The following is a 57,671-nucleotide window of genomic DNA, read 5'->3' on the forward strand; positions in this document are numbered from 1 at the left end:
GACCTCTCAGCCGACCGGGACCTCTTCCTCGCGCGGCTCGGCCGGCCGGGCCCGGTCCGCCGCCCGCATGACGATCAGCCCGGCCAGGATGAAGATGATGCCGAGCACCAGGCCCAGCAGCGGCAGCCACAGGTTGACCAGGTTGATCTTGCCGATGTTGTCGTTGGCCAGCTTGGCCTGGGCCTTCTGGGTGGCGTCGTCGAAGGTCAGGTCGTACTGGATCACCGTGGCCTTGTCCTGGCCGGAACTGTCGCGCAGCGTGGTCTTGTTCTGCTCGGCGCCCTTCACGATCACGCCGGTCTTGGGCTCGACCCAGACCGTCCGCGTGTCGGTGTAGAAGACCGGCGCCTGCACGCTGGCCGCGGTCTCCCCCACCAGCGAGCCCGGGACCTCCTGGGTCTGGACCTGCATGGCCGGGACCGTCTGCACGAACTTGTACGTCGTCAGCCCCTGGACCTTGTCCTCGGAGACGAACCTGGCCGGCAGCGAGGTCTTCGAGTTCGGGTCCCAGAACGGGTAGTCCTGCTTCTGGGTGTTGAACGGGAACTTGTAGCTGACCCCCGCGTGCCGGGTCGGCACCGAGTCGACGGACTCGTTGCAGCAGTTCACGGCCTCGGCGCTGCGCCGGTCGCTGGCGACCCGGTCCAGCGTGGCCCGCACGAACGTGCCGTCGCCCGTACCGAGCACGACCGAGACGTCCCAGACCGCGGTGTTCTTGTCGCTGGCGGCGACGTCGGCCTTCACCGTCCGGACCGCGACCAGGTCGGCCGAGCGCTCCTGCAGCGTGGCCGGGTCGAGGTAGGACCCGGGCCCGGGCGCGACCGTCTGCGCGTACTGGTCGATGGGGGTGATGACGACCCGGTCGGCGACGAAGAACCGCAGCAGTCCGGACAGCACGAGCAGGAAGACACCGAGACCGAGGACTATCGGACCCAGGAACCGCCGCATGGACTACCCCTCACGTCCCAGCGCTGATCCGCATGATCAGTTGGCGAAGGTTACCAGCGAGTGTCGGAGGAACGGGACATCTGGGCCCCGCCTGGCCGGGTGCCTGTAACCGCATCGTGATCTATCCGGCCGTACGGTGTCCGGATGGGTGGGCGGCGGCCGGTGCCGGCACTGGACGGGCTGCGGGCGGTGGCCGCGGCCGCGGTGCTGCTGACCCACGTCGCGTTCCGGACCGGCGAGACCGGGCGCGGTGCCGGCGGCGCCCTGCTGGCCCGCTTCGACTCCGGCGTCGCCGTGTTCTTCGTGCTCTCCGGCTTCCTGCTCTACCCGGTCACCCCGCCGCTGCGCCGGTACGTGCTGCGCCGCGCGGCCCGGATCCTGCCCGCGTACTGGGTGGTGGTGGCGGTGGTCGCGCTCTACGCCTCGGTGCCGGCGACGCACTGGTGGCTGGGGCAGACGTACGTGGGCGGGCTGGCCGGGCCGCTGACCCAGACCTGGTCGCTCTGCGCGGAGCTCGCGTTCTACGCGGTGCTACCGGGGCTGACGGCGCTGGCCCGACGCTGGGAATGGCCGGTGATCGCCGGCTGCGCGATGCTCGGGTACGGCTGGATCGCGGCCGTGCACCTGCTCGGCGCGCCGGACCGGCTGCTGCTCTGGCTGCCCGGGCACCTGGACTGGTTCGCGGCCGGGATGGCGGTGGCCGTGCTGGCCCGCCGCGGCGTCCCAGCCTGGCTGGACCAGCTCGCGCAGTGGCCCGGCACCTGCTGGGCCACGGCCGGCGCGCTGCTCTTCCTGCTCGCGACGCCGATCGCCGGCCCGCTCACGCTCGCCCCGATCCCCGGCGGCGCCGCGCTGATCAAGGAGGCCGGGTACTTGGCGGTGGCGACGCTGCTGCTGGTCCCGAGCGCGCTGGGCCCGCAACGCGGCCCGCTCGTGTCAGAGCCGCTGCGGCTGCTGGGCCGGATCTCCTACGGGGTCTTCCTCTGGCACCTGGTCGTGCTCGACCTGGTCTACCGGCTGACCGGCTGGGCCGACTTCAGCGGCCGGATGCTGCCGGTCGCGGTGCTCACCGGGCTCGCCTCGGTCGCGATCGGCGGGCTCTCGTGGGTGCTGGTCGAGCGGCCGGCCCTCCGGCTCGCCGACCGGGTCACCCGGCGGCCGCCAGCCGGACAGCCCGGCCGTGACCAGGCAGAGCGCGAACGCGGCGAGCCCCTGGTCGGCCGCCCGGACCGAGTCGGACCCGGGGTCGGCGGCGAGCAGGAGGCCGGCGACGGCGAGCGCACCGCCCGCGCCGACGGGACGCCAGCGGCGCGGTAGCAGCAGCGCCGCCGCGGCCGCGGCCAGCCCGATCCACCCGATGAGCAGGCCGCCGAGCGCGGCGACCGGGACCGCGGGGACCCAGCGCGGGATCGGGATCCCGCCCTCGACCACCGCCGGGCGCTCCGGCTCGCCGCGGTCGGGCAGCAGCGCCAGCGCGAGCACCAGCAGCGCCGCGACCAGCCCGGCCAGCAGCAGCCGGTCCTGGGTCCGGCCCGGCGCGAACGTGATCTGGACGGTGGTGACGCCGCCGGCCGGGATCTCGAAGCCCTGCTGCCAGCCGTCCATCCGCCTGGCCTCCAGCGGCTGCCCGCCGGCGGTCGCCGTCCAGCCCTTGTTCCAGCCCTCGGCCAGCGCCAGGTAGCCCTTCTCCCCCGCCCCGATCCGGACCGTACGGTGCTCGTCCGACCAGGCCAGCACGGTCACCGGCCGCGGGGCCGGCGGGTCCGGCAACGCCGCGCTGGACAGCCCGGCGCCCTGCACCTCCAGGGTCGGGGTCGCGGTCGTGGCCATCCGGTGCGGGCCGGCGACGACGGTGATCGGGCCACCGCAGACGGTCGCGGGCACCGGGCCCAGCGAGAGCAGGGCGGCCGGCGGCACCGCCATCGACAACGCGCGGGCGGTGCCGTCGAGCGTGACCCGCGGGCCGTCGGCGCAGCCGACCTCGACCGCGCGGGCGGAGGCGGCGGGCGCGCCGGCGAAGGCCACGTCGCGGACGGCGACCGGCCGCGGGGTGCCGTCCGGCCCGAGCTGCCGGCGGAAGGTCAGCGTGACCCGATCGGTCCGGACCGGCGCGAACGAACCCGTCCCGCGCACCGTCCGGCGCTGGCCGCCGGCGGCGGTGAGCTCGACCGAGCCGACGCCGGTCCAGTCCGCCCGGGTCAGCCCGGTCAGCGTGACCGTCGAGCCGAGATCGAGACTCAGTCGTGGGCCCTGGTCGTCGGTGGCCGGCAGCCAGGCCGTCGCCGCGCTCCCGTCGTACGCCGCCCCGGGCCGGGCCGCGGGGTCGGCGACCAGCCGGGACGAGCCGGTGGCCTGGTAGCCGGCGGTCCGGTCCAGCAGCGCGTCCAGCGCCGGGCCGGGCCGGGGCCGTACGGTCCCGGAGACCGCCACCGAGCCGGACGGCGCGTCGAACCGGCGGACCAGCGGCCCGTCCTCCTCGCCGGCCTGGGCCAGCCCGGGGAGGCAGGTCCAGCCGGCGCCGTCCAGCACGCAGTCGCCGCGCCGGCCGTCGGGCCGCTCACCCAGCACGCTCCACTGCGGGGCCGAGGCCTCGTCCGGGGGCAGCGCGACCGCCTGCCGGACCCGTACGCCGGGGACGGACAGCTCACGCACCCCGACGGCGCCGCTGTCCGTGTCCCCGGCGACGCCGGTGATCGTCACCCGGACCCGGGAGGTCTCGCCCTCCGGCAGCCGCACGCTCGCGACCCCGCCGGTCACGGTCGCGTGCACGGTGCCGAGGTCGGTGGTGACGTCCACGCCGGTGACCCGCGGGCCGAGCGCGGGGTCGTCGAGCAGCTGCACGGTCGCCGACGGCAGTACCTGCGGCTCCAGCAGCTCCAGCTGGACCCACTGCCCGACGGTGCCGCCGGCCGACACCCAGGACGTGCCGGCGTCGCCGTCGACCGCGGCGGCCGGCCGCTTGTCCGGGCCGAGGTAGTCCTGGCCCAGCGTGCCGGCGGTGAACGGGTCGTCCGCGCTGCTGGACGCCGTCACCGCGGCCGCGCCCTCCAGCACGGCGACGGTCTGCTCCTCCGCGTCGTACGGGCCGATGTCCGGACGCGGGGTCGGGTCGGCGGCACTGAGCGTGGCCGAGTACCGCCGGCCGGGATCGGCGCCGGGGTTGAACTCGCGCCGCCGCAGCGTGTCGGTCTGCACGCCCTCGACCGCGTCGGCGTCGTTCGCGCCCATCACCGCCCGGCCGGTGAGCAGGCCCGCGTCGGCCAGCTGCAGCGTCCCCTCCGGGCCGCCGGACAGCGCGATCCCGCCGTCCTCGGGCAGCGAGAACACCCGCGCGGCCCCGGCGACCTGGAAGACCTCCACCGCCGGCGGCGGGGTCACCGGCGCGCCGGCCAGCCGGTCGGTGGACCGGAACGGCACCGGCTGCGGCGGCCCGAACGCGGCCGCGAGCCGGATCCCGGGCGAGCCGGCCAGCGCGGCCCGGATCACCCCGGGCCGCTCGGCGCCGGACCGGTCCGGGTCCAGGTCGTTGCGCAGCACCACGTACTTCACCCCGGCCCGGCCCAGCACCTGCGCGTACGCGGCCGAGGGCTGGCCGGTGGCGAAGCGGGCGTCCAGGCCGTCGAGCATCCGGATGCTGCCGGGAGCGCCGAGCGGGGCCGCGTCCCGGACCGCCCAGGGCGCGCGGGCCAGCGCCTGCAGCGGCTCGTCCCGCGGCGTCCCCCAGCGGTAGACGGGCTGGTTGGAGGACGGTTCGAGCAGGCTGCGGTCGCCGTCGGAGTGGCTCGCGAGCCAGCTCGCGGCCTGCGACCAGTACGCCGGCGTCTGCTGGTACGCGCCCGCCGGAGCGAGCCCGCTCCCCCAGGCCGGCAGCAGCGTGATCGCGATCAGCGCGGCGACGACCGCGTACGCGACCGTCCTGACCTGCGGCACTCGTGCTCGGGTCAGCAGCTGGGCCAGGCCGAGCGTGAGCGGCAGCCGCAGCACCGGATCGACCTTGTGCACGTTGCGCAGCGGCGCGCCCGGCCCGTCCAGCGCGCCCTGCAGGCCGTGCGCGAGCGGGCCGGTCAGCATGCCGGTGTGCGCGGCCGTGACCAGCACGGTGCCCAGCAGCACGCCGCCGAGCAGCCAGCGCCGGTCCGGCAGCCCCGGCATCAGCAGCCCGGCCAGCCCGGCCGCCGCGATCAGCACGGTCACCACGACCAGGCCGGAGGAGGTGGCCAGGTCCCAGCCCGCGGTGAGCACCGGCTGCCCGTGCACGACCAGGTAGCCCAGCCAGTGCTCACCGCCGCGCAGGGTGTCGGTCAGACCGGTGACCGCGGTCGTGACCTTGGCGTTCTCGATCAGGTCGAGGAACGGGTAGCCGTACTGGCCGAGCAGCAGCAGCGGCAGCACCCACCAGGCCGCGGCCAGCGCGACGATCGGCAGCCACCAGGCCAGCAGCCGGCCGCGGACCGGGCGGGCCCGGGTCAGCAGGTAGAGCAGCGGCAGCGGGAGGACCGCGGCGGTGGCGGCGGCGTTCACGCCACCGAGACAGAGCACGCCGACGCCGGACAACGCGGCGGCCCTGCGGGCGGGCAGCCGGCCGGTCGCCCCGGCCACCAGCGGCAGCAGCACCCAGGGCAGGACGGCGGCCGGCCAGGCCTCGACCGAGATCGTGCCGAGCACGGTCAGCACCCGCGGGCTCAGCGCGTACGCCAGCGCGGAGACCAGCCGGGTGCTCGGCGTACCGATCCCGAGCGCCCCCGCCAGCTTGTACGCGCCGAGGAAGCCGACCACGAACAGCAGCGCCCACCAGCCCCGCTGCACCGCCCAGCCGGGCACGCCGAGCGCGTGCCCGAGCCAGAAGAACGGCCCCATCGGCCAGAGGTAGCCGTAGGACTGGTTGGACAGCTGGCCGAAGCCCTGCTGCGGGTCCCACGCCTCCAGCGCCCGGCGCAGGAACCCGCCCGGGTCGAGGACCAGGTCGGACTTGGTGTCGCCGACGAGCTTGCCCGGCGCCTGGCTGAAGGCGAGCGCGACCAGGGCCACGGCCGCCGCCGTCACCCGCAGCCGCCGGATCCCAGCCGGCGTCGTCCCGGTCATCGGCGCCGCAGCACCAGCCAGAGGTTCCAGGTCGCGACCTCGCGCAGCCCGGGGACGGTCAGCAGCGGCCGGGCGTACCCGGGCAGGTAACGGGGGCGGGCGTCGATCAGCTCGGCGTCGCCGCGGGACCGGGCCCAGCGCAGGCCGGCGGCCACGGAGACCGGGAACAGGCCGATGCCGTAGCGGTTCTTGGGCGGGTGGTGGTAGCGGCGGCCGTACCGCTCGGCCGCGGTGTAGCCGCCGAGGTAGTGCCAGGGCGAGGTCTCGTGGCCGCCCCAGGGCGACAGCCAGTTCGTGTACGCGACCACGACCAGCCCGCCGGGGCGGGTCACGCGGACCAGCTCGTCGGCGAACCGCCACGGTGCCGGCACGTGCTCCACCACGTTGGAGGAGAAGCAGACGTCGACCGCGTTGTCGGCGACCGGGAGCCGCTCGCCTCGGCCGGCCACGCCGCCCCTCGTCAGTTGAGTCGGGTCTGAGTCCAGCGCCGTGTAGGTCGCCCCGGCCCGGTGGAACGCGGCCGCGAACTGCTTCGGGCCGGCGCCGACGTCGAGCACGTGCCGACCGGCCAGCGCGCCGTGCTCCTCGACCAGCCGGACCGAGTCGCGGGCGAGTAATCCGTAGAAGGCCTCGGGCTCGGTCTGCTCAACCCGAAAAGCACGCAGCAATGCCATCGAACGTCGCACACCGGCACCGTGCACGGGGTGAGCGTAGACGGCCTGTCCGGACTGGTGGCGCTGTACGGGGACGGCTCACCCGGGACGGTGAGCGGTCAGCTCCAGGGACGGCCGCAGCCGGGGGTGGGCCAGCCGGGCCGTGACCGTGATCGGGGCGGTGACCAGGGCGGACAGCACGGTGCCGCGTTCCGGCAGCACGCCCGCGGGTCTGTGCACGGGCTGTGCCCGACGACGCAGGCTCGCGACCTCCATCGACAGGTTGTCCAACGCCAACCGCCGTACGCGGACGCCGTCGAAGCCGGCTCGCCGCAACGACCTCGTCGCCGAGTCGGGCGAGAAGAAACGGAGGTGGGTCGGGTCCTCCAGCAGCCACCAGGCCGCGCCGAACCAGTCCGCGCCTGCGGAATCCGCGGTCGGCGTGATCAGCGCCAGCGTCCCGCCCGGCCTGAGCAACCGGTACGCCGCAGCAAGCCCCTTCTCCGGATCCGTGAGGTGCTCCAGCACGTGCACCCCGACGACGAGGTCGTACTGCCCCCCATCCGCAGCCGCGCCGACCTCCGCGGCGTCCGGGTCGGCGCCGGCGCTCTCGGCGGCCGCGGCGGCGGCCGGGTCGGTGCCATCGCTCTCGGCGGCCGCGGCGGCGTCCGGGTCGGCGCCGGCGCTGGTCGCCGGGACCATGTCTTCCAGCTGACCGGAGGTCAGAGCCCCGCGGCGGCGGACCTCGGGGTCGACGTCGACCTCGAGCTGACCGGCGTCGACGCCACCGACCGCCCAGCCCGCGTCGAGGAACCGGCGCAGCAGGGCGCCCGACCCGTACCCGATCTCGAACACCGAGCGGCCGTGCGGCACCAGCGCGCGCAGCCGGCGCTCGGTGAGCCGGAGCCGCACCGCGTCCAGACCCGGATCTCCCCCGTACCCGGCGTCGCGCGCATTGGCCGGACAGTCTGTGAAATCCCGCTGCACATGGCGGCAGTCCGGACAGCGCTGTAGGACCCCGCCCCCGCGCAGACGCCAGTCCTGCAGGCCAGCGCCGCACACCTCGCACTGCCGCGACATGCCGCAGACCGTACCGGTCGGTAACAGGACGGCTCACGATCCACTACGCTCCCGGCTGATCGGAAGGGGCGACGACGCTCATGCGGGACCGTTTGCGGGTATTAGTCCTCAACTGGCGCGACTCGGGGCATCCCGAAGGCGGCGGAGCCGAGAGCTTCTGCGAGCGGGTGGCCAGCGGGCTGGCCGCGCTCGGGCACGACGTGACCGTCCGGTGCGCCCTGTACCCGGGAGCAGCGCCCGACGAGACCATCGACGGTGTCGCCTACGAACGCCGGGGCGGCCGCTTCACCGTCTATCCCCGGGCCGCGCTCACCCTCGCCCGGCGGCGGCGCGCCTTCGACGTGGTCATCGACGTGCAGAACGGGATGCCGTTCTGGGCCCCGCTGTTCACCCGCGCCCGCGTCGTGAACGTGACCCACCACCTGCACCGCGAGCAGTGGTCCGCGGTCTTCGGCCCGCGGATGGGCCGGGTCGGCTGGTGGCTGGAGTCCCGGGTCGCGCCTCGGGTCTACCGCCGCTGCCGCTACCTGACCGTGTCCGAGGCGACCCGGGCCGACCTGCTCGCGGTCGGCGTGTCGGCGTCGCGGGTGGGGGTCGTCTACTCCGGGCTGGACGCACCGGTGCTCCCGGTCGACAGCGCCGCCTGGCCGCGCAGCCCCGCGCCGAGCGTCGTCGTGCTCGGCCGGCTGGTGCCGCACAAGCGGGTCGAGCTGGCGATGGACGCGATCGCCGCGATCCCCGGCGCGACGCTCACCGTGATCGGGCACGGCTACTGGGAACCCCAGCTGCGCGCGTACGCCGACCGGATCGGGGTCGCCGACGCGGTGACGTTCGCCGGGTTCGTGGACGACGTGACCAAGCACCGGCTGCTGGCCTCGGCCTGGGTGCACGCCCTGCCGTCGGTCAAGGAGGGCTGGAGCCTGGCGGTCGTGGAGAGTGCCGCGCACGGAACCCCGACCGTCGCCTTCCGCTCGGCCGGCGGCCCGACCGAGTCGGTCGTCGACGGCGAGACCGGCATCCTGGCCGAGGACGAGCCCGACTTCACCGCCGCGCTGCGTCAGCTCCTGACCGACGCCCCCGTACGCGAGGGGATGGCCCGGGCCGCCCGCATCCACGCAGCCCGCTTCAGCTGGCCCGCGACCGCCGCCGTGGTCGAGACCGAGCTCCGTGCGCTGATGGGGCTGCCGGCCCGTACCGAGGACCTGCCGCACATCGACACCACCGTCGAAGCCACCGGCTAGAACGGCACCGGCTGGATGCACCAGCTGGGTCGTCACGGGCCAGGTCGTCGCCGGCTTCCTGGGTCGGCGCGGACCTCAGAACGGCAGTTCGGGCGAAGGACTGCGCGTCAGCGCTGGTCGTAGCTGATCAGCGGCCGGTTGACCGGCGGCGCGTCACTGTCGGACGCCGAGGAGACCAGTACGAGCGAAGCCCCGATGGCGAGCAGACCACCGATGACGGCCGCGACCACGGCCGAGATGAGGATGGCGCCCCGGTCCTTGGGGCTGGTCCGCTCTGCACTGAGCACGTCGGCCACGCTCCCGTTTCAGTCGTTGGCTGCGGGCGAGCCTAGCAGCCGCGATGCACGGCTGACGATCACCGCGCCGGTGGCGAGCCCCGCCACCCCGAGCCCGAGGATCGCCCGCCACGGCTCGTTCTCCGGGGTCGGCTCCACCTCGCCCGGCAGCTCGACGAGCAGCAGATCCGGGCTCCGGTAGAGCACCGGCAGACCGGCGAGCGCCCGCTCGGTGGCGGCCGAGTCCGGCTGGGTCCGGTGCACCACCGCGTACCGGATCCCGTTGGCCCGCAGCAGGTCCGGCAACCGCTGCCCGGCGGCGATCCCGGCCGAGATGGCCGCGGACCGGGCGTCCTCCCCTCGCACGGTCACCGCAGACAACGGCAGGTCGTCGTCGGTCAGCACCCTCCGATCGAGCAACCGAGGCAGCGGGTCGAGCACCACTCGGTTCCCGTCCCAGTCCAACCGCCGGTACGTCCCCCACGGCAACGCGGCGACCTCCCCCGCCGGCGCCACGCTCACCGCCGCCCGCAACTGCAACCAGTCCGCGGGGTATTCGGCGGCCGCCAAACGGCCTCCCACCCCCCAGACCAGCGTCGGCAACGCCAGCACGGGCAGCACCCCGAGCAGCACCGCGTACGGAACGGTCGTCCGGATCGCGGCCAGCCTCGCCACCGCGTACCCGGCGGCCACCGCGACCACCAGCGCCGTCGGCGCCAGCAGCTTCTGCCCGTCCCGCAACAGCCCCCCGCCCGGCACGTGCACCACCACCAGGCGCAGCACGGCGTCCAGCCCAGGCACCGCCCCGGCCGCCGCCAGCACCAGCCCGACCAGCCCGGCCACCACCAGCCCGGCACTCTCGTCCCACACCCGGCGGACGCCGAGCCCGAGCGCCGCCAGCACCGCCACCAGGGCAACCAGGGCCAGCGGCGAGTCCCGGCCGTCCGGAACCGTCGCCGGGTTCCAGATCCCGCCCAGCGTCAGCAGGCTCCCGGCCAACCCGAGCGGCGTGTCCGACCGGGCCGCGAACGCCGCCACGCCCGCCGGATCCGCCGGTAACCCGCCCGGCCGGACCAGCGCCGGCACCAGCCACGGCAGGTTCACCGCGACCGCGAACCCCACCACGCCGGCCAGCCGCCCGATCCCACCCGGCCGGAGCCCGATCACCAGGACGGCCGTCCCGGTCGCGATGAGCGCCGACGTCGATCCCGCTGCCGCAGCCGCAGCCAACCAGAGCAACAGCGGACGGATCGAGTCACCGCGCCGGGCGCCCAGCGCGGCACTCACCACCCAGGGCAGAAGCGCGTACCCCAGCAGGAAAGTCCAGTGCCCGATGACCAGTCGCTCGGCCACGTACGGCGTCCAGACGTAGGCGATCGCCGCCGCAGCTGCTCCGGGAAGGGTCGGCGCCAACCGCGCCGCGCCTGCGCCCGCGAGCACGAACGCCGCCAGCAAGAGCCCGTCCTGCACGAGGACGACCGGCAGGATGTGGGCCAGCAGATCCGCCAGCAACTCCGTCGGCACGGCCCTTGGCACCGAGCCGTCGGTGCCGAGCACCGAACCCGTGATCGGCGGATCCGGCACGAAGACCATGTCGTAGGAGAGGACAACTCCTCGGCCCAGGACCGGCGCCAGCACGAGCAGGCCTATGACCAGCCCGGTCGCCGCGCCCAGCGGGCCGCGTCGGGTCATCGCTCGACCGACGCCAGCGCCGCACCCATGCGGGCGCACTGCGCGCCCAGCTCGTGATGCTCCTCCACGTACCTCCGGTTGCTCGCTCCCACCGCCGCCCGCCGCGTCGGATCGGAGAGGAACCCGATCAGCGCGTCGGCCAGCGCCTCCGCCTCGTCCACCACTCGCTCGTTCGGCGGCACCACGATCTCGTGGTTGGTGCCGCAGACCGTCGTGACCACCGGCAGCCCGCAGGCCATCGCCTCCAGGTAGGCGAGCCCGAACTGCTCCGACCACTTCCACGTCGACCGCGGCGCCGTCACGAACACCGCGGCTTCTTGCAGGACCGAAGCTACCCGGGCGGCGTCCCCGCGGCCCATGTGCTCAACACCTTGTCCTCGCACCATGGAAACCAGCGGCCCGTCCCCCAAGACTCGCAGTCGCGCGTCCGGGATCTTCGCCCGGACGAGCGCGAACGCGTCGAGCACGCGGTCGATGCCCTTGTTGGCGGCGACCGGCGACACGAAGGCGATCACCGGTTCGGCCACAAGGGCCGGCGCCGGTCGGAAGAAGGAGGTGTCGATGCCGGGCCGGACCACCCGCAGGCGGTCGTCGTCCACGCCGAGCACGCGCAGATGGTCGGCCGCGGACTCGACCAGGCAGAGAAAGAGGTCGGCGTTGTCGAGGGACCGCCGCAACGCCGTGCGGTACGGCGGAAGTGAGTACAGCGGCTGGCGCGGGTCGTTCTCCCACGTCACCACGACCTGCCGCAGCCGGTGCCGCCGGGCGTACGCGGAGGCCTGCCCGGTGACGAGCGAGCAGAGCTCCAGCGAGCCGACCCAGTCGTACTCGGGGGTCAGGCCGTCGAGCTCCCGCACCCAGGCCAGCGCACCGGCCTCGACGAACCGCCGCACGGGCCGGCGGTACGTGGCCGGGATCCAGTCGGCCGGCGGCAGCGGCTCGGCGCCGGCGAGCGCGGTCAGCCGGGTGTCCGGCAACAGGGACAGCCAGCGCTGTTCGCGACCGGGGCGCTGGTCGGCCAGCGACGCCCAGAGCAGCCGTCTCACCGGCGGCGGCCGAGCTGGTAGCCGACGACGTAGGCAGCCGCCTCGAGCGCCCGCATCAGCAGCATTCCACCTGTCCGGACAGGATGCCGGGCGAGCATGCGGCGATGGCGGATCAGCGCCTGCAGCGTGCCGGCTCCCTGGCCGGCCAATGCGCCCGGGTTCTTCGCCGCGAACGCCGGCAGGCTGCGGCCGTAGTAGACGCGCTTGGTCAGGACCGAGCGCAACGTCAGGCGGCCTTCGTCATGCACGATGAAGACGTCCGGGCACAGCGCGGTGCGGGTGCCGGACCTCCGCAGCCGCAGCCGCAGGTCGGTGTCTTCGGGTCCCGCCATCGCCGGGTCGAACTCCGCGTCCCCCAGCAGCAACTCCCGGCGCAGCAGGCGCGGGTTGTGCAGCGACGGATCGTCGACGTAGCAGGCCCGTTCGAGCGCGCGACAGGCCGTCCAGAATCCGGGACCGACGCTCACCTCCGGAATCGCGACGGCATCGGCCTGCTCGAACCGGGCGGTCGCCAGCGCGGCGGACACGGTCTCCGGCGGCAGGACCATGTCGGAGTCGATCCACAGCACCCAGTCGGTCGCCGTGAGCCGGACACCGATGTTGCGCTGGGCGCTGCGTTCCGGACCGCCACGCACGGCCATGTCGGCCAGTCGCCCGGCCAGCTCGTACGTGCCGTCAGTGCTGTCGTTATCGACCACGACCAGCTCGACCGGGACGTCCTGGGCACGGATGGACTCGAGGCAGGCGGCCAGCGTCCGCATCGAGTCACGGGTCGGCACCACCACCGTGACACTCACCGGTTCCGCCCGCCCCGGTCCGCGCGATCGGCCCGGAGCACGCCGACGAGGAGAAGAAGCAGACCGAGCGCCGCCAGCCGTCCGGGCCAGGGGTCGCCGAGCACGATCGTGGCCGTGATCCGGCCGCCGGTGTCGGGCCGGAGGACGAGCCAGACCACTGGCACCGCGAGCAGGACCACGACCGCGGCGGCGATCAGCGACTGCGGCCGGGCCGGCCGGACCAGCTGCCAGAACGCCAGCAGCAGCGCCGGGACTGCCAGCCAGATCCCGCCCACGGCCCATGCCAGCAGCACTGCTCCGGCCCATAGTGCGAGTGATCGCCACCGGGCCCATCGGGCGCTGCGGGGCCGGCCCCAGGAGCCCGGCCTCCACCGCGACCGGCCGCGCGCCTCCGCGGTCTCCGCCTCGCGGCCGGGCACGGGCACCCCGCCGCCACCGGAGCCCGGAGGACCGACCGGGCGCAACGCGACGAGTAGTGCGCTGCCCAGCGCCACCACCCCCGACCCGACGACCGCGGCGTCGGTCGCGGTCTGCCCGGTGTACCGCACCGAGATCGCGTGGTCGCCCGGGGCGTCCACCCGCCAGCCGGCGGAATATCCGTCCAGCGCGATCGGCGGTCCCAGATCATGACCGTCCAGGGTGGCCCGCCAGTGCGGGTCCAGGGCCTGCCCGGTGACGAGGAAGTACGGCTGGGTCGCACCGCTGACGTGCGCGGTGAACCGCGGTCCCCGGCCCTCGGAGACCTGGACCGCAGGGCCGGCGGGGGCCGGCGCGGCCGCGCCGAGCGGATCGCGCAGCACCAGCTCGTCCGCGGTCCAGCCCGGCACCGGCAGGAGCCGGTGCTGACCCGCGCTGACCGGCAACCGGCCGCAGCCGACCCATCGCACCGGGTCGGCGGACAGGATCGGGTGCGGCGGCCGCATCAGCACCGGCGTGCCGTCGAGGGTGGCGACCGGAACGCAGGCCCGTGCCGACCGGCCGCCGGAGAACGGCATGCTCGCTCCACCGAAGCCGACCTCCGCGATGCGCACGGCACCGGCCGGGTTGCCGGTCAGCGTGGCCAGCACGGTGACCCGCACCCGGGAGGCGACCTGGGCCGGCACCGGGATCCGCGTCGTCCGCGGACCCAGGTCGGCCACGATCTGAGGACCACCGTCCAGGCTGATCCCGACCCGGGTGATCCGGTCGAGCGACTCGGGACGCCCCGGCCCGGTCAGCGTCAGGCTGACCGAATTGACCCGGCGGGCCGGCGCGCTGATCGTCAGCGACTGGCCGACGACCGGACCGGCCGGCGCCCAGGCCGTGTCGGTGCGACCGTCGACCGCCTGCGAGGCCCGGACGGTGGGCAACCCGAAGGCGCGCGAGCTCGAAGTCGCCCGCACCGGGCCGTAGGCACCGGCGAGCACGTCCAGGTCCCGCTCGGACAGCTGCGGGCCGACCCGGATGGTTCCGGAGAGCCGGTAGTCCCGCGCCACCGGGGCGGCGATGTCCCGGCTCAGCCCGGTCTCCTCGTCGTCGGCGGCCGGCGTGGTCCCGCGGACCCGGGTCAGGACCATGTCGATCGGCGTCCGGTCCAGCGCCGCCCGTCCGGCCGGGTCCAGGCCCGCGACAAGGCCGTCCATCGTTCGCGGCGTCCGGGCCACCCGCGTGAGCTGGACGCCGGGGATCTGCACCTCTTGCACGCCGACCAGGTTGAAGCCGGTCCCGGTCACCCCGAGCACGGTGATCTTGACCGAGTCCGCGATCGTGCGCCGAGGCAACGTCAGCTCGGCCGCGCCGGATGCATCGACTGCACGATCCGCACTGACCCCGCCGACCTCGATGCGGACCTTCGCTATCCGCTGGGCGTCGGCCGTCCGAACCCGGACGGTCACCTTCGGCACCAGCCGGCTCTGGTCGAAGTGGACCGAGAGGGACTGGCCGACGGCCCGGCCGAAGTCGCCGAACAGCCAGCCGGTGTCCGGGTCGCCGTCCACCGCGTTCTCCGGCGCGCCGGAGGCGACCGGACCGAACACCGAGCCGACGTCGGTCGCGGTGACCGAGCCGCCGGCGACCTCCAAGACGGTCTGCCGGTCCGGGTCGAACAACGTACGGGTGCCGCCCGGGTCCGTGTCGGCCGGCAGCAGCGGACCCTGGCTGCCGCCGAGCCGGCCGGCCGCGGTGCTGCGCCGCCGGTTGGTGTCGGTCAGCACCACCCGTCCGACCTCGCCGCGATCCAGCATCGCGGCCAGGTCGCCACTGCTCAGATCGCCCAAGTAGCGGAACGGGCGGGTCCCGTTCAGCAGCCCGGCTCCCGCCAGCGGGGCGACGGCGAACCCGTCGCCGTCGACGAGCACGGTCCCCGCGGCGGCTTCGGTACGCACCACCGGTTGGGGCCCGGCGACCGCGTAGTGCTGCAGCGGCGGCAGCGAGGCCTCGGCGAAGGACAACGAGGGGTAGGTCGGGGACACCGTGTTCTCGCCCGGCGCTCCGTAGTTCCCGCGCGGCACCAGCCCTCGGTCGGCATTGACCTGGCCCTGCAGGACCTCCGGGCGGGCGCCGCCGACGTCCTCCCAGACCGTGTCGTTGCGTACGAGCAGGTCGCGGACCCCGAGGTAGCGGGCGGTGGCCGACAACGCCCCCGGCGGCAGCGAGCCCTCCTGCAACTGCACGTCGGTGGCCGCGAGCAGGTTCGCGGCCTCTGGGGTGGTGACGGGGATGACCGTGCGCAGCAGGGCAGGACGGGACAGCACCGACGGGGCCAGGTCGTCCGGCCGCGACTGCGACCAGCGGTACTGGGAGAGCACCTCCCCGGGGACGAACCAGACCCGCTGGTCGGAGGGCCCGCGGTCGAGGTCGGCCGCGGCCGACTTCCAGTAGTCCGGCAGATCGACCGTGCTGGTGTAGAGACCGCCCGTCCAGGCCGGCACCGTCGCACCGGCCAGCACCACGGTCAGGGCCAGGACCACGAGGGTGCGCCGCTCCGGGTCGCGCCATCGACGCAGCGCCGCCGCCGTGCCGGCGGCGAGCAGCAGCGCCGTGCCCAGCACCAGCAGAGAACCGATCTTGTTGGTGGTACGGAATGCGCCAGCGCCCGGAACGGTGTCGAAGGTCCAGCGCAGCGCGCGGCCGAACGCGGTCGGCGCGGCCGGCGGGTGCACCCCGACCATGACCGGCACCGCGACCACGACGAGCAGCAGGCCGAGCCTGCGTACGGTGCCGCGAGCCAGCAGAGCCGCGGCCGCTCCCAGCGCCGGCAGGGCGAAGCTGAGCAGCACCACGACCGGGTCGTTGAGATAGCCGGTCCACTGCGGCACCCAGGCGCCGTCCGGGCCGGAGCCGTAGAGCGGCCAGAGGCCGAGCCCCCGCAGCACCTCGGCCGCGGACGACGGGCCGGAGATCCCCTCCAGCGTCTCGGAGTTCTGCACGACCACGGCCCCGGCGTGCAGCGCCAGCACCGACGGGACGACCCAGTACGCCGACAGCGCCGCCACGAGCACCGCGCACCGGCCCAGCACCGCGAGCACCGGTCGCCAGGACAGCCCGTCCGCGCGCCGGACCACCAGCGCGACCACCGGCACCGCGACCAACTGCAACAGCGGCACGACGCCGGCGTTCATCCCGCTCGCGGCGGCGAACGCCAGCGCGAACGCGGCCGGCCAGCGCCAGCGCGCTGCCCGGGCCCGCCAGCCCCGCCCCGGTATCGGCGACCGCAGCGCGCGGACGAGGAACACCAGCTGCCAGGGCAACACGGCCCAGGGCAGCAGGATGGCCTGGGTGCCGCCGGCCACCACCACGTAGGGGTTGGCCACGAACGTCGTCCCGGCGACCAGCGGGCCGGCCGCCTCCGCGTCGGGCTCGACGGTGTCCGCGACCGGCCGCAACGCCCGGTAGAGCCGGGCCGCGCCCCAGGCCCCGACCACGACGAGCAGGAACCGCAGCACCCGTACGGACAGGGCGGGCGAGATCCCGACCGACTGGATCAGTCCGATCGCGACGGCGACCGGGACCAGGCCCACGTTGAAGCTGGGGAAGCCGAGCTGCGGATTCTCCTGCCAGGCCGACAGGTACGCCGCAGCGGTGCGCCAGGGCGCGAAGTAGAGCTCCGGCTTGGCGTCCGCGGCGAACGACCCGGCGCTGCTGCCGAAGGTCACGGCGATCAGCAGCAGCCACAACCCGGCCGCGACGTACACCGGCCAGCCGACGCGACGACGCGGACGGGCCCCTGGCTCGTCGCCGCCCGCCGCGGCGGCCCGGTCGGCCATGTCCACCGCGCTCACGACACCTCCGCCGGGCGCACCCGATCGCGGACCTCACGACAGGCCCTCTGGACTGGGCTCGGACAGCGTAGACGGGCGGCCGGATCCACGAGAGAGGCACCGTCCGGGCCGACTCCGTCCCGGAACGGGCGGACCGGGACGGAGCGGTCGGTAGCCTCGGCAGACGCCGACCCGACCGGGGCGGCGACGGACGGAGGTGCGGATGGGTACCGGCCGCGCCGTCCGCCACCGGTCCGGCGGCCTGACCAGCGGCGTGATCCTCGGCGTGGCCAGCGGGATCGCCACCGCGCTCGGCTACCTGTTCACCGCCGTCCTGGCCCGGTCGTTCACGGCCTCGGACTACGGCGCCCTGGTCGCGCTGCTCGGTGCCGGCTTGATCGGCACGATCCCCGCCGCCGGGTTCCAGTACGTGGTGGCCCGCCGTACGGTCGCGCTCGGCCTCCCGCCGGGTCGCAACGACGGGTCGTCGCTACGGCTGTCCGGCTTCGCCGGGATCGGCCTGCTGGCGATCGGGGCCGCGGTGACCGTGCCGGCCCGGTCCTGGCTGCACCTCGACGGAGCGCAGCCGATGCTCGCGCTGGCGGTGTCGCTCGTCCCGCTCACGCTGGCCGGCGCGTTCCAGGGCGCGCTGCTCGGGCACCGGCGGTTCGCCGCCCTCGGCGCGATGTACGTGGCCAGCGCGCTGACCCGGCTCGCTGCCGGGGTGGCCACCGCGCTGGCCGGCTGGGGCGTGACCGGCGCATTCTGGGCGCTGGCCGGCGCGGCGGTGTTGAGCACCGGCTTCGGCTGGCTGCTGACCGGGATGCGGTCCTGGGCTCCGGCCGGCACCGGCACGGCGACGCTGGCCCGGGAGATCCTGCAGGCCTGCTCGACGGTGGCCGGCATCCTCGTGCTGACGAACACGGATGTCCTGCTGGCCCGGCACTACCTCGACGCCGAGACCTCCGGGGCGTACGGCGTGGCCTCGCTGTTCGCAAAGGCGATGCTGTGGGGATCGCAGTTCGTCGTGCAGGCGGCGTACCCGGCGCTGGCCGCGATGCAGGGACGCCGCCGGCTGCTCGTACGCACGCTGGCCGCGACCGCCGGGCTCGGCCTGCTCGGCATCGCCGGCACGGCACTGGCCGGCCGCCCGCTGGTGCGGCTGGCCACGGGCAGCGGCTACGGCCTCGGGACGGGGACGCTGGTCGCGTTCGCGGTCCTCGGGGTCGTGTGGGCGCTGACGCAGGTGCTGCTGCTGGCCGCGGTGGCGGTCGGCGACCGCCGGCCGAGCCGGCTGCTGTGGGGGCTGATCGTGGCCGAGGCCGCGGTGGTCGCCGCGGGGCCGCACAACTCCCCCGGCGAGATCCTGGCGGTCTGTACGGTCGGCGTCCTGCTGTTCGGCGGGCTGATCGCGGCGCTCGAGTGGTCCGCCCGCGGTGCCGGCCCGCCGGCACCGGTTCCGGTCTCAGCAGCCGACCCGACCCCGCCCGCCGCCCCGCTGTCCGCCGCCCCGTCCGACCACCCGGAGGAAGACGAGGGGAACGGGCCCGCCGCCACGGCGAGCGGGCCGGCGGTGGGCGGTGCGGCGGTGGCTCGGGGTGGGACGGCGGATCGACCCGAGCCGTCGTCCCGGTAGGGTCCGCCGCCGTGGACACCGCCGCGTTCGCCGCCCGGTTGCCGGCCTGCTTCGCGGCCGCCGATCTGTACGCGGACACGCCGCTCGATCGCCGCTTCGCCAAGGTCGTCGAGACCGTCGACGGGATGTCGACCGAGCACACGCTGACGCTGCTCAACCTGGCCGCGTCGATGCTGCCGGCCGGCGAGAGCTACCTGGAAGTGGGCTCGTACCGGGGTCGTTCGGCGGTCGGTGCCGCGCTCGGCCACCCGGATGGGACGTTCACCGCGATCGAGAACTTCCGGGAGTTCGGGCTGGACCCGGCCGAGAGCGAGCGGTTGCTCCGGGCCGCACTGCGGGACTGGGACGTCGCCGAGCAGGTCCGGCTGCTGCCTGGCGATGCCTTCCGGCTGCTTCGCGGCGCGGTGCCCGGCCCGGCCGGCGTCTACTTCTACGACGGCGCGCACTCCCGGCTGGCCCAGCACCTCGGCCTCGGCCTGGCCGAGCCGGTGCTGGCCGACGAGGCCCTGGTCGTCGTCGACGACGCCTCCTGGCCTCAGGTCGAACGGTCCACGGCTCGCTACGTCGCCCGGCATCCCGGCTATCGCCTGCTGTTCGACCTGCGGGCCGAGCAGGCCGAGGACCCCCGCTGGTGCAACGGAGTCAAGGTGTACGCGTGGCATCGCCCCGCCGGCGCCCGAGGGCCACGCCTCGACCTGGCCTGGCGCCGGCTGGCGCACCTCTCCCTGCACGAACCGGCGCTCGCCGCGGCCTGGCGGGTGCTGCCCCGCTACCCACGACTGTCCGCCGCGCTCAAACGCGTCTACCTGCACGGCGGGAGCGACGTCCCGCCCCCGGCCGAGAGGTGCTGATCTAGTCCGTCCCGCCGGGCCGCACCGGGTCCGGCTGCGCGACGGTCCGGGACCGCTTCGGCACCAGCCGGGTCGCCGCCGGCACCAGCCCGGGCCAGCGGTTCAGCGCGCGCCAGACCAGCGAGGTGGCCGGACCGCGGGCGTACACCTGCACCAGCCGCCGCCACCGCACGTCCACGCTCACGCGGCGCGGCGCCCCGGCGGGCCGTCGCCAGGCGAGCACGAGCAGGCCGTTCGCCCAGCGCGGGTCGTGGTCTCCCGCGGCCCGGATGTCCCGCAGCACGGTCCAGCCCGGGTGCCGGTCCAGGTAGCGGCGGGTCGCCGCCTCGACCATCGGGTACGACGAGTCGTCCACCAGCACCAGGGCCTCGTCGGCCAGCAGCGGCTCGACCACGCCCAGAGCCAGGTAATGGGCCAGGCCGGTGTGCGCGCCGTCGTAGAAGTAGACCCCTACCGGCTCCGGCACCGCACCGGGCCGGGCCAGCACGGCGAAGCAGTCGCCGTCCCGCAGGACCAGCCGGTGCCCGGCGCCGTGCCGGGCCAGGTTGGCCAGCAGCTCGACCCGGGACGCCTCGGCCAGCATGCCGAACTCGCGGAAGCTCTCCACCGCCACGTACGTACGATCCGGCGCGTCCAGCAGCGCCCCCGCCATCGACCGGCCCTTGAGCGTGCCGACCTCGAGGTACGCCTCCCCCGGCGGCAGCAGCCGGGCGGCCAGGTTGAGCGCCGCGAGCTCCGCCGCCGTGGAGTGCCCGGCGACCTCGGCCGTGATCGCGGTGAAGCGCGGGTCGGCCGGGACGCCGTCGGCCAGCGGGCCGTCGAACAGCCCGTCGAGGGCGGCCGCGAACGCCGAGGTGTCCACTGCTGCTCCGTTTCGCAGGAGGAAAGGAGTCGGAGGCTAGCCCACTAAGCTGCCCGCGTGACGTCGGCGACGGGGCTGCGCTACCGGCCCGGGCTCGACGGCATCCGGGCGGTCGCGGTGCTGGCCGTGCTGCTCTACCACGGTCAGGTCGGCTGGGCCCGCGGCGGATTCCTCGGCGTGGACGTGTTCTTCGTGCTCAGCGGCTACCTCATCACGGGGCTGTTGCTGACCGAGTGGCGGCGGTGGGGATCGATCGACCTGCGCCGGTTCTGGTTGCGGCGCGCCCGAAGGCTGCTGCCGGCGCTGTTCCTGCTCCTGACCGTGGTCTCGGTCGGCGCGGCGGCGCTGGCCTCGCCCGCGCAACGGGGGGCGCTGCGCGGCGACGCGCTCGCCACCCTCGGCTACGTCGCCAACTGGCGGTTCGTCCTGGCCGGCCGGTCCTACTTCGCGCAGTACGACGATCCGTCGCCGCTGCGGCACATGTGGTCGCTGGGCATCGAGGAGCAGTTCTATCTGCTCTACCCGCTGCTGCTGATCGGGCTGCTGAGCCTGGGCCTGCGCCGACGTGGGCTCGCCGCCGTACTCGGGCTCGGCGCGCTCGCGTCGGCCGGACTGGCCGCGCTGCTCTACCAGCCGGGCGCCGACCCGTCCCGGGTCTACTACGGCACCGACACCCGCCTGCAGGCGCTGCTGGTCGGCGCCGTCGCCGCCGTGCTGGCGGGCGAGGTGAGCACCCGCAACCGGCGTCCGGCGGCGTACGTGTCGATGGCCGGGCGGGAGGTCCCGCTGCCCGGTCGCGGGTCGAGCGGGCTGTTCGCGCTCGCCGGGCTGGGCGTCCTGCTGGTCGCGGCCCGGGACACCGCGGGCTGGCTCTATCAGGGCGGCTTCCTGCTCGTCGCCGCGCTGGCCGTGGTCGTCGTGCTGAGCGCGGCGGACGACCGGTCGACCACGGCCCGGCTGCTGTCCTGGGAGCCGCTGCGTCGCATCGGCCTGGTCTCCTATGGGCTCTACCTCTGGCACTGGCCGGTCTACGTCGTGCTCACCCCCGACCGGGTCGGCGCCCACGGCCCCGCGTTGCTGGTCCTCCGGCTCGCGGTCACCGGACTGCTCGCCACCGCGTCGTACGTGCTGGTCGAACGGCCGGTCCGGGCCGGCGCGCTCGGCCGGCGCTGGCCCGCGCGGCGGCTGCGCCCGCTGATCGCCGGCGTCCTGGTCGCCGTCGTCGCGGTCGTTCTCGGCGGTACCGCCGGGGCCGGGCCGCCCGCCGGGGCGCCGACCGCTCCGGCCGCGGCCCAGCAGCGCGGGTCGGACGACGTCGCCGCCTACCTGCTGGGTGACTCGGTGCCGTACAGCCTGCGGATCGGGTTCCGGCCCGAGACCGTGCCGGGGCTGTTCGTGGCCGGCAGTACCCAGCTCGGGTGCGGGTTGATCCCGGTGCCGCTGGCGGTGGACGGCCAGCCCAAGACGATCGACGCGCGATGCCGGCCGTGGGACGCCGCCTGGCCGGCCGACGTGACCGCGGTGAACCCGGACGTCGCCGTGCTCTTCCCCGGCATCGGCGAGCAGTTCGACCAGGTCGTGGGCGGCCGGATCGTCACGTTCGGCACTCCCGCGTACGAGCAGCACCTGGTCCGGGTGCTCGACTCCGACACCCGCCGGCTCGGCGTCGGCCGGCGGCCGGTCGCGCTGGTCACGGTCGGCTGCCACCAGGTGCCCGACAGCGGGCTCAGCCCCGACCCCGCGATCATCAACGACGAGTCCCGGGTGCGCTGGCTCAACGGGGTGCTGACCCGGTACGCCGCCCGCCAGGGCGGCCGGGTCACACTGCTGGACCTGCACGGCTTCCTCTGCGCCGACGGCTACGCCGCGACCCGCGACGGTGTCACGCTGCGCTCGGACGGCCTGCACTTCAGCGGGGCCGGAGCGGCCGTGGTCTGGCGCTGGCTGGGCCCGCAGCTGATCCAGCTGGCCGGCCGGAACTAGCCGCAACCGGCGGGCCGAGCGACTGCGACGAGTCGGACGGCCGGCCAGGTCGAGGCGGTCCGGCGGGACGCGCTAGTCCCGGTAGATCGGGGACTCGCCGTCGTCGCTGCGGGTCCGCTCCTCCCGCCGGGACGAGCCGAAGACGAGCAGGCCGCCGACCGCGACGATCACGGCACCGCCCGCCAGGAAGCCCGCGTCCAGCTGGCGGCGCTCGCTGAGCCGGCCGCAGACGTTCTTCTGGAACTGGTCGGTAGGCGGCCGCAGCCCTGACCCGCAGGCGAACACGGGTCCCTGCGGACTCTGGATGTCGATCGGCGCGACCATCCGGTACGCCGCCAGGACCAGCACCAGCAGTCCCAGCAGCAGGAAGGCACGCGCTCCGCGGGTGAGCACGAAGACCGTCCGGCCGACCGGCCGCTGATCCGACATGCGCGGGAGCCTACGACACCAGCCGGTAACGCCCGGACCGGGTCGGTAGGGTGCCATGTCCGGTGAGGAGGCCTGCCGTGGTGGTCAGAGCTCGAGCGCCGTTGCGGCTCAGCTTCGCGGGTGGCGGGACCGACGTGGCGCCGTTCCCGGAGACCGAGGGCGGCGTCGTCCTGTCCGCCACCATCAACCGGTACGCGTACGGCTCGCTGACGCCCCGCCAGGACGCCCGGATCTCCGTGCACTCGCTCGACCTCGGCGTCTCGCTCGACTTCGACGCGCGCGACGAGCCGACGTTCGACGGCCGGCTGGACCTGGTCAAGGCGGCGGTCCGGCGGCTCGGCGGCGACACGGCCGGCTTCGACCTGCTGCTGCAGTCCAACGCGCCGCCCGGGTCCGGGCTGGGCTCGTCCTCGACGATGCTCGTCGCGCTGGTCGGCCTGCTGCGCGAGCACCACCGGCTGCCGCTGACCGACTACGAGGTGGCCGATCTCGCGTACCAGGCCGAGCGGGTCGACCTCCGGATCCGCGGCGGGCACCAGGACCACTACGCGGCCACGTTCGGCGGCTTCAACTTCATCGAGTTCGGCGAGCGGGTGATCGTCAACCCGCTGCGGGTGCGGGACGCGGTCGTCGACGAGCTCCAGCTGAACCTGCTGCTCTGCTACACCGGCACCACCCGGCAGTCCTCGAAGATCATCGAGGACCAGAGCGCGCGGCTGGCCGGCGGCGAGCTCGAGACGCTGGAGGGACTGCGGGCGCAGAAGGAGCTCGCGGTCGCGATGAAATCGGCGCTGCTGCGGGGTGAGCTGCCCGAGTTCGGCTCGCTGCTGGGCGAGGCCTGGAAGCAGAAGAAGCGGATGTCGCCGCTCATCGCCACCGACTTCATCGAGGAGGCGTACGACGTGGCGATGCGGGCCGGCGCGCTCGGCGGCAAGGTCACCGGGGCCGGGGGCGGCGGTTACATCCTCTTCTACTGCGACTTCGCCAGGAAGCACCGGCTGGCGGCGGCGCTGACCCGGATGGGTGGCGTCGTCACCGACTTCGCGTTCGAGCCCAAGGGGCTGACCACCTGGCGCGCGTGAGCCGCCCCGTCATCCCACGCCGGTAAGCCCGTCCGTGATACCAAGTGCGCGCGGCCGTCGATCCCGGGAGAATTCGCTCTGACCACCACCACCTCACCGCTGCCCGGCGCGCCGGTCGAGCGGACGGCGACCTCGGGCGGCATCGCCGCTGCGGTCGGCACCACCGCGGCCAACGTCCTGTCGTACGGGTTGAGCCTGGCCGGGGCCCGGCTGCTCGTGCCGTCCGAGTACGGCGTGCTGGTCGCGTTGCTCGCGGTCACCCTGGTCGCCTCCGTGCCCGCGCTGGCGCTGCAAGCGGTGGTCGCGGTCCGGGTCGTCCGGGCGCCGGTGGCCGACCGCGGCCGGGTGGTGGCCGAGTCGCTGGGCCTCGGGCTCGCCGCCGGGGCCGCGATGGTCCTGGTCGGGCTGGCCGCCACGCCGGTGCTGGACCGGTTCCTCGCCCTCGGCGGACCCGGGCCGACGATCTGGGTCGCGATCGCGGTCGGCGCGACCACCGTGCTCGCGGTGCCGCAGGGCGTCGCCCAGGGCCGGCAGGACTTCCACCGGCTCGCGCTGATCCTGGTCGTGTACGCGGCGGTCCGGCTGGTCGGTGGGCTCGCCGGGCTGATCCTCTTCGACTCCGTGACCGGCGCGCTGGCCGGGGTGGCCGCCGGGGTGGCGGCGTCGCTCGTCGTCGCCTGGGTGCTGACCGGGCGGCCGCGGCCGGCCCGCGGCGGCTGGCGGGTACGGGAGCTGCTGGTCGCCGGGCAGGCGCTGGCCGGGCTCTACCTGCTGACCAACCTCGACCCGGTGCTGGCGCGGCACTATCTGCCCGCGGCCGAGGCCGGGCTGTACGGCGCGGGCGCGGTGCTGGCCAAGGCCGCGTTCTTCCTGCCGCAGGCGGTCGTGCTGGTGCTGTTCCCGCGGCTGGCGTCGGCGCCCCGGCCGGGCCGGACGCTCTGGGCCGGGCTGGCCGCGCTGGCCGGGCTCGGGCTGCTGATGACGGTGGTGACGCGGCTGGCCGGCGGGCTCGCGGTCACCGCGGTCGGCGGCGACGCGTACCGGGAGCTGGCCGGGCCGGCCTGGTTGTTCGTGGCGGTCGGGTCGGCGCTCGGCGTGGTCCAGTTGCTGCTCTACGCGCAGCTCACCGCGGCCCGGGCGACCGCGACGATCGCGGTCTGGGCCGTGGTCGCGGTCGAAGCGGTCGTGGTCGCGACGATCTCGCACGGCAGCCTGGTCGAGGTCGTCAGTGCCGCGCTCGGGACCGCGCTCGTCGCGGCCGTGCTCGGCCTCGCCTGGACCGCCCGCTCCCACCGCCCGACCCCCACCCCCACCCCCGCCGCCTGACCACCGCCAGACGCGGGCGCGCGCCCCGCGCCCGCGCGCCGAAGGCCCACGGGCCGGGCGGGCCGAGGGCGTGGGCCGGGCCGGGCCGAGGGCGTGGGCCGGGCCGGGCCGAGGGCGTGGGCCGGGCCGGGCCGGGGTCGACGGCCCGTGGGCCGACTGCCCGGGGGCCGTGGCCCGTGGTCGTCGCCCGTGGTCGACGCCCGTGGTCGACGCCCGTGGTCGACGGCCCGGGGGTCGACTGCCCGGGGGTCGACTGCCCGGGCGGACCGCCCGGGCCGACCGCCCGGGGCCGACTGCCCGGGGGGCGGGGGCCGACGAGCCGGCGGGCGCGTCAGCTGGTTGCGGCGGGCCAGGGGGCGGGACGGTAGGTGAGGTCCAGCCCGGTGTCGGACCCGAACGCCTTCGTCACCGTCTGCCCGACCGGATAGACGCCACTGCGCACCCAGCCGTCCAGCAGCGTGACCGTCCCGGTCAGCTCGTCGGTGGTGAAGTTGCAGTGCCCGGCCCCGTACGGCGCGGGCTTCGGGTACGTCGCCGGCGCCTTCGTGAACAGCTGCACCAGGTCCGCCGTCTTCGCCGTCGACTTGGCGACCTTGTCGGCGAACACGCCCTCGTTCTGCACCAGCACCAGCGGGTCGGCCTCGGTGTGCACGGTCAGCGTCGGAACCTTGATGTCGCCGGTCGGCGTGCCGAGGCCGGCGAAGGAGGACCGGGCCGCGGCGTCCGGGCTGATCCGCGCCCCGCGGTCGAGCAGGGCCAGGTTGGCGGCGGTCGAGCGGGGCGCGACGGTCTCGATGAGCGACTTCTCCGCCGGCGAGACCCGCGGCGCGTAGTCCGCGTCGGTGTTGCCGGACGGGTTGCCGTCGACCCGCTGCTCGATCTCCTGCCGGACGGTCGTGCTGAACACGAGCCCGGTGACGATGCCCTCGACCAGCGCCGCCCCGCGCGACTGCAACGTGGAACCGTCGTAGTCGACGGTCTGCGTGGGCGCGTCCACCAGAGCCGCGATGAGCAGCAGCTTGGCGATACCGGCCGGCGTGTTGGCCGCCGCCAGCACGGCCTTGTAGGCGACATCGAAGTTCGCCGACGCGTCCTGGAACGAGGTGTAGCCGTCGATCTTGAACGAGGGCGCCAGCAGGGTCTTCACCGCGTACCCGAGGTCGAGCGCGACGTCGAAGTTGAGGTTGGAGCCGCCGATCACGCCGCACATCGGCGCCGCGCCGGCGATCCAGTCCGGGTGCTTCTCGGCCAGCAGCTCGGTGATCAGGCCGCCCAGCGACTCGCCCCAGACGTACGTCCGGTTCGGCGTGCCGATCTTCGAGGTGAAGAAGTCGTGCACCTGCTCGCCGGCCGCGACCCCGTCCGCGACGGCCCAGCCGTTGGTCTTGTAGGACGAGCCGGCCAGCGCGTAGCCCGCCGCCAGCAGCGCGGTCGCGGCCTCGTCGCTGGGCGCGGACTGCGCGTCGGTCGTCACCGGCGCGAAGTCCGGCGGCGACGACTCGGCCTGCCGGTAGCCGTGCGAGAACAGCAGCAGCGTGCCGTTCCACTTCGCCGGCATCTTCACCTCGTACTTGGCGCCGGCGAGGGTGCCGGCGCAGGCCACCTTGTCGCAGCCGGTGAACGCGACGTCGGTCGCGGTCGACCGGACGGAGTCCTCCCGGCTCCGTGCGGCCGGCTGGGAGCCGCAGGCGGACAGCAGCAACACCACCGCGGCGGCCACCAGGGCCCGGCCGCGCCACGACACCGTGACCATGGGCCGCAGTCTGGCAGACCCCCCGGTGACCCCCGCGTGAACCCGCCCGGCAGCCGGTCCCGACGGCTCAGTGGCCGGCGTCGTCCCAGGTGCGGCCGACCCCGACCGACACGGACAGCTCGACCGAGAGCTCGTACGCCCCGCCCATCTGGGCCCGGACCAGCGCCTCGACCGCGGTCCGCTCCCCCGGCGCGACCTCGAGCACGAGCTCGTCGTGCACCTGCAGCAGCAGCCGGGATTTCAGCCCCGCCTCCCGCAGCCCCTGGTCGACGCCGAGCATGGCGACCTTGATGATGTCCGCGGCCGAGCCCTGGATCGGCGCGTTGAGCGCCATCCGCTCGGCCATCTCCCGGCGCTGCCGGTTGTCGCTGGTGAGGTCGGGCAGGTAGCGGCGGCGGCCGAGGATCGTCTCGGTGTAGCCGTCCCGGCGGGCGGCGTCGACCACGTGCCGCAGGTATTCCCGCACCCCGCCGAACCGCTCGAAATACGCCTCCATCTGCTCGCGGGCCTCGTCGGGGTGGATGCGCAGCTGCTGCGCCAGCCCGTAGGCCGAGAGCCCGTAGGCCAGCCCGTACGACATCGCCTTGATGCGGCGGCGCAGCTCCGGGTCCACCGACTCCGGCGGCAGGTTGTACGCCTTGGACGCGACGAACGTGTGCAGGTCCTCGCCGGACTGGAACGCCTCGATCAGCCCGGCGTCCTCGGACAGCGTCGCCATGATCCGCATCTCGATCTGGCTGTAGTCCGCGGTCAGCAGCGACTCGTAGCCGGCGCCGACCACGAACGCGCGCCGGATCCGGCGGCCCTCCGCGGTCCGGATCGGGATGTTCTGCAGGTTGGGGTCCTGCGAGGACAGCCGGCCGGTGGCCGCGATGACCTGGTTGAACGTGGTGTGGATGCGGCCGTGGTCGTCGACCATCGGGATCAGCGAGTCGACCACGGTCTTGAGCCGGGACACGTCCCGGTGCCGCAGCAGCGCGCCCAGCAGCGGCACGTCCGGGGCCTGCTCGGACAGCCAGACCAGCGCGTCGGCGTCGGTCGTGTAGCCGGACTTGATCCGCTTGGTCTTGGGCAGCCTCAGCTCGTCGAACAGGATCGCCTGCAGCTGCTTGGGCGAGCCGAGGTTGAACTCCCGCCCGACCGACGCGTACGCCTCCTGCTCGACGGCCTTGACCTGGCCCGCGAACTCCGACTGCAGGTCGATCAGGTAGTCCAGGTCGGCGCCGATGCCGGTGCGCTCCATGTCGGCCAGCACCCGCGAGAGCGGCAGCTCGACGTCGCGCAGCAGCACGGTCGCGCCGCGGGTGTCCAGGTCGTCGTCCAGCGCCCGGGCCAGGTCGGCGACCGCGCGCGCCCGCACCGCCTGCTCCTGCGCGACCGCCGCGTCGGCCTCCTCCGCACCGCCGTCGAGCGTCAGCTGGCCCTCGCCGGCCGGCTCGGCGCCGCCGCTCAGCTCCAGCCGCAGGTAGCGCAGCACCAGGTCGGCCAGGTCGAACGTGCGCTGCCCGGGCAGGGCCAGGTACGCCGCCAGCGCGGTGTCGCTGGTGACCCCGACGACGTCCCAGCCGCGCGCGTAGAACGCGAGCAGGGTGCCCTTGAGGTCGTGCACGGTCTTGGGCACCGAGGTGTCGGCCAGCCACTCGACCAGCGCGCGCTCGTCGACGTCGGAGAGCGTCTCGGCGTCCACGTACGCCGCCTCGTCGGGCTCGCCGCCCTCGACCGCCAGGCCCAGGCCCTGCACGATGCCGGTGCCGCGACCCCAGCTGCCGCGCAGGCTGATGCCGATCCGCTTCCCGGAGCGCGCGTGTTCGGCCAGCCAGCCCGGCAGGTCGTCGGGACCGAGGACCGTGCCGGTGACCTCGAAGCCGCCCTCGGCCTCCGGCCCGACCGCGGTCAGCGTCGCGAACAGCCGCTCCCGCAGCACCCGGAACTGCAGGTTGTCGAAGAGCTTGTGCACCTCGTCGCGGTCCCACTGGCCCAGCACCAGGTCCGCCGGGCCGAGCGGCACCGGCACGTCCCGGACCAGCTCGGTCAGCTGCCGGTTGCGCAGCACGTTGGCCAGGTGCGCCCGCAGCGCGTCGCCGGCCTTGCCCTTGACCTCGTCCACCCGCTCGACCAGCGTGGCCAGCGAGCCGAACTCGCGGACCCACTTGGCCGCGGTCTTCTCCCCCACGCCCGGGATGTTGGGCAGGTTGTCCGACGGGTCGCCGCGCAGCGCGGCGAAGTCCGGGTACTGCACGGGGGTCAGGCCGTACTTGGCCTCGACCTCCCCGGGGGTGAAGCGGGTCAGCTCGGAGACGCCGCGCTTCGGGTAGAGCAGCGTGACGTGCTCGTTGACCAGCTGGATCGCGTCCCGGTCGCCGGAGCCGATGAGCACGTCCATGCCCTGCGCGACGGCCTGCGTGGTCAGCGTGGCGATGACGTCGTCGGCCTCGAAGCCCTCGACCCCGAACCACGGGATCCGCAGCGCCTGCAGGACCTCCTGGATGAGGCTGACCTGGCCCTTGAAGTCGCTCGGCGACTCCGACCGGCCGGCCTTGTATTCCGCGTAGGTCTCGTTGCGGAAGGTCTTGCGGGAGACGTCGAAGGCCACGCCGACGTGGGTCGGCTGCTCGTCCCGGAGCTGGTTGATCAGCATCGAGGTGAACCCGTAGACCGCGTTGGTCGGGATGCCCATCGTGGTCTGGAAGTTCTCCACCGGCAGCGCGAAGAACGCCCGGTACGCCAGCGAATGGCCGTCGAGCAGGAGCAGTCGGGGAGCCTCGGTCACGGGTCGGAGTCTAGGACCGCCCACCGACAATCCCGGCTTCCGGCCAAGGCTGGGGAGCAGAAAGCTCAGCCGGTGCGGCGCAACCGGGACCGGGACGAGCGCGGCAACGCCCGGGCCAGCCCCGTACGGCCGGGCAGTGTGGCCTCGCCGGCCGGGTCGGCGCTGGCCAGCGCCCGCCGCAGCGCCGCGACCGGCGCGATCCGCCGCATCACCAGCGGCGCGAACCCGAGCCGGGCGAAGAACCGGTTGGCGTCCCGGCCGGTCGGCGCGACCCCGACGACGACCGAGTCGACCCCGATCTCGTCGGCGTAGCCGGCGGCCGCGGCGACGAGGGCCCGGCCCGCGCCGCGCTTGCGGTGCTCGGAGTCGACCAGCAGGTGGCTGACGTAGACCGAGGGCGGGTCGAGCAGGCCGCCGGCCGTCTCGGCGCCGAACACGGCCGCGCCGATCACCTCGTCCCGCTCGTCCAGGGCGACGACCACCCGGTGCGCGGGGTCGGACAGGAGGCGCTCGGCCTGGGCCTTGAAGGCATCCGGGCCGCGGCGGGCGACCGCGCGGCCGCGGACCGGACCGAGGTCGCTGACCCGCCCGACCAGCGCGACGAGCGCGTCCACGTCGTCCGCGCCCGCCGTACGCACCCGCACCCGGATCCGGGACACTCCGCCTCCACCAGGAACATCTGCCGGCTCCAGCGGGAGGACGTCCCGGGCTCCGTCGGCAGGACGCCACCCTACCGGCCCGTGGATCTCCGTCGGCAGCGGCCGAACGGCCGAGCCGACATCGGAGTTTGACGCAGCCCCGCGACTGACCTACTCTCTGCCACGACCCGGGCACGCTGAGTAGAGAACGTCTCGTGGCGCGGGGCATGGGACGGCGCCAAAGGCGGCCCGGGTCACCCTCTGCCCGGCGCCGGATCGGGATCCCCAGGTTTGCAGAGCTGTGACAACCGGGAGATACCGTCGTATGGTGCGCCGCCTCGTGATCGGGTCCTTACTGGCCGTCCTCGCCGGAGCAGCCGCCACCGGCTGCTCCTCCCACTCGGACGCGGCCGGCGCGCCCGCCCCGAGCGCGAGCCCGACCTACCTGCAGGCCCCGCGCACGGCGCGGCCGTTCGAGACCCCGCTGGCGACCGCGACCGCGACCGGCCCGCAGGTGACGGTCAGCGTCGTCGGACTGCGGACGCACCTGCTCTCGATCATCGGCACGCACGCCGAATGGCTGCCCAAGGGCGAGTACGAGCGGGTCCGGATCGCCCTGGACAACGGCATGTCGACGTTCCGGAGCTTCTCGACCGACCGGCTGCTGCTGGTCGACGCCACCGGCAAGACGTACAAGCCGGACTACGACGCGATGAACATCGCCCGGCAGCCGAAGGTCGCCGTCGTCCCGGCCGAGGGGCGGCTGGAGATGGATCTCTGGTTCGACCTGCCGGTGAAGTCGATCGTCCGCGCGCTGCGGGTGCAGGACCTCGGCAAGGACGTGGCGCTGCCGGGGACCTAGCGCCCCCGGCAGCACCCCGATGGATCAGTGCGCGGCCGCGCCGCCGAGGTAGGCCTCGCGGACCGACGGGTCGTCCAGCAGTTCCGACGCCGGCGCCGACTTGACCACCGACCCGGTCTCCAGCACGTACGCGCGGTGCGAGAGCTGCAGGGCCTGGGTCGCGTTCTGCTCGACCAGCAGGATCGTGGTGCCCTGCTCGTTGATCTCCTTCAGGATCTCGAAGATCTGCTGCACGATCAGCGGCGCCAGGCCCATCGACGGCTCGTCCAGCAGCAGCAACCGCGGCCGGGCCATCATCGCCCGTCCGATGGCCAGCATCTGCTGCTCACCGCCGGACAGGGTGCCGCCGGCCTGCTTGCGCCGCTCCCCCAGCCGGGGGAACAACGTGAGCACCCGGTCGAGGTCGGCGGCGTAGTCCGGGGACTTCCGCGCGTACGTCCCCATGTCCAGGTTCTCCAGCACCGTCATGCCGGGAAAGATCCCGCGGCCCTCGGGCGCCTGGCAGATCCCGGTGAGCACCCGCTTGTGCCCCGGCATGTTCGTGATGTCGTCCCCGGCGAACCGGATCCGGCCCGAGGTGACCCGGCGCAACCCGGACAGCGTCTTCAGCGTGGTCGTCTTGCCGGCGCCGTTGGCCCCGATGAGGGTGACGATCTCGCCCTCGTCGACCTCGACGGAGATCCCGCGGATCGCCTCGATCTTGCCGTAGTGGACCCGCAGATCCTCGACTTCAAGAAGCATCGGCGGGCGCTCCCAGGTAGGCGGCGATGACCTTGGGGTCGTTCTGGACCTCGGCCGGGACGCCCTCGGAGATCTTCTGCCCGAAGTCCAGCACCGCGACCCGGTCGCTGATCTGCATGACCATGCCCATGTCGTGCTCGATGAGGAAGACGGTCCGGCCGCTGTCGCGGATGCTCCGGATCAGGTCGGACAGCGCCAGCTTCTCCGAGGCGTTCAACCCGGCCGCCGGTTCGTCCAGCAGCAGGAGCTTCGGCTCGGTGGCCAGCGCCCGGGCGATCTCCAGCCGGCGCTGGTCGCCGTAGGAGAGGTTCTTCGCGGTCTCCTGCGCGACCCCGGCCACGCCCACGAACTCCAGCAGCTCCAGGCCGCGGGCCTTGCCCTGCTTCTCCTCCCGGCGGTGCCGGGGCAACCCGAGGGCCGCGCCGCCGACGCTGGTCTTGTGCCGGGCGTCGGCACCGACCATGACGTTCTCCAGCGCCGACATGTTGTCGAAGAGCCGGATGTTCTGGAACGTCCGGGCGACCCCGGAGGCGGTCACCAGGTGCGGCCGGCGACCGGAGATCCGCTCGCCGTTGAACCGCACCTCCCCCTCGGTCGGCGTGTAGACGCCGGTGATGAGGTTGAAGATCGTCGTCTTGCCGGCCCCGTTCGGGCCGATCAACGCGAAGATCGCCCCCTCCGGTACGGACAGGTCGACGCTGGAGAGCGCGACCACGCCGCCGAAGCGCTGGGTCACGCCGGCCAGCTCGAGCAGCGCGGTCACGCCCCGGCCTCCCGGTCGTCGGAGCCGGCCAGCACGCCGGCCCGGCCGTTGACAGACCCGTCCAGCTCGACGTTCTGGGCGCTGACCGCGCCCACCTCGCCGCCCAGCGAGCCCATCCCGCCGGTGCCCTCGGCCAGCTCGGCCCGCCGCTGGCGGGACGGGAGCAGGCCCTCGGGCCGGATGATCATCATGATGACGAGCGCCGCGCCGAAGGTGAGCACCCGGTACTCCTCGAACCCGCGGAACCGCTCCGGCAGCCAGGCCACCACGAACGCGCCCAGGACGACGCCGAGCAGGTTGCCGGAGCCGCCGAGCACGACCGCGCAGAGGATCAGCGCGGACAGGATGAACGGGAAGTTCACCGGGGTGATCGAGGTCGTCTGGGCGGCGAACAGCACGCCGGCCGACCCGCCGATCGCGGCGCCGATGACGAACGCGACGATCTTGAACTTGAGCGTCGGCACGCCCATCAGCTCGGCCGCGTCCTCGTCCTCCCGGATCGCGGCCCAGGACCGGCCGACCCGGCTGTGCTCCAGCCGCTTCACCACGATGATCACCACGATGATGACCACCAGGAGGAGGTAGTAGTACGGCCGGGCGTCGATGACGCCGTAGCGCAGGATCTTGACGTCGCCGATGTGCGCGTCCGGCACCGACGGCGGGTGCGGGATCGGCGAGATGCCGCGCGGGCCACCGGTGAAGTCCAGGTTGTTGGCAGTGATCCGGATGATCTCACCGAACCCGAGCGTGACGATGGCCAGATAGTCGCCCCGCAGGCGCAGCGTCGGCGTGCCCAGGATCGCCCCGGCCGCGGCGGCGATGATGATGCCGACCGGCAGGCTCTCCCAGAAGTTCCAGCCGTGGTTCGTCGCGAAGATCGCCAGCGCGTACGACCCGATGGCGAAGAAGGCGACGTAACCCAGGTCGAGCAGGCCGGCCTGGCCGACCACGACGTTCAGCCCGATGGCGAGCAGCACGTACACGCCGATCGGGTAGAACAGCACGCTCGGCCAGTCCGACTCCGGGGTCATGAACGACCCGATCGAGCCGGACGGCAGCAGGAACGCGCCGATGATCAGCACCACATAGATGAGGTAGCGGCCGTACTGAGGGACGCGGTCCCACCAGGCGCCCATGGCGCCCAGCACGTCCGGCATCCGGCGCTTCATGCCGGCGAACGACCCGCTCATACGCGTGCCCGCTGCAGGTTCTCGCCGAGGATCCCCGTCGGCCGGAACATCAGCACGAGCACCAGGACCGAGAAGGCCACCACGTCCAGCCACTCGGTGCCGAAGAAGCTCGCCCCGTAGTTCTCGATGAGTCCGAGCACCAGGCCTCCGATCAGGGCTCCCCGGATGTTGCCGATGCCGCCGAGGACGGCGGCGGTGAACGCCTTGATGCCCAGCAGGAACCCGACGTTGTACTGGGTCAGCTCGAAGAACACCCCGTACAGCGCGGCGGCCGCCCCCGCCAGCATGCCACCGAGCAGGAAGGTCACCATCACCACGCGGTCGATGTTCACGCCCATCAGGACGGCCGTGTCCGGGTCCTGGGCGGTGGCCCGGATGCCCCGGCCGAGCCGGCTGGTGTTCACGAACCGCTCGAGAATGATCATCATGACGATCGCCGCGACGAAGACCAGGACCTTGTCGTTGCGGACCTGACCCGAGCCGATGTTGAACCAGGTCTCCTTGTTCATCACCCGCGGGAGACGCACCTGGTCGCGGCCCTGCCAGATCGCGAACAGCTCCTGCAGGAAGAACGAGGCGCCGATGGCCGAGATCAACGCGGCCAGCCGGGACGCGCCGCGTTTGCGCAGCGGCCGGTAGGCGATCCGTTCCAGCAGCACCGCGGTCCCGCCCGAGACCGCCATTCCCACCGCCAGCATCATCAGCAGCACGCCGGCGAGCGCGAGCCCGCTCTGCGGGCTGTCGATGTGGAACAGGTTCAGCGCGCCGAGCGCCCCGAACGTACCGACCATGAAGATCTCGGAGTGCGCGAAGTTGATCAGTCGCAGTACGCCGTAGACGAGCGTGTAGCCGAGCGCGATCAGCGCGTAGATCGAACCATTCGTCAGGCCGTCCACGGTGGACGACCAGAACTGCGTGACGAAGTCATGCACCATGTGGGACCGCTCCGCGGGTGGTGTGGGAACGCACCGGGGCGGGAGCCGGGATCAGAATCCCGGCTCCCGCCCGCGGTGGCGTTGGAACGGTCAGGCGGTGGGCTTGGCCGTAGCGGTGTCGCCCAGGAACGAGAGCTTCCCGTCCTTGACCTCGGTGATGAAGAGCAGGTTGCCCGACAGCTCACCGGAGTCGGTGAACTTGATCTGCTTGGACACACCCTTGAAGTCGATCTTCGTCACGAAGTCGTTGATGTCGCTCGTGCTGGTCTTGCCGGCGTCGATCGCCTGCAGGAAGGCGTTCGTCGCGTCGAAGCCCTCGGCCGAGTAGGTCGCCGGGTCGACGTTGTACTTGGCCTTGTAGTCGGTCGCGAACTTCTGCACCGCCGGGTCGGTGGAGCCGACCGCGGAGGAGCAGGTGCAGCTGAGCAGCACGCCGTCGGCGGCGGTGCCGCCGGCCGCGCTGATCACCTGGGCGTCCAGGCTGCCGTCACCCGACATGAACGAGCCCTGCACACCGCCGTCGCGCAGCTGCTTGATCAGCTTGCCGGCGGCCGAGTAGTAGCCGCCGAAGAAGATCGCGTCGACGTTGGCCGGCTTGACCTTGTTGACGGTCGAGGAGTAGCTCGACGCGTTCGGGTCGATCGAGTCGTTCACGGCGACCTTGACGCTGTCCGTCGCGAGCTGCTTGCGCACCGCGTCGGCCAGGCCCTTGCCGTACTCGCTCTGGTCGTCGATGACCGCGACGTTCTTGGCGCCCAGCGTCTTCGCCATGAAGTCGGCGTCGCCGGGGCCCTGCACGTCGTCGTTCGCCAGCACGCGGTGCCAGGTCTTCCAGCCGCTCGCGGCCAGCGAGACCGCGGTGGCCGACGGCGAGACGTTCGGGATGCCGGCCTCGTCGAGGATCGGCACCGCCGTCTTCGACTCACCGGAGAACGCCGGGCCGACGACGCCGACGACCTTGTCGGTGATCGCCTTCTTGGCCTGGTTGGTGGCCTGCGTGGGGTCGCCCTGGGTGTCGTACTTGATCAGCTTGACCTGGGTGACACCGGACTTGGCGTTGTGCTGCGCGAGCGCGAGCTCGACACCGTTGGAGATGTTGATGCCCAGCTGCGCGTTCGGGCCGGTCTGCGCGCCCATGAAACCGAGGGTGACAGAACCGCCGCCGCCGCCGCTGGAGCCGCTGTCGCTGCTGGAGCTGTCGTCACCGCCACAGGCGGAAAGGAACAGGGCCGAGGCAGCCGCAGCGGCCATCAGACCCCGGGAGTACGCACGCCGCACGAGTTACCTCCGTGAGAACCGGGTATGACACGCCAACAGCCGGTCCGCGAGGGCCGGGTGACGATGCGCGCCAACCTAGCGCACGCTTCCGGTCGCCCGGCCGCAAGGCACGAAGTCGTAACTGAACCGCGACGCGCCGAATGTTTCAGACACGCCGATTCGATACCAGGAGGCTCAGCGGCCGGAGTCGGCGGTGAGGTCGAACCCGGCCGCGAGCACGGCCTCCGCGACCGCGCGCATCGTCGTACGCCGGTCCATCGCGGTGCGCTGTATCCAGCGGAACGCCTCGGGCTCGGTCATCCCATGCTCGGTCATCAGCACGCCCTTGGCCCGCTCGACCGTCTTGCGCGCCTCCAGCCGCTCCTGCAGGCCGCCGACCTCCTGCTCGAGCGCGACGATCTCGGCGAACCGGGACGTCGCCATCTCGATGGTCGGCACCAGGTCCTTCTTCTGGAACGGCTTCACCAGGTATGCCATCGCGCCGGCCTCGCGGGCCCGCTCGACCAGATCGCGCTGCCCGAACGCGGTGAGGATCACCACCGGAGCCACCCGCTCCCCCGCGATCCGCTCCGCCGCCGCGATCCCGTCCAGCTTGGGCATCTTCACGTCCAGGATGACCAGGTCCGGACGCAGCGAGTCCGCCATCGTGATGGCCTCCTCACCGTCGCCGGCCTCGCCGACCACCGCGTAGCCCTCCTCCTCGAGCATCTCCTTGAGATCGAGGCGGATCAGCGCTTCGTCCTCGGCGATGAGAACTCGGCGGGGCGGGGCGTCGGACACGGGCACTCCAAGGCGTGGGGCGGACACGCGACGTCGCGGGCCGGAGACCGCAGCGTACCTGTCTAGACTTCTGGGGCGCGCCGAGCCGGGATGGTGGAATCGGCATACACGGGTGCCTCAAAAGCATCTGCCCGAAAGGGCTTGCGGGTTCGAGTCCCGCTCCCGGCACGCGCGGCGTGCCGGGAGCGTTTCGCTGCTCCCTGGCCGGTCAGTGGGCCGGTCGCCATGCTTTCCGGGGGGCCGAGCCCCCCGCCCCCGCGTTCCGGAACGTCACCTTTCCGCGGCGCCAGTCGCCATGCTTCCGGGCGCCGGGCCCCCGCGCCGCGCGTTGCGGGACGTCACCTCTCCGCGTGGCCGGTCGCCATGCTTTCCGGGCCGAGCCCCGCGCGCCCCCGCGTGGCGCGACGTCATCTTTCCCGCGTTCCGGGACGTCGCCTTCTCCGGGTGGCGGGGACGTCGCCGGAGCGGGCGCGGGCACGGTCGGTGCGGGCGGCGGGGTCGTAGCCGACCGAGGCGCCTCGCCGCCGTCCGGTAGGACGGTCCCGCGAAACGTCCAGCTGGGCATGGGGCCAACCTGCCATGGGCGCGGGAACCGTATTTTGGGGCCGTGCACATGACTCCCGAACAATTCCGGCGGTACGGGCGCGAGGTCGTCGACTGGGTCGCCGACTACTGGGAGCGGGCCGAGTCGCTGCCGGTGGGGGCGCGGGTGAAGCCGGGCGAGATCGCCGCGTCGATGCCGCCGGCCCCGCCGGAGGCCGGGGAGCCGTTCTCGGCGTTCCTCGGTGACCTCGACCGGGTCGTGCTGCCCGGGATCACGCACTGGCAGCACCCCTCGTTCTTCGCCTACTTCCCGGCGAACGCGTCCGGGCCGGCCGTGCTGGCAGACCTGGTGTCCTCGGGGCTCGGCGTGCAGGGCATGTTGTGGGCCACCTCGCCCGCGGCGACCGAGGTCGAGACCGTCGTCATGGACTGGCTCGCGCAGGCGCTGGGCCTGCCCGAGCGCTTCCGCGGAAACGGCGTCATCCAGGACACCGCGTCCAGCTCCGTGCTGTGCGCGGTGATCGCGGCGCTGCACCGGGCCTCGGGCGGATCGGTGCGCACCGACGGCGTCCGCGACCGGTACGCGGTGTACCTCTCCCCCGAGACGCACTCCGCCGGCGAGAAGGCGGTCCGGATCGCCGGGCTCGGCGACGCCGCGATCCGGGTGCTCGACGTCGACCCGGACTCGCTGTCGATCACCGCGGACTCGCTGCGGGAAGCGACCGCCGCGGACCGCGCCGCCGGGGTCACGCCGCTGCTGATGCTCGCCACCGTCGGCACCACCTCGACCACCGCGATCGACCCGGTGCGGGCCCTCGGCCAGGTCTGCCGGGCCGAGGACGTCTGGCTGCACGTCGACGCCGCGTACGCCGGGGTCGCCGCGGTCTGCCCCGAGTTCCGCTGGCTCGGCGACGGCCTCGAGCTCGCCGACTCCTACGCGACGAACCCGCACAAGTGGCTGCTCACCAACTTCGACTGCGACGCGTTCTGGGTCGCCGACCCGGACACGCTGGTCGGCGCGCTGTCGGTGCTGCCGGAGTTCCTCCGCAACGCGCAGACCGAGTCCGGCGCGGTGATCGACTACCGGGACTGGCAGGTGCCGCTGGGCCGCCGGTTCCGCGCGCTCAAGCTCTGGGCCGTCCTGCGCTGGTACGGCCTGGAGGGGCTGCGCGAGCACATCCGGACCGGCGTCGGGCTGGCCCAGGAGCTCGCGGCCTGGGCCCGCGCGGACAGCCGGTTCGAGGTCGTCGCGCCGCACCCGCTGAGCCTGGTCTGCCTGCGCCTGGTGGCCGGCGACGAGGCGACCGAGGCGCTGCTGCGGGCCGTCAACGAGTCCGGGCAGGCGTACCTGTCGCACACCAAGGTGCACGGCCGGTACGTGCTGCGGGTGGCGATCGGCGCCACCCGCACCGAACGCCGCCACGTCGAAGCCCTGTGGGCCCTCCTCCAACGCCTGGCCGGCTAGTCACCAGGGCGGGCGCAGGCCGCGCCAGGGGCCGGGCTCGGGGCCGGCGGCGGCGAGCCCGGCCTTCAGCTGGGCCAGCCGGTCCGCGCCGAGCCGGTCGGTCAGCCGGGCGTCGATCGCGGCCAAGGCCGCCCCGGCGGCCCGCACGCAGGCCCAGCCCCGGTCGGTGAGCACGAGCAGCTTCCCGCGCCGGTCGGTCGGGTGCGGCTCGCGCCGGACGTACCCGGCCCGTTCCAGCTCGTCGACCAGCTGGCCGGCGGACTGCTTGGTGATGCCGAGGTGCTCGGCGACCTGCACCGAGGTGGCGCCGCCGAACGACAGCCGGGACAGCGCGTACCCGTGCGCGGGGCGCAGCCCGCCGAACCCGGCCGCGTCCAGGTCCGCGCCGAGCTCGTCCTGGAGCTGCCGCAGCGCCAGGCTCAGCAGCACCACGAGATCGGGAGTTGACGCGGTCACGATAGTCAGCCTAACTTACCTTCTAGTCAGTCAGCCTTACTACTGGGGAGAGTCCATGCTCGTCGTACGACACGGCTCCGCGGACACCGTCGAACTGCACGGCGCCCGCTTCACCTCCTGCAGCGCACCCAGCAAGGGTGGCACCGAGCTCGCGATGTGGACCGTCGACGTGCCGGCGGGCGCGCCGGCCGCGCCACACCGGCTGGACCGCGAGGAGGTCCTGCACGTGCTGGCCGGGCGGCTCACGGTCGCCGTCGACGGCGAGCCGGCCGAGCTGGCGGCCGGCGACACGCTCGCGGCCCCGGCCGGGTCGCTGCTCTCGGTCGGCGCCGTCGACGCCCCGGCCCGCCTCCTCGCCTGCACCCGCGCCGGCCTCACCGCCACCATGGCCGACGGCACCGTCGTCAACCCGCCCTGGGCGCAGTAGGGATCAGTCCGTCGCGGGGTCGCCGAGGCGGTGCACGCGCAGCATGTTCGTGCTGCCCGGCGTGGAGGGCGGGCTCCCGGCCACGACGACGACCAGGTCGCCGACCCGCCCGCGCCCGGTCGCCAGCATCGAGTCCTGCACCGCCGCGACCATCTCGTCGGTGTGCCGGACGGTCGGGGTGATGAAGGTCTCGACGCCCCAGGACAGCGTCAGCCGGCTCCGGACGGCCGGGTCGGGCGTGAAGGCCAGCAGCGGGATCCGGCAGTGGTGCCGGGCCAGCCGCCGGACCGTGTCGCCGGTCTGCGTGAACGAGACGAGCGTGGACGCGCCGAGCCGGAGGCCGACCTCGATCGCGGCCTGGGCGATCGCGCCGCCCCGGGTCCGCGGCGCGTACTGCAGCGGCGGAGCCGAGATGGACGCGTCGCTCTCGACCGCGTTGATGATCCGGGCCATCGTCGCGACCGTCTGCACCGGGTAGCGCCCGACGCTGGTCTCGCCCGAGAGCATCACCGCGTCGGCCCCGTCCAGCACCGCGTTGGCCACGTCCGAGGCCTCGGCCCGGGTCGGCCGGGAGTGCTCGATCATCGACTCCAGCATCTGGGTCGCGACGATGACCGGCTTGGCCCGCTCCCGGCAGCGCTGCACGGCCCGCTTCTGCACCAGCGGCACCTGCTCCAGCGGCATCTCCACGCCGAGGTCGCCGCGGGCGACCATCACCCCGTCGAACGCGTCCACCACCGCGTCGAGGTCGGCGACCGCCTCCGGCTTCTCCAGCTTGGCCAGCACCGGCAGCCGCTGACCGGCCTCGGTCAGCACGGCCTGCACCAGCGCGGCGTCGGCCGGGGACCGGACGAACGAGAGCGCGACCAGGTCGACCTGCAGGCCCAGGGCGAACCGGAGGTCCGCGGCGTCCTTGTCCGACAGCGCCGGCACGCTGACCGCGATCCCGGGCAGCGACAGGCCCTTGTGGTCGGAGACCGGGCCGCCCTCGGTGACGTCGCAGAGCACGTCCCGGTCGTGCACGGAGACCACGACCAGCCCGACGTTGCCGTCGTCGACGAGCAGCCGGTCCCCCGGCCGGACGTCCTCGGCCAGCTGCCGGTACGTCGTGGACACCCGGTCCGCGGTCCCGGTCACGTCCTCGGTGGTGATCGTGACCCGGTCGCCGGTCCGCCAGACGACCGGCCCGCCACCGAACGTACCGAGCCGGATCTTCGGCCCCTGCAGGTCGGCCAGCACGCCGACCGCACGCCCGACCCGGTCCGACGCCTGCCGGACCAGGTCGTACATGCGGGCGTGGTCGTCCCGGGAGCCGTGGCTGAAGTTGAGCCGGGCGACGTCCATGCCCGCCTCGACCAGCGCGGTCAGCCGGTCCACGGTCGCCGTCGCCGGCCCGACCGTGCAGACGATCTTCGCCCGGCGCGTCACCCGCGCGACCCTACCCGCGGGCGGCCTCCATGATCGCCTCGTCGACCGGCCGGCCGTCCTGCTCGGCCCGCCGGGTCGCTTCCATGACCCGCTTGAAGTCGCGCGGCACCACCACGGTGAACCGGGCCACCGCCGCGGGCCAGTCCGCCAGCAGCGCCGCCGCCACCGGCGACCCCGTCAGCGACCCGTGCGCGGCGACGATCCCGCAGAGGTCGTCGGCGTCCTCGGCCGAGACCGGCTCCAGGTCGACCATCGCCGGGTTGACCCGCCCCGGGTCGATGTCCAGCACGTACGCCAGCCCGCCGGACATGCCCGCGGCCAGGTTCCGCCCGTGCCCGCCCAGGACGACCACCCGGCCCCCGGTCATGTACTCGCAGGCGTGGTCGCCGACGCCCTCGACCACCGCGGTCGCGCCGGAGTTGCGGACGCAGAACCGTTCCCCCACGGTGCCGCGGACGTAGAGCTCGCCCGAGGTCGCCCCGTACGCCAGCACGTTGCCGGCCACGACGTTCTCCTCGGCCGCGAACGGCGCCGCCGGGTCGGGCCGGACCACGATCCGGCCGCCGGACAGGCCCTTGCCGACGTGGTCGTTGGCGTCGCCGAGCAGCCGCAGCGTGACCCCCGGCGGCAGGAACGCGCCGAAGGACTGACCGGCCGAACCGGTGAACGTGAGGTCGATCGTGTCGTCCGGCAGCCCGGCCGCGCCGTACCGGCGGGTGACCAGGGAGCCGAGCATCGCACCGACGGTCCGGTTCACGTTGCGGACCGGCAGCTCCAGCGTGACCGGCGAGGCGTCCATGAGCGCGCCCTCGCAGAGCTGGATCAGCGTGTTGTCCAGGGCCTGGTCCAGCCCGTGGTCCTGGCCGCGGGTCCGGCGCCGGGCCGCGCCCGCGGGCAGCTGCGGCACCTCCAGCAACGGGGCCAGGTTCAGCCCGGCCGCCTTCCAGTGGTCGACGGCCTTGCGGGTGTCCAGCAGCTCGGCGTGCCCGATCGCCTCGTCCAGGGTCCGGAAGCCGAGCTGCGCCAGCAGCGCGCGGACCTCCGCCGCGACGTACTCGAAGAAGGTGATCACGAACTCGGGCTTGCCGGTGAAGCGCTGGCGCAGCTCCGGGTTCTGGGTGGCCACGCCGACCGGGCAGGTGTCGAGGTGGCAGACCCGCATCATCACGCAGCCGGAGACGACCAGCGGTGCGGTGGCGAAGCCGTACTCCTCGGCGCCGAGCAGGGCCGCGACGACGACGTCCCGGCCGGTCTTCATCTGCCCGTCGACCTGCACGGTGATCCGGTCCCGCAGGCCGTTGAGCAGCAGCGTCTGCTGGGTCTCGGCCAGCCCCAGCTCCCAGGGCATGCCCGCGTGCTTGAGCGAGGTGAGCGGCGCGGCGCCGGTGCCGCCGTCGTGGCCGGAGATCAGCACCACGTCCGCGTGCGCCTTCGACACGCCGGCCGCGACCGTGCCCACCCCGACCTCGGCCACCAGCTTGACGTGCACCCGGGCGTCGGAGTTGGCGTTCTTCAGGTCGTGGATCAGCTGGGCCAGGTCCTCGATCGAGTAGATGTCGTGGTGCGGCGGCGGGCTGATCAGGCCGACGCCCGGCGTCGAGTGCCGGGTCTTGGCGATCCAGGGGTAGACCTTCGAGGCCGGCAGCTGGCCGCCCTCGCCCGGCTTGGCCCCCTGCGCCATCTTGATCTGGATGTCGTCGGCCGAGACCAGGTATTCGCTGGTCACGCCGAACCGCCCGCTCGCGACCTGCTTGACCGCGCTGCGCCGCAGCGGGTCCCGCAGCCGGTCGGAGTCCTCGCCGCCCTCGCCGGAGTTGGACCGGCCGCCGAGGGTGTTCATCGCGATCGCGAGCGTCTCGTGGGCCTCGATCGAGATCGACCCGTACGACATGGCGCCGGTGGAGAACCGCCGCACGATCGCCGAGACCGGCTCGACCTCGTCGACCGGGATCGCCGGGCGGGCCCCCGTACGCAGGTCGAACAGCCCGCGCAGGGTCGCCGCCTCCCGGGACAGCTCGTCGACCTGCTCGGTGTAGCGCTGGAAGACGTCGTAGCGGCGGGAGCGGGTGGCGTGCTGGAGCAGGAACACCGTCTCCGGGTTGAACAGGTGCACCTCGCCCTCACGCCGCCACTGGTACTCGCCGCCGATCTCCAGGCCGCGGTGCGCCCGCTCGGTGGCGTTGCTCGGGTAGGCCAGCCGGTGCCGGGCGGCGACCTCGTCGGCCAGCACGTCCAGCCCGACCCCGCCGAGCCGGGACGAGGTGCCGGTGAAGTAGTCGTCGACGACCGCCTGGGACAGGCCCAGCGCCTCGAAGACCTGCGCCCCGGTGTACGAGGCGACGGTGGAGATGCCCATCTTCGACATCACCTTGAGCACGCCCTTGCCCAGCGCCGTGACCAGGTTGCGGGCGGCCTGGTCCGGGTCGGAGACCCGGGGCAGCAGCCGGCCGAGCCGGGCCAGCTCCTCCACCGACTCCATCCCCAGGTACGGGTTGATCGCGCCGGCGCCGTACCCGATCAGCAGCGCGGCGTGGTGCACCTCGCGGCAGTCCCCGGTCTCCACGACCAGGCCGACCTTGGTCCGCAGCCGCTTCCGGACCAGGTGGTGGTGCACGGCCGAGGTCAGCAGCAGGGACGGGATCGGGGCCCGGGTGGCGTCGCTGCCGCGGTCGGAGATGATCACGATCCGGGTGCCGCCCTCGATGGCGGCCACCACCTCGTCGCGGACCCGGGTGATCGCCGCCTCCAGCGCCGCGCCGCCGCCGTCCACGTCGTAGAGGCCGCTGACCTTGATGGCGGGCAGCCGATCGGTACCGGCGGCGAGCCGGGCGACCTCGTCGTTGTCCAGCACCGGGAACGGCAGCGTGATCTTGTTCGCCGCCTCCGGCACCGCGGCCAGCAGGTTGGCGTCCGGGCCGACCGTGGAGGCCAGCGAGGTCACCAGCTCCTCCCGGATCGCGTCCAGCGGCGGGTTCGTGACCTGCGCGAACAGCTGGCTGAAGTAGTCGAAGAGCAGCCGCGGCCGCTGCGAGAGCACCGCGACCGGGGTGTCCGTCCCCATCGAGCCGGTCGGCTCGGCCCCGGTCGCCGCCATCGGCTCCAGCAGGATCCGCAGCTCCTCCTCGGTGTAGCCGAAGATCTGCTGGCGGCGCAGGGTGTCCTCGTGCTCGGGGTGCGGGCGCTCCTGCTCGGGCAGGTCGGACAGCGCGACCATGCCGTCGGAGAGCCACTGCGCGTACGGCGCGGCGGCGGCCAGCTCGTCCTTGATCTCGTCGTCCTGCACGATCCGGCCGGCCTCGGTGTCGACCAGGAACATCCGGCCGGGCTTCAGCCGGCCCTTCTCCACCACCCGGGCCGGGTCGATCTCCAGCACGCCGGCCTCGCTGGCCAGCACGACCAGGTCGTCGGCGGTCTGCCACCAGCGCGCCGGGCGCAGGCCGTTGCGGTCCAGGACCGCGCCGATCAGGGTGCCGTCGGTGAAGGCGACGCCGGCCGGTCCGTCCCAGGGCTCCATCAGGCTGGCGTGGAACTCGTAGAAGGCGCGCCGGGCCGGGTTCATCTCGGTGTTGTTCTCCCAGGCCTCCGGGATCATCATCAGCACCGCGTGCGGCAGGGTCCGCCCGGCCAGGTGCAGCAGCTCCAGCACCTCGTCGAAGGACGCGGAGTCCGAGGCGCCCTCGGTGATGATGGGCAGCAGCCGGCTCACGTCGCCGCGACCGGGCTGCCCGTCGGCCCCGCGGGCGGCACCGAAGACCTCGGTCTCCAGCAGCGCCTCGCGGGCCCGCATCCAGTTGCGGTTGCCCTTGATCGTGTTGATCTCGCCGTTGTGCGCGATGTAGCGGAACGGGTGCGCCAGCGGCCAGGACGGGAACGTGTTGGTCGAGAACCGGCTGTGCACCAGCGCCATCGCGGTGACCAGCCGCTCGTCGTGCAGGTCCGGGAAGAACGTGGCCAGCTGCTCGGTGGTGAGCATGCCCTTGTAGACCAGCGTCCGGGCCGACAGCGACGGCAGGTAGAGCGCGCAGTCCTCGTCCCGGGTCCGCCGCTCCAGCCGCTTGCGCAGGCAGAACGCCCGCCGCTCCAGGTCCAGCACGCCCTCCGACGGGCCGTCGGCGGCCAGGAAGACCTGCCGGAAGCGCGGCATCACCGACAGCGCGGTCGGGCCGAGGTCACCCGGCTCGGTCGGCACGTCCCGCCAGCCCAGCAGCGTGAGCCGCTCCTGTGCGGCCAGCTCCGCGGTGATCTCCTCGGCCCGGGCGGCCGGCTCGTCCGCGGCCGGCAGGAACGCGATGCCGGTGACGTACTCCCCCGCCGGCGGCAGCTCGACGCCGGCGACGGCGCGCAGGAACGCGTCCGGGACCTGGATGAGCAGACCGGACCCGTCGCCGGAGCTCGGCTCGGCGCCGGCCGCGCCGCGGTGCCGCAGGTTGTGCAGCGCGGTCAGCGCGTGGGTGAGGATCGTGTGCGACCGCCGGCCCTTGAGGTCGGCCACCATCGCCAGGCCACAGGCGTCCCGCTCCGACTCCGGGTCGTAGAGGCCCTGCGACGGCGGGTACGCGGAGAAGGGCAACACGGGCTGCTCCCGTCATCTGCAACACAAGCTCGGCAGGGACGGCGTCGGCCCACGTTCGATCAATTCTACCCGGGATGGTGCGGCGGGGACCCCGGGGATGACAACGGCGTTACGTGTGTGACGAGGGCCTCACCCGCGGCGCCGGCGGAGCACCACGAACAGCAGCACCAGCACGGCGGCCGCGGCGGCGGCCGGGATGGCGCGCTTGGCCACGGCGCCGCCGGCCGCCTCGAACAGGTCGATCGGCTCGGCCTCGGCCCGCGGGGCCGGGCGCGGCGCGCTGGTCACGGCCGGGGTGGGGGCGGCGGCCGGGGTGGGGGCGGCGGCCGGGGCGGCGAGGGGCTCGGCGGCCGGGGCGGCGCTGCCGGCGGCCGCGGTCGTCGCGGCGGCCTCGGCGGCGACCTCGGCGCCGGCCGGGCCGCTGCCGTTCTGGCTCTCGGCCGACACGCCCGACTCGGCCGAGGCCGGCTCGGCGCCCGCGGGGGCCGCGGCCGGGGTGGCCAGCGCCTGGCTGTTGCCGAGCTCGCCGGCCAGGCAGTCGGCGAACCGGCCGAGCAGCTTGTTGCCCACGTCGTTCATCACGCCGCGGCCGAACTGGGCCGGCTTGCCGGTGATCGACAGGTCGGTGGTCACCGCGACCCGGGAGGTCGCACCCTCGTCGAAGAGCTGGGCGGTCACCCGCGCGGTCGCCGTGCCGCTGCCGCGGGTCTCCTTGCCGCGGGCCTCGAGCACCGCGATCCGCTGCGTCTCGTCCTTCTCCACGAAGCTCGCGGTCCCGCCGTAGGTGACCGTGATGGGGCCGACCTTGACCTTGACCGTGCCCTCGAAGTCGTCCCCGTCGACCTTGGTGATCGTGGCGCCGGGCATGCACGGCGCGATCCGGTCGATGTCCAGCAGGACGGGCCAGGCCTGGGCGGCCGGCACCGGCACCGAGAACTCGTGGTCGAGCCGCATCGCTCACTCCTCCCCCGCCGCCAGCGCGGCGAGATCATCCGGGACATCCACATCATGCGGGTCGCCGGTCCCGTCACACGGAACCAGCCGTACCCGGTCGAGGTTCGCCGCCAACCACGGTCCGGCGCCCCGGTCGCCGGTCGCCGCGGCCGCGACCTCACCCAGAACCGTACGACCGAGCAGCACCGGGTGTCCGCGCCGCCCCCCGTACGTGGCCTGGGCGGCAGCGCCGCCGGCCGCGATCAGCCGCCGGACGGACTCCGGCCCCAGCCCGGGCGTGTCGACCAGCGTGACCACGACCGCCTCGGCCCCGGCCGGCAGCGCGGCCAGCCCGGCCCGCAGCGACGAGCCCATCCCCGTCCGCCAGTCCGGGTTGACCACCACCGCGGGCAGCGACACCGCCGCGCGGACCTCGTCGGCGGCCGCGCCGAGCACCACGGTCACCGGGTCGCAGCCGCCGGCGGCCAGCAGCTCGACCGCGCGCTCGACCAGCAGCCGGCCGTGCAGCCGGACCAGCGCCTTGGGCGAGCCGTAGCGGCTGCCGCCCCCGGCCGCGAGCACCAGCCCCGCGATCACGCCGACCGCACCACCGAGCGGTGGATGGCGCCCTCGGTCTCGCCCAGCGGCACCCCGGACCCGCCCCAGCGGCCGGCCACGATCTCGGCTGCGACCGCGACCGCGGTCTCCTCCGGGGTACGGGCGCCGAGGTCCAGCCCGATCGGCGAGCGCAGCCGGGCCAGCTCGCCCTCGGTCAGCCCGACCTCGCGCAGCCGCTCGATCCGGTCCTCGTGGGTGCGCCGGGAGCCCATCGCCCCGACGTACCAGGCCGGGGTGCGCAGTGCGACCTCCAGCAGCGGTACGTCGAACTTCGGGTCGTGGGTCAGCACGCAGATCACCGTGCGCTCGTCGACGTGCTGCCGGGCCAGGTAGCGGTGCGGCCACTCGACGACGACCTCGTCGGCGTCCGGGAACCGGCGCGCGGTCGCGAACACCGCGCGGGCGTCGCAGACGGTCACCCGGTAGCCGAGGAACGAGCCGATCCGGGCGACCGCGGCGGCGAAGTCGATCGCGCCGAAGACCAGCATCCGCGGCGGCGGCGCGTACGCCTCGACGAACACCGTCACGTCGTCCATCCGGCGCTCGCCGTCGGACCCGTAGTGCCGCTGCCCGGTCGCGCCCTGGGCCAGCATCCCGCGGGCGTCGTCGGTCACGGCCGCGTCCAGGCCCTCGACGCCGAGGGTGCCGCTGACCCGGTCCGGCCACACCGCCATCCGGGCGCCGACCTCACCGAGCCCGGAGATGACCGTCGCCAGCGCGACCGGCTGGTCGGACTCGATCGAGGTGAGCACCTCGCCGACCTGCGGGTTGTCCGTGGCCGAGACCGCCTGTACGAACACCGACACCGACCCGCCGCAGGTCAGCCCGACCGCGAACGCGTCCGAGTCGGAGTAGCCGTACTGCTGCAGGACCGGCGGCTCGCCGCCGAGGACGTCCTGGGCCAGCTCGTACACGGCGCCCTCGACGCAGCCGCCGGAGACGCTGCCGGCGACCTCGCCGCCGGGCTCGACCGCCATCGCCGCGCCCGGCGCCCGGGGTGCGCTCTTCGAGGTGCCGACCACGGTCGCCAGCGCGAACGGCTGCCCGGAGTCGTACCAGGACCTCAACGAGCCGAGGACGTCACGCACCGCCGACCTTCTTTCCGGCCACGATCATGGCCAGCTGCTCCAACGCTTCCAGGCTGTGGCCGGCCACGAAGTCGTCCACGTGGGGCAGCGCGGCGGCGAGCCCGGCGGCCAGCGGGGCGAACCCCGGCCGGGCCTTGCGCGGGTTGCACCACACCACCCTCCGGGCCAACAACGACAGCCGCCGCATTTGTGCCCCGAGCAGCGCCGGGTCGTCCCGTTCCCAGCCGTCGGACAGGATCACCACGACCGCGCCGCGGGCCGCGCCGCGCTGGCCCCAGCGGTCCAGGAACTCCCGCAGCAGCACGCCGAGCCGGGTGCCGCCGGACCAGTCCGGGACCGCGGCCGCGACCGCCGCCATCGCCCGGTCCGGGTCCGGGGTCGCCATCTCCCGGGTCACCCGGGTCAGCCGGGTGCCGAGGGTGAAGACCTCGGTCCGGGCGCCGCGGCGGCGGGTGGCCGCGTGCGCGAACCGCAGCAGCACGTCGGCGTACCCGCTCATGGACCCGCTCACGTCGACCAGCAGCACCACCGGCCGGGGCCGCACCGAGCGGCGCCTCCAGCGCGGCCGGACCGGCTCGCCCCCGGACCGCAGCAACGCCCGGACCGTACGGCCGGGGTCGACCGCGCCCGGGTGCGGCGAGGGCCGGCGGCGCCGGGACGGGCGGGACTCCCCCGGCAGCGAGAGCGCCGCCAGCGCCCGGTCCAGCAGGGCCCGCTCGGCCGCCCCGAGCGTGGTGACGTCCTTGTGCCGCAGGGTCTCCACCCGGCTCGCGGCGGCCTGCAGGACGCTGTCCTCGGTCCCGTCCAGCTCGTCCTCGACCCCGTCCGGGTCCGGGACGGCCAGCGTGATCGGCACCGCCCGGACCAGGTGTTGGGTCCGCGGCTGCAGTCGCGGCAGGTCGCCGGTGACCAGCGCGTCGAAGATCGCGTCGTACTTGCGCAGGTCGCCGGGGTTGGCGCAGAAGGTGACCCGGCCGGCCCAGTAGAGGTCGGCGCGGCGGGTCGGGTCCAGCGCGACCGCGGCCCGGACCGCCTCGGCCACCCGGTCCGGCCCGGCCGGCACCCCGGCCGAGTCGAGCGCGCGTCCGAGCCCGACGAACACCCGCACCGGGTCGTCGAGCGCGGTCATACCCCGGACACCGCCCGGGCCACGAGCGCCCCGATGTCCAGCGAGCGGACCCGGTCCACGTCCTCGCGGTACTTCACGACCGCGCCGAGGGTGGCCGCGGCCAGTGCCGGGTCCAGCCCGTGCGCGCCGAGCGCGGCCAGCGCCTGGGCCCAGTCCACGGTCTCGGCGATGCCCGGCGGCTTGAGCAGGTCGGCGTTGCGCAGCGCGTGCGCACCCGCGGTGACCTCCTCGCAGAGCCGGAGGCTGGCCTCCGGCACCCGCAGCCGGACGATCGCGACCTCGCGGTCGAACTCGGGGTGCTCCAGCCAGTGGTAGTAGCAGCGGCGCTTCAGCGCGTCGTGCACGTCCCGGGTCCGGTTGGAGGTCAGCACGACCACCGGCGGGACCTCGGCCCGGATCGTGCCCAGCTCCGGCACGGTCACCGCGAAGTCCGAGAGCACCTCCAGCAGGAACGCCTCGAACTCGTCGTCGGCCCGGTCGACCTCGTCGATCAGCAGCACCGACGGCGTCGTCTCCAGCGCCGCCAGCAGCGGCCGGGAGATCAGGAACCGGCGCGAGTAGAGCTCGGCCTCCAGCGTCGCCGGGTCGGCCACCCCGGCCGCCTCGGCCGTCCGCAGGTGCAGCAGCTGGCGCGGGAAGTCCCAGTCGTAGAGGGCCTGCGACGCCTCGATGCCCTCGTAGCACTGCAGCCGGATCAGCGGCGCGTCCAGCACCGCGGCCAGCGCCTTGGCCAGCTCGGTCTTGCCGACGCCGGCCTCGCCCTCGCAGAACAGCGGCCGGTGCAGCCGCAGGCCCAGGTACGCGGCGGTGGCCAGACCCTCGTCGGCCAGGTAGCCGACCTCGGCCAGCCGGTCGACCAGCTCCGCCGGGGTGCTCACCCCGTCCGGCAGCAGACCCCGCGCGTCCAATCGCCCTCCCGTACCCCAGGTTTCCTGGTCGTCCCGCCGGTCAGCCGGCTCGTTGATCCCTGTCCATAGTGCGCCCGTGGCCGCCTCGGCATCGAGGCGGCCACGGGTGTGAGTCCGGGAGGGATCAGGTCGCGGCGACCGCCTTCTGCACCGCCCGCCTGGTCAGCACCCGGGCCAGGTGCTGCCGGTAGTCGGGCTGGGCCGAGAGGTCCGCGGCCGGCTCGGTGCCCTCCGCGGCCGCCTCCGCGGCCCGGGCGATGCCACCGTTGCGGGCCGACGTGCCGGCCAGCAGCTGCTCCGTCGCGCTCGCCCGTATCGGGGTCGTGCCCATGTTGGTCAGGCCGACCCGGGCCTCGGCGATCGTGTCGCCCTCGGTCCGGACCAGCGCGGCCACCCCGACGATCGCCCAGGCCTGCGCGACCCGGTTGAACTTCTCGTACGCGCTGGACCAGCCGGCACCGAGCACCGGCACCCGGACCTCGACCAGGATCTCCCCCGGCCGGACCGCGGTCTCCAGGTAGTCGGAGAAGAACTGGCCGGCCGGGACCGTACGGCGGCCGTCCGGTCCCTCGATGACGAACGCCGCGTCCAGCGCCAGCGCCACCGCCGGCAGGTCGCCGGCCGGGTCCGCGTGCGAGAGCGCGCCGCCGAAGGTGCCCCGGTGCCGCACCGCCGGGTCGGCGACCGTGCCGGTCGCCTGGGCCAGCAGCGGGCAGTGCTCGGCGATCAGCGGGTCGTGCAGCACGTCGTAGTGGGTCGTCATCGAGCCGATCACCAGCTCGTCGCCGTCCCGCCGGACGCCCCGCAGCTCGCCGAGACCGCCGAGGTCGATCAGCGTGCTCGGGTACGCCAGCCGCAGCCGCAGCAACGGCAGCAGGCTCTGCCCGCCGGCCAGCACCTTGGCGTCGTCGCCGGCCCGGCCGAGCTCCGTGACCGCCTCGTCGACCGAGTGCGGCCGCAGGTAGTCGAACTCCGGGGGGATCACTCGGCACCTCCGGCCGTCGTCGCGGTCTGGGAGCCGCCGTAGGCGACGGTGCCCTCGGCGGCCCGGTCGCCGCCGTCGGACCCGTGTTCGTTGATCGCCCGCCAGACCCGTTCCGGCGTGCAGGGCATCCGGAGATCGGTCACGCCGAGGTGCCGGACCGCGTCCACGACCGCGGCCACGACGGCCGGGGTCGAGGCGATCGTGCCGGCCTCGCCGACGCCCTTGACCCCGAGCGGGTTGGACGTCGCCGGGGTCTCGGTCCGGTCGGTGATGAAGTCGGGCAGGTCCGGCGCGGCCGGGACCAGGTAGTCGACCATCGTGCCGGTGGTGAGGTTGCCGTCGGTGTCGTAGACGGCCTCCTCGTACAGGGCCTGGGCGATGCCCTGGGCCAGGCCGCCGTGCACCTGGCCCTCGACGATCAGCGGGTTGATGACCTTGCCGATGTCGTCCACCGCGACGTACTTGCGGATGGTCGGCTTGCCGGTCTCGGTGTCCACCTCCATCGCGCAGAGGTGGGTGCCGTGCGGGTAGGAGAAGTTCTCCGGGTCGAGCACGGCCTCCGCGTTGATCGTCGGCTCCATGCCCTCGGGCAGGTTGTGCGCCGCGAACGTGGCCAGCGCGACGTCCTGGATCGTGGTCTTCGCGTCCGGCGAGCCCTTCACCGAGAACGTGCCGCCGCTGAACTCGACGTCGCCCTCGGCCGCCTCCAGCAGGTGGGCGGCGACCCGGCGGGCCTTCTCGACCACCTTCTGCGCGGCCAGGTGCACCGCGACGCCACCGACGACCAGCGAGCGCGACCCGTACGTGTCCATGCCCTGGGGCGAGGACCGGGTGTCGCCGTAGATCACGCTGACGTCCTCGAACGGCACGCCGAGCGCGTCGCCGGCGATCTGGCTCCAGCTCGTCACGTGGCCCTGGCCGTGCGGCGTGGTGCCGGTGACGACCTCGACCTTGCCGGTCGGCAGCACCCGGATGGACGCCGCCTCCCAGCCGCCGGCGCCGTAGGACAGCGAGCCGAGCACCCGGGACGGGGCCAGCCCGCACATCTCGGTGAACGTCGAGATGCCGATGCCCAGCTGGATCGGGTCGTTGCGGTCGCGGCGCTCCTGCTGCTCACGGCGCAGCTCGTCGTACCCGAACAGCTCCATCGCCCTGGCCGTCGCGGCCTCGTAGTTGCCGCTGTCGTAGGTGAGGCCCGCGATCGTCGTGTACGGGAACTCCTCGTGCTTGATCCAGTTCCGCCGGCGCAGCTCCATCGGCTCGATGTCGAGCTCGTTCGCGAGCTCGGTCATGATCCGCTCGATCGCGTACGTCGCCTCGGGACGGCCGGCGCCGCGGTAGGCGTCCGTCGGCGTCTTGGTCGTGAACACGCCCGTGCAGCGGAACTTCAGCGCGTCCATCTTGTAGATCGAGTTGTACATGAACGCGCCCAGCACCGGCACGCCCGGCGTGACCAGCTGCAGGTACGCACCCATGTCGGCCTTGAGGTCGACGGACAGGCCGAGGATCTTGCCGTCCTTCGTGGCCGCGATCTCGATGTCCTGGATCTGGTCCCGGCCGTGGATCGTGGCCTGGAAGCCCTCGCTGCGCGACTCGGTCCACTTCACCGGGCGGCCCAGCTTGCGGGCGACGACCAGCGCGATGACCTCTTCCGCGTACACGTTGAGCTTGGAGCCGAAGCCGCCGCCGACGTCCGGGGCCACCACGCGCAGCTGCTGCTCGGGGATGTTGCAGGTCAGCGCCAGCATCAGCCGCAGGATGTGCGGGATCTGGGTGGCCGAGTAGACCGTGTACTCGTCGCCCTCGGTCAGCGGCTCGACCACGACCGCGCGCGGCTCCATCGCGGCCGGGATCAGCCGCTGCTGGATGTAGCGGCGCTTGACGACGATGCCACCCTCGGCCTCGGCCCGGGCCCGTGCGGCGTCGTAGTCGCCGGAGTCGAACGGCCAGAGGAAACACTTGTTGGTGCCCTTGTCCGAGTGGACCAGCACCTCGTCCTTCAGCGCCTCGGTCATGTCGGTGACCGCGGGCAGCGGCTCGTAGTCGACCTCGACGGCCTCGATCGCGTCGGCGGCCGCGTACCGGTCGCGGGCGACGATGACCGCGACGGCCTCGCCCACGTGCCGGACCTCGTCGGTGGCCAGCGGGTGGTGGTCGGGGTGGACCATGTCCGGCGTCACCGGCCAGGCGCAGGGCAGCACGCCGAGCGCGTCGCCGAGGTCGGCCGCGCTGAACGCGGCGATCACGCCGGGACGCTCCAGCGCCGGGCTCACGTCGATGCGGGTGATCCGCGCGTGCGCCATCGGGCTGCGCACGATCGCCAGGTGCAGCAGGCCCGGCAGCTGGATGTTGTCGGTCCAACGGGTCCGGCCGGTGATGAGCCGGCGGTCCTCCTTGCGCTTCAGCGGCTTGCCGATGTGCCGGGTCGCGTCCGGGGCGTCCAGCGCCTCCGGGTGCTCCTCGATCTGCTCGGCGATCATGCCGGCGTCGATCTGCTCGGTCATGCGGTCACCTCCGCGGGCTGCTCCGCCGCGGCCGGCTCGGCCGACTTCTCCGCGGCCTGGCGGACCGCCCGGACGATGTTCTGGTAGCCGGTGCAGCGGCAGAGGTTGCCCTCCAGGCCGTGCCGGATCTCGTCGTCGCTCGGGTGCGGGTTCTCCTTCAGCAGGTCGACCGAGGCCATGATCATCCCCGGCGTGCAGAAGCCGCACTGCAACGCGTGGTTGTCGTGGAAGGCCTGCTGCACGGGGTGCAGCTCGCCCGGCGGCGACAGGCCTTCGATCGTGGTGATCGTGGTGCCGTCGGCCTGCACGGCCAGCACCGAGCAGGACTTCATGCTCTGCCCGTCGACGTCCACGGTGCAGGCCCCGCAGTTCGAGGTGTCGCACCCGATGGGGGTGCCGACCTTGCCCAGCCGGTCGCGCAGGTAGTGCACGAGCAGCAACCTCGGCTCCACCTCGTCCCGGTACAGGACGCCGTCGACGGTGACTTCAATCCTTGCCATGGGCTGTCTCCCCCATCGCCTTCTCCGGTAATGCCGATCACCCTAGGTCGGGGGTGGGGCGGCCGAAAGCTGGCCGAACGGAGAGCACTCTCGCGCGTACGGCGGGGGTGCGCCTCGGGTCTCCGCAGGTGCGGATCTTTCTCCGTCTCAGCTCCGCAGAATCGAATGTAAGGCGCGGTTGGGACCGCGCGTCGGAGGTACGGCGCCCGCGCGGGCGCCGTATCCGCGGAACTGCTCGTTCGTCCGGTGCGAGGGGGTCAGCGGCGCCGGGTCAGCGAGCGCCAGCCGCGACCGGACCCAGCCGTCTCGGGCGCGTCGTCACCGTCCGCCGACCCACCCTTCGCCACCGTCTCGGCCTCGACCGGCTCCGCCTCGACCGGCTCCGTCCCATCCGGCTCGGCCTCGACCGGCTCCGCCTCGACCGGCCCCGTCCCAGCCGGCTCGGCCTCGACCGGCCCCGTCCCGGCCGGCCCCGTCCCGGCCACGGCCACGGCCGGCTCGGCATCGGGCTCGGCGTCCTTCACCGGCACCGGCTCGTCTTCCGGGACCGACTTCGGCTCGGTCGCGGTGACCGGCGCGGGCTCGTCGTCGGAGACCGGCGTCGGCCCGTCGTCGGTGACCGAGTCGGCCTCGTCGTCCGTGACGGACTCCGGGTCGTCGTCCCCGGCGACCACAGCGCCGGCCGGCGCGTCGTCGTCCTCGGCCTCGGCGTCGCCGGCGGTGGGGTCAGCGGCGGCGGAGTCCGTCGGGGTGGTGGACCTGGCATCGGTCGCGGGCCTGGATCTCGTCGTACCGGCGTCCCCGGCCGCGGAGGTGGCGACCGTGGCGGACTCCGCGGCTGCGGAATCGTCGTCGATCGGCTCGCCGTCGGAGCCGACCGGCACCATGCCCGGCTCGACCACGGTCTCGCGCGGCCCCGGGTGCAGCAGGAAGTAGATGAGCCCGCCGATGAAGACCAGGATGCTGGTCCAGACGTTCAGCCGGAGCCCGAGGATGTGGTTGGCCGTGTCGATCCGGAGCATCTCGATCCAGACCCGGCCCGCCGTGTAGCCCATCACGTACAGGGCGAGGACGCGGCCGCGGCCCATCCGGAACCGGCGGTCGGCCCAGATCAGCACGCCCGCGAGCGCCAGGTCCCAGATCGACTCGTAGAGGAACGTCGGCTGGTACGTCGTGACGCCCGGCACCGTGCTCGGCCGGTCGGGATCGATCTGGACCGCCCACGGCAGCGACGTCGGCCGCCCGAACAACTCCTGGTTGAAGTAGTTGCCCCAGCGCCCGAGCGCCTGCGCCACCGCGACGCCGGGCACGACCGCGTCCGCGAACGGCGGCAGCTTGATCCCGCGCCGGCGGCAGCCGATCCAGGCGCCGACCCCGCCCAGGGCGATCGCGCCCCAGATGCCGAGCCCGCCCTCCCAGACGTAGAACGCCCGCCAGGGGTCCCGGCCGGCCCGGAAGTAGAGCTCGTTGTCGGTGATGACGTGGTAGAGCCGGCCGCCGACGAGACCGAAGATGACGGCCCAGACGGCGATGTCGGAGACGGTGCCGTTCTTCCCGCCGCGGGCGACCCAGCGTCGCTCCCCGATCCAGATGGCGGCGATGATGCCGACGATGATGCACAGCGCGTACGCCCGGATCGGGATCGGTCCGAGGTCCCAGACGCTGCGGCTGGGACTCGGGAACGACGCAAGAATCACCCGCCGAGTCTAGGGCGACGGGTATACGCCCGGTTCAGCCCACCCGCACGGGTCAGTGCCGGCCGCCGTCGGTGCTGGTCCAGTCGTCCGGGCTCGGCGGCGCGGGCAGCGCGAGCAACCCGGCGGGACCGGTCGCGGTCAGCTCGACCCAGGTCCCCGCGGACCCGGCCGGCGCGCTGCCGGTCCAGGTGCGGCCGCCGGCCCCCGGAGCGCCGGTCCGCCGCCGCCGGCCGCCGTCACCCGGGCGCCGCAGCCGCTCGGCACCAGCCGGACGAGCAGCAGTGCCAGCGCCCACGGACGCCGCCGGAAGATCACCGCGGGCACCGTGTCACAGGCGGCTGACCGCGACTAAGGTTCGACACATGGGCGACGTGACTCGGGCCGCCGCGGCGGTTCTGTGCGACGGTGAGGGTCGGGTGCTCCTGGTCCGGAGGGCCAGTGCGCAGCACCGCTGGGGTCTGCCGGGCGGCCACATCGGCCCGTCGGACCTGCCCGCGGACGCGGCGCTGCGCGAACTGCGGCGGGAGACCGGCATCGAGGCCGAGGTCGTCGACCTGCTCGGGCTCTACCACCTCTGCGGGCACCTCCCCGGCGACGAGGAGGACCTGCCCGACCTCCTGACCTACGCGTTCCGCTGCGAGCTGGTCACCGGCGAGCCGGTGCTCAACGGCCGCGGCCGGATCGACCACCTGGGCTGGTACGGCGCGGACTGCGAGCCGGGCACGGTGACCGCGACCGCGCACGCCGCGCTGCAGGACAGCGCGAACAAACTGTCCGGTGCGGTGCGCCGGCTGACGCGGGACCTGGAGTCGGCCTGATGCGGGCAGCACTGATCCGGGAGCACGGCGGTCCGGAGGCGATCGAGGTCGCCGAGCTGCCCGACCCCACGCCCGGACCGGGGCAGCTCCTGGTCGACGTGGCCGCGGCCGGGGTGAACTTCGTCGACGTCTACTTCCGGACCGGGGCCTATCCGGGCGAGCTGCCGCTGCAGCTCGGCACCGAGGCCGCCGGCACCGTCGCCGCCGTCGGCGAAGGCGTGACCGGGGTGTCGCCCGGGGACCGGATCGCCTGGGCCATGCGCCCGGGTGCGTACGCGACACGGGCCCTGGTCGACGCCGCCGTGGCCGTGCCGATTCCGGCCGGGGTGAGTGACGAGGTCGCCGCCGCGGTGCTGCTGCAGGGCATGACCGCGCACTACCTGACCACCGACACGTATCCGGTGCAGCCCGGGGACACGGTCCTCGTACATGCGGGCGCCGGCGGCACCGGCGCGCTCATCACGCAGTTCGCGGTCCGGCGCGGCGGCACCGTGCTCGCGACGACCTCCACCGAGGAGAAGGCCAAGCTGGCCCGGGAGGCCGGCGCGGCCGAGGTGATCCGGTACGACCAGGCCGACGTGGCCGAGGAGGTCGCCCGGCTCACCGGCGGTGCCGGGGTCGCGGCCGTGTACGACGGGGTCGGCGCGTCGACGTTCGACGCCAGCCTG

The 57,671-nt window shown here is 74.0% G+C and carries 44 protein-coding genes, 1 tRNA gene and 1 pseudogene (1 of these 46 running past the window's edge); 13 read left to right on the plus strand and 33 right to left on the minus strand.

The features are described from left to right. Window positions 1-6 precede the first annotated feature (6 nt). Entirely contained in the window at window positions 7-948 is a 942-nt protein-coding gene (locus VGP36_03370; protein HEV7653764.1) for a DUF3068 domain-containing protein, read from the minus strand. A 144-nt stretch (window positions 949-1,092) separates the two neighbouring features. Here VGP36_03370 and VGP36_03375 point away from each other — a divergent pair, with 144 nt between their 5' ends. Continuing rightward, entirely contained in the window at window positions 1,093-2,265 is a 1,173-nt protein-coding gene (locus tag VGP36_03375; GenBank protein ID HEV7653765.1) for an acyltransferase, read from the plus strand. 1,797 nt (window positions 2,266-4,062) lie between these two features. On the opposite strand, the pseudogene VGP36_03380 reads toward VGP36_03375, so the two are convergent. The 3 genes and pseudogenes from VGP36_03380 to VGP36_03390 all read right to left on the minus strand — a co-directional run bounded on the left by VGP36_03380 (window position 4,063) and on the right by VGP36_03390 (window position 7,595). Further along, window positions 4,063-6,030, minus strand: a pseudogene (locus tag VGP36_03380) (alpha-(1->3)-arabinofuranosyltransferase family protein). Further along, entirely contained in the window at window positions 6,027-6,716 is a 690-nt protein-coding gene (locus VGP36_03385; GenBank protein ID HEV7653766.1) for a class I SAM-dependent methyltransferase, read from the minus strand. Before VGP36_03385 ends, VGP36_03380 begins: the two are co-directional and overlap by 4 nt. A 66-nt stretch (window positions 6,717-6,782) precedes the next feature. Then, complete coding sequence (locus tag VGP36_03390) at window positions 6,783-7,595, minus strand: class I SAM-dependent methyltransferase (protein HEV7653767.1); 813 nt, start codon at window positions 7,593-7,595, stop codon at window positions 6,783-6,785. 248 nt (window positions 7,596-7,843) lie between these two features. Between VGP36_03390 and VGP36_03395 the strand changes: the two genes are divergently transcribed. Continuing rightward, entirely contained in the window at window positions 7,844-9,004 is a 1,161-nt protein-coding gene (locus tag VGP36_03395; protein HEV7653768.1) for a glycosyltransferase family 4 protein, read from the plus strand. 107 nt (window positions 9,005-9,111) lie between these two features. Here VGP36_03395 and VGP36_03400 read toward each other — a convergent pair whose 3' ends face one another. The 5 genes from VGP36_03400 to VGP36_03420 are packed head-to-tail and all read right to left on the minus strand — an operon-like array spanning window position 9,112 to window position 17,073. Further along, window positions 9,112-9,300 (minus strand): hypothetical protein, encoded by a 189-nt coding sequence (locus VGP36_03400; protein HEV7653769.1) that lies wholly within the window; start codon window positions 9,298-9,300, stop codon window positions 9,112-9,114. Between the two features lie 9 nt (window positions 9,301-9,309). Then, the gene (locus tag VGP36_03405) at window positions 9,310-10,971 is read right to left on the minus strand and encodes a hypothetical protein (GenBank protein HEV7653770.1); all 1,662 of its coding nucleotides are present in this window, start codon (window positions 10,969-10,971) and stop codon (window positions 9,310-9,312) included. After that, window positions 10,968-12,017: a glycosyltransferase family 4 protein gene (locus VGP36_03410; protein ID HEV7653771.1), complete on the minus strand. Its 1,050-nt coding sequence runs from the start codon at window positions 12,015-12,017 to the stop codon at window positions 10,968-10,970. Before VGP36_03410 ends, VGP36_03405 begins: the two co-directional genes overlap by 4 nt. After that, entirely contained in the window at window positions 12,014-12,799 is a 786-nt protein-coding gene (locus VGP36_03415) for a glycosyltransferase family A protein (protein ID HEV7653772.1), read from the minus strand. Before VGP36_03415 ends, VGP36_03410 begins: the two co-directional genes overlap by 4 nt. Window positions 12,800-12,810: 11 nt before the next feature. Further along, entirely contained in the window at window positions 12,811-17,073 is a 4,263-nt protein-coding gene (locus tag VGP36_03420; protein ID HEV7653773.1) for an alpha-(1->3)-arabinofuranosyltransferase family protein, read from the minus strand. Between the two features lie 202 nt (window positions 17,074-17,275). Between VGP36_03420 and VGP36_03425 the strand changes: the two genes are divergently transcribed. After that, window positions 17,276-18,688 carry a hypothetical protein gene (locus tag VGP36_03425; GenBank protein ID HEV7653774.1) on the plus strand — a complete coding sequence of 471 codons (1,413 nt, stop codon included), beginning with the start codon at window positions 17,276-17,278 and terminating at the stop codon, window positions 18,686-18,688. 11 nt (window positions 18,689-18,699) lie between these two features. After that, the gene (locus VGP36_03430; GenBank protein HEV7653775.1) at window positions 18,700-19,539 is read left to right on the plus strand and encodes a class I SAM-dependent methyltransferase; all 840 of its coding nucleotides are present in this window, start codon (window positions 18,700-18,702) and stop codon (window positions 19,537-19,539) included. 1 nt (window position 19,540) lies between these two features. On the opposite strand, the gene VGP36_03435 is transcribed toward VGP36_03430, so the two are convergent. Beyond that, window positions 19,541-20,401, minus strand: a complete 861-nt coding sequence (locus tag VGP36_03435; protein ID HEV7653776.1) for a class I SAM-dependent methyltransferase — start codon at window positions 20,399-20,401, stop codon at window positions 19,541-19,543. A gap of 57 nt (window positions 20,402-20,458) precedes the next feature. Here VGP36_03435 and VGP36_03440 point away from each other — a divergent pair, with 57 nt between their 5' ends. Further along, a complete protein-coding gene (locus VGP36_03440; GenBank protein HEV7653777.1) occupies window positions 20,459-22,384 on the plus strand; it encodes an acyltransferase family protein in 1,926 nt (641 codons plus the stop codon). Window positions 22,385-22,456: 72 nt separating this feature from the next. Here VGP36_03440 and VGP36_03445 read toward each other — a convergent pair whose 3' ends face one another. Continuing rightward, window positions 22,457-22,813, minus strand: a complete 357-nt coding sequence (locus VGP36_03445) for a hypothetical protein (GenBank protein ID HEV7653778.1) — start codon at window positions 22,811-22,813, stop codon at window positions 22,457-22,459. Window positions 22,814-22,893: 80 nt separating this feature from the next. Here VGP36_03445 and VGP36_03450 point away from each other — a divergent pair, with 80 nt between their 5' ends. After that, window positions 22,894-23,895 carry a GHMP kinase gene (locus VGP36_03450; protein HEV7653779.1) on the plus strand — a complete coding sequence of 334 codons (1,002 nt, stop codon included), beginning with the start codon at window positions 22,894-22,896 and terminating at the stop codon, window positions 23,893-23,895. 189 nt (window positions 23,896-24,084) lie between these two features. Continuing rightward, window positions 24,085-25,221, plus strand: a complete 1,137-nt coding sequence (locus VGP36_03455; protein HEV7653780.1) for an oligosaccharide flippase family protein — start codon at window positions 24,085-24,087, stop codon at window positions 25,219-25,221. A 331-nt stretch (window positions 25,222-25,552) separates the two neighbouring features. Here the strand turns inward: VGP36_03455 and VGP36_03460 are convergent, their stop codons facing one another. The 3 genes from VGP36_03460 to VGP36_03470 form a co-directional block, all read right to left on the minus strand. Then, window positions 25,553-26,974 carry a hypothetical protein gene (locus VGP36_03460; GenBank protein HEV7653781.1) on the minus strand — a complete coding sequence of 474 codons (1,422 nt, stop codon included), beginning with the start codon at window positions 26,972-26,974 and terminating at the stop codon, window positions 25,553-25,555. 67 nt (window positions 26,975-27,041) lie between these two features. Beyond that, window positions 27,042-29,744, minus strand: coding sequence for a DNA polymerase I (polA, locus tag VGP36_03465; GenBank protein ID HEV7653782.1), 2,703 nt, complete (start codon window positions 29,742-29,744; stop codon window positions 27,042-27,044). Between the two features lie 65 nt (window positions 29,745-29,809). Next, complete coding sequence (locus tag VGP36_03470) at window positions 29,810-30,403, minus strand: GNAT family N-acetyltransferase (GenBank protein HEV7653783.1); 594 nt, start codon at window positions 30,401-30,403, stop codon at window positions 29,810-29,812. Window positions 30,404-30,722: 319 nt separating this feature from the next. Between VGP36_03470 and VGP36_03475 the strand changes: the two genes are divergently transcribed. Beyond that, window positions 30,723-31,244, plus strand: coding sequence for a hypothetical protein (locus tag VGP36_03475; GenBank protein ID HEV7653784.1), 522 nt, complete (start codon window positions 30,723-30,725; stop codon window positions 31,242-31,244). Window positions 31,245-31,268: 24 nt separating this feature from the next. On the opposite strand, the gene VGP36_03480 is transcribed toward VGP36_03475, so the two are convergent. The 6 genes from VGP36_03480 to VGP36_03505 all read right to left on the minus strand — a co-directional run bounded on the left by VGP36_03480 (window position 31,269) and on the right by VGP36_03505 (window position 36,931). Further along, window positions 31,269-31,985, minus strand: a complete 717-nt coding sequence (locus tag VGP36_03480) for an ABC transporter ATP-binding protein (protein HEV7653785.1) — start codon at window positions 31,983-31,985, stop codon at window positions 31,269-31,271. After that, window positions 31,975-32,748 carry an ABC transporter ATP-binding protein gene (locus VGP36_03485; GenBank protein HEV7653786.1) on the minus strand — a complete coding sequence of 258 codons (774 nt, stop codon included), beginning with the start codon at window positions 32,746-32,748 and terminating at the stop codon, window positions 31,975-31,977. The genes VGP36_03480 and VGP36_03485 overlap by 11 nt, the downstream gene beginning before the upstream one ends. Continuing rightward, window positions 32,745-33,938 (minus strand): branched-chain amino acid ABC transporter permease, encoded by a 1,194-nt coding sequence (locus VGP36_03490; GenBank protein HEV7653787.1) that lies wholly within the window; start codon window positions 33,936-33,938, stop codon window positions 32,745-32,747. The genes VGP36_03485 and VGP36_03490 overlap by 4 nt, the downstream gene beginning before the upstream one ends. Then, window positions 33,935-34,873 carry a branched-chain amino acid ABC transporter permease gene (locus tag VGP36_03495; protein ID HEV7653788.1) on the minus strand — a complete coding sequence of 313 codons (939 nt, stop codon included), beginning with the start codon at window positions 34,871-34,873 and terminating at the stop codon, window positions 33,935-33,937. Before VGP36_03495 ends, VGP36_03490 begins: the two co-directional genes overlap by 4 nt. 90 nt (window positions 34,874-34,963) lie before the next feature. Beyond that, entirely contained in the window at window positions 34,964-36,124 is a 1,161-nt protein-coding gene (locus VGP36_03500; protein ID HEV7653789.1) for a branched-chain amino acid ABC transporter substrate-binding protein, read from the minus strand. Window positions 36,125-36,325: 201 nt separating this feature from the next. Beyond that, window positions 36,326-36,931, minus strand: a complete 606-nt coding sequence (locus tag VGP36_03505; GenBank protein HEV7653790.1) for a response regulator — start codon at window positions 36,929-36,931, stop codon at window positions 36,326-36,328. A gap of 84 nt (window positions 36,932-37,015) precedes the next feature. On the opposite strand from VGP36_03505, the gene VGP36_03510 reads away from it, so the two are divergent. Both VGP36_03510 and VGP36_03515 read left to right on the plus strand, forming a co-directional pair. Then, window positions 37,016-37,099, plus strand: a tRNA-Leu gene (locus VGP36_03510). Window positions 37,100-37,544: 445 nt separating this feature from the next. Continuing rightward, window positions 37,545-38,939 (plus strand): pyridoxal-dependent decarboxylase, encoded by a 1,395-nt coding sequence (locus VGP36_03515; protein HEV7653791.1) that lies wholly within the window; start codon window positions 37,545-37,547, stop codon window positions 38,937-38,939. On the opposite strand, the gene VGP36_03520 is transcribed toward VGP36_03515, so the two are convergent. Next, complete coding sequence (locus VGP36_03520) at window positions 38,940-39,395, minus strand: MarR family transcriptional regulator (GenBank protein ID HEV7653792.1); 456 nt, start codon at window positions 39,393-39,395, stop codon at window positions 38,940-38,942. It abuts the gene before it with no gap. Between the two features lie 55 nt (window positions 39,396-39,450). Between VGP36_03520 and VGP36_03525 the strand changes: the two genes are divergently transcribed. Next, a complete protein-coding gene (locus VGP36_03525) occupies window positions 39,451-39,822 on the plus strand; it encodes a cupin domain-containing protein (GenBank protein ID HEV7653793.1) in 372 nt (123 codons plus the stop codon). A gap of 3 nt (window positions 39,823-39,825) precedes the next feature. On the opposite strand, the gene pyk is transcribed toward VGP36_03525, so the two are convergent. The 12 genes from pyk to VGP36_03585 all read right to left on the minus strand — a co-directional run bounded on the left by pyk (window position 39,826) and on the right by VGP36_03585 (window position 56,480). Then, entirely contained in the window at window positions 39,826-41,250 is a 1,425-nt protein-coding gene (pyk, locus tag VGP36_03530; GenBank protein HEV7653794.1) for a pyruvate kinase, read from the minus strand. Window positions 41,251-41,260: 10 nt separating this feature from the next. Beyond that, a complete protein-coding gene (gene gltB, locus VGP36_03535) occupies window positions 41,261-45,820 on the minus strand; it encodes a glutamate synthase large subunit (protein HEV7653795.1) in 4,560 nt (1,519 codons plus the stop codon). A 132-nt stretch (window positions 45,821-45,952) separates the two neighbouring features. Next, window positions 45,953-46,777: an SRPBCC family protein gene (locus VGP36_03540; protein HEV7653796.1), complete on the minus strand. Its 825-nt coding sequence runs from the start codon at window positions 46,775-46,777 to the stop codon at window positions 45,953-45,955. A gap of 3 nt (window positions 46,778-46,780) precedes the next feature. Next, window positions 46,781-47,353, minus strand: coding sequence for a nucleotidyltransferase family protein (locus tag VGP36_03545; GenBank protein ID HEV7653797.1), 573 nt, complete (start codon window positions 47,351-47,353; stop codon window positions 46,781-46,783). Beyond that, entirely contained in the window at window positions 47,350-48,462 is a 1,113-nt protein-coding gene (locus VGP36_03550; protein ID HEV7653798.1) for an XdhC/CoxI family protein, read from the minus strand. Before VGP36_03550 ends, VGP36_03545 begins: the two co-directional genes overlap by 4 nt. Further along, window positions 48,455-49,591: a VWA domain-containing protein gene (locus tag VGP36_03555; GenBank protein HEV7653799.1), complete on the minus strand. Its 1,137-nt coding sequence runs from the start codon at window positions 49,589-49,591 to the stop codon at window positions 48,455-48,457. The genes VGP36_03550 and VGP36_03555 overlap by 8 nt, the downstream gene beginning before the upstream one ends. Further along, complete coding sequence (locus tag VGP36_03560; protein ID HEV7653800.1) at window positions 49,588-50,469, minus strand: MoxR family ATPase; 882 nt, start codon at window positions 50,467-50,469, stop codon at window positions 49,588-49,590. Before VGP36_03560 ends, VGP36_03555 begins: the two co-directional genes overlap by 4 nt. Window positions 50,470-50,623: 154 nt before the next feature. After that, window positions 50,624-51,484: a xanthine dehydrogenase family protein subunit M gene (locus tag VGP36_03565; protein ID HEV7653801.1), complete on the minus strand. Its 861-nt coding sequence runs from the start codon at window positions 51,482-51,484 to the stop codon at window positions 50,624-50,626. After that, window positions 51,481-53,988, minus strand: coding sequence for a xanthine dehydrogenase family protein molybdopterin-binding subunit (locus VGP36_03570; GenBank protein ID HEV7653802.1), 2,508 nt, complete (start codon window positions 53,986-53,988; stop codon window positions 51,481-51,483). Before VGP36_03570 ends, VGP36_03565 begins: the two co-directional genes overlap by 4 nt. Continuing rightward, the gene (locus tag VGP36_03575; protein HEV7653803.1) at window positions 53,985-54,488 is read right to left on the minus strand and encodes a (2Fe-2S)-binding protein; all 504 of its coding nucleotides are present in this window, start codon (window positions 54,486-54,488) and stop codon (window positions 53,985-53,987) included. The genes VGP36_03570 and VGP36_03575 overlap by 4 nt, the downstream gene beginning before the upstream one ends. A gap of 257 nt (window positions 54,489-54,745) precedes the next feature. Then, the gene (gene lgt / locus VGP36_03580) at window positions 54,746-56,185 is read right to left on the minus strand and encodes a prolipoprotein diacylglyceryl transferase (protein HEV7653804.1); all 1,440 of its coding nucleotides are present in this window, start codon (window positions 56,183-56,185) and stop codon (window positions 54,746-54,748) included. 52 nt (window positions 56,186-56,237) lie between these two features. Further along, window positions 56,238-56,480, minus strand: coding sequence for a hypothetical protein (locus VGP36_03585; GenBank protein ID HEV7653805.1), 243 nt, complete (start codon window positions 56,478-56,480; stop codon window positions 56,238-56,240). Window positions 56,481-56,547: 67 nt separating this feature from the next. Here VGP36_03585 and VGP36_03590 point away from each other — a divergent pair, with 67 nt between their 5' ends. After that, window positions 56,548-57,003, plus strand: coding sequence for an NUDIX hydrolase (locus tag VGP36_03590; GenBank protein HEV7653806.1), 456 nt, complete (start codon window positions 56,548-56,550; stop codon window positions 57,001-57,003). Beyond that, a protein-coding gene (locus tag VGP36_03595) for a quinone oxidoreductase (protein ID HEV7653807.1) crosses the window boundary here: on the plus strand, window positions 57,003-57,671 show its 5' portion. 306 nt of this gene lie beyond the right edge of the window; the window shows 669 of its 975 coding nt (coding positions 1-669); its start codon is at window positions 57,003-57,005; the stop codon falls past the right edge of the window. The genes VGP36_03590 and VGP36_03595 overlap by 1 nt, the downstream gene beginning before the upstream one ends.

It is taken from the genome of Mycobacteriales bacterium, from assembly GCA_035995165.1.
Classification (GTDB): Bacteria; Actinomycetota; Actinomycetes; order Mycobacteriales; family CADCTP01; genus CADCTP01.

What these genes read in the sequence shown, in the direction of transcription:
- VGP36_03590 (HEV7653806.1), top strand. Translation starts at nt 56,548, where the DNA reads ATGGGCGACGTGACTCGGGCCGCCGCGGCGGTTCTGTGCGACGGTGAG.
- VGP36_03540 (HEV7653796.1), bottom strand. Translation starts at nt 46,777, where the DNA reads ATGCGGCTCGACCACGAGTTCTCGGTGCCGGTGCCGGCCGCCCAGGCC.
- VGP36_03525 (HEV7653793.1), top strand. Translation starts at nt 39,451, where the DNA reads ATGCTCGTCGTACGACACGGCTCCGCGGACACCGTCGAACTGCACGGC.
- VGP36_03495 (HEV7653788.1), bottom strand. Translation starts at nt 34,873, where the DNA reads ATGGTGCATGACTTCGTCACGCAGTTCTGGTCGTCCACCGTGGACGGC.
- VGP36_03575 (HEV7653803.1), bottom strand. Translation starts at nt 54,488, where the DNA reads ATGGCAAGGATTGAAGTCACCGTCGACGGCGTCCTGTACCGGGACGAG.
- VGP36_03460 (HEV7653781.1), bottom strand. Translation starts at nt 26,974, where the DNA reads ATGGTCACGGTGTCGTGGCGCGGCCGGGCCCTGGTGGCCGCCGCGGTG.
- VGP36_03445 (HEV7653778.1), bottom strand. Translation starts at nt 22,813, where the DNA reads ATGTCGGATCAGCGGCCGGTCGGCCGGACGGTCTTCGTGCTCACCCGC.
- VGP36_03370 (HEV7653764.1), bottom strand. Translation starts at nt 948, where the DNA reads ATGCGGCGGTTCCTGGGTCCGATAGTCCTCGGTCTCGGTGTCTTCCTG.
- VGP36_03480 (HEV7653785.1), bottom strand. Translation starts at nt 31,985, where the DNA reads ATGCTTCTTGAAGTCGAGGATCTGCGGGTCCACTACGGCAAGATCGAG.
- VGP36_03405 (HEV7653770.1), bottom strand. Translation starts at nt 10,971, where the DNA reads ATGACCCGACGCGGCCCGCTGGGCGCGGCGACCGGGCTGGTCATAGGC.
- VGP36_03490 (HEV7653787.1), bottom strand. Translation starts at nt 33,938, where the DNA reads ATGAGCGGGTCGTTCGCCGGCATGAAGCGCCGGATGCCGGACGTGCTG.
- VGP36_03570 (HEV7653802.1), bottom strand. Translation starts at nt 53,988, where the DNA reads ATGACCGAGCAGATCGACGCCGGCATGATCGCCGAGCAGATCGAGGAG.
- VGP36_03395 (HEV7653768.1), top strand. Translation starts at nt 7,844, where the DNA reads ATGCGGGACCGTTTGCGGGTATTAGTCCTCAACTGGCGCGACTCGGGG.
- VGP36_03555 (HEV7653799.1), bottom strand. Translation starts at nt 49,591, where the DNA reads ATGACCGCGCTCGACGACCCGGTGCGGGTGTTCGTCGGGCTCGGACGC.
- VGP36_03500 (HEV7653789.1), bottom strand. Translation starts at nt 36,124, where the DNA reads ATGGCCGCTGCGGCTGCCTCGGCCCTGTTCCTTTCCGCCTGTGGCGGT.
- VGP36_03515 (HEV7653791.1), top strand. Translation starts at nt 37,545, where the DNA reads ATGACTCCCGAACAATTCCGGCGGTACGGGCGCGAGGTCGTCGACTGG.
- VGP36_03375 (HEV7653765.1), top strand. Translation starts at nt 1,093, where the DNA reads ATGGGTGGGCGGCGGCCGGTGCCGGCACTGGACGGGCTGCGGGCGGTG.
- VGP36_03425 (HEV7653774.1), top strand. Translation starts at nt 17,276, where the DNA reads ATGGGTACCGGCCGCGCCGTCCGCCACCGGTCCGGCGGCCTGACCAGC.